This is a genomic window from Enterobacter genomosp. S, from assembly GCF_001631805.1.
GTDB classification, from domain to species: Bacteria; Pseudomonadota; Gammaproteobacteria; order Enterobacterales; family Enterobacteriaceae; genus Enterobacter; species Enterobacter quasihormaechei.
In genome coordinates this window covers 400167-457837 of record NZ_LVVA01000018.1, presented here as the reverse complement: position 1 = coordinate 457837, position 57671 = coordinate 400167, and the positions used below count along the sequence as shown (strand labels likewise).

At 56.2% G+C, this 57671-nt stretch carries 52 protein-coding genes and 1 pseudogene (2 of these 53 cut by a window edge); 31 read left to right on the top strand and 22 right to left on the bottom strand.

Going from position 1 to position 57671, the window contains the following annotated elements:
• Positions 1 to 524: the 5' portion of a YtfJ family protein gene (locus A3466_RS13100; protein ID WP_063450900.1), read on the bottom strand. Its footprint begins 34 nt before the window's first position; the window shows 524 of its 558 coding nt (coding positions 1-524); it begins with the start codon at positions 522 to 524; its stop codon lies off the left edge, out of view.
• 324 nt (positions 525 to 848) lie between these two features.
• Here A3466_RS13100 and A3466_RS13095 point away from each other — a divergent pair, with 324 nt between their 5' ends.
• The 3 genes and pseudogenes from A3466_RS13095 to A3466_RS23365 all read left to right on the top strand — a co-directional run bounded on the left by A3466_RS13095 (position 849) and on the right by A3466_RS23365 (position 1887).
• On the top strand, positions 849 to 1055 hold the full coding sequence (locus tag A3466_RS13095; RefSeq protein WP_003856054.1) for a DUF1107 domain-containing protein: 207 nt from the start codon (positions 849 to 851) through the stop codon (positions 1053 to 1055).
• Between the two features lie 267 nt (positions 1056 to 1322).
• A pseudogene (locus tag A3466_RS22430) lies at positions 1323 to 1418 on the top strand (type VI secretion system tube protein Hcp); the annotation flags it as partial.
• A 61-nt stretch (positions 1419 to 1479) separates the two neighbouring features.
• Entirely contained in the window at positions 1480 to 1887 is a 408-nt protein-coding gene (locus tag A3466_RS23365; protein WP_074161024.1) for a hypothetical protein, read from the top strand.
• A gap of 59 nt (positions 1888 to 1946) precedes the next feature.
• Here A3466_RS23365 and A3466_RS13085 read toward each other — a convergent pair whose 3' ends face one another.
• Together A3466_RS13085 and msrA are read right to left on the bottom strand one after the other, a co-directional pair.
• Entirely contained in the window at positions 1947 to 3284 is a 1338-nt protein-coding gene (locus A3466_RS13085; protein WP_006810357.1) for a hemolysin family protein, read from the bottom strand.
• Between the two features lie 225 nt (positions 3285 to 3509).
• Positions 3510 to 4151 carry a peptide-methionine (S)-S-oxide reductase MsrA gene (gene msrA / locus A3466_RS13080; protein ID WP_006810351.1) on the bottom strand — a complete coding sequence of 214 codons (642 nt, stop codon included), beginning with the start codon at positions 4149 to 4151 and terminating at the stop codon, positions 3510 to 3512.
• Between the two features lie 224 nt (positions 4152 to 4375).
• On the opposite strand from msrA, the gene tamA reads away from it, so the two are divergent.
• The 3 genes from tamA to A3466_RS13065 are packed head-to-tail and all read left to right on the top strand — an operon-like array spanning position 4376 to position 10229.
• Positions 4376 to 6109, top strand: coding sequence for an autotransporter assembly complex protein TamA (gene tamA / locus A3466_RS13075; RefSeq protein WP_063450898.1), 1734 nt, complete (start codon positions 4376 to 4378; stop codon positions 6107 to 6109).
• Positions 6106 to 9882 carry an autotransporter assembly complex protein TamB gene (gene tamB / locus A3466_RS13070; protein WP_063450897.1) on the top strand — a complete coding sequence of 1259 codons (3777 nt, stop codon included), beginning with the start codon at positions 6106 to 6108 and terminating at the stop codon, positions 9880 to 9882. The genes tamA and tamB overlap by 4 nt, the downstream gene beginning before the upstream one ends.
• A gap of 2 nt (positions 9883 to 9884) precedes the next feature.
• Positions 9885 to 10229 (top strand): gamma-glutamylcyclotransferase family protein, encoded by a 345-nt coding sequence (locus A3466_RS13065; protein ID WP_045307822.1) that lies wholly within the window; start codon positions 9885 to 9887, stop codon positions 10227 to 10229.
• Between the two features lie 314 nt (positions 10230 to 10543).
• Here the strand turns inward: A3466_RS13065 and A3466_RS13055 are convergent, their stop codons facing one another.
• From A3466_RS13055 to ppa, 3 genes are all read right to left on the bottom strand, one after another.
• Complete coding sequence (locus tag A3466_RS13055; protein WP_063450896.1) at positions 10544 to 11014, bottom strand: hypothetical protein; 471 nt, start codon at positions 11012 to 11014, stop codon at positions 10544 to 10546.
• On the bottom strand, positions 11011 to 11430 hold the full coding sequence (locus tag A3466_RS13050; RefSeq protein ID WP_245167746.1) for a hypothetical protein: 420 nt from the start codon (positions 11428 to 11430) through the stop codon (positions 11011 to 11013). Before A3466_RS13050 ends, A3466_RS13055 begins: the two co-directional genes overlap by 4 nt.
• 383 nt (positions 11431 to 11813) lie before the next feature.
• Positions 11814 to 12344: an inorganic diphosphatase gene (gene ppa / locus A3466_RS13045; protein WP_006810347.1), complete on the bottom strand. Its 531-nt coding sequence runs from the start codon at positions 12342 to 12344 to the stop codon at positions 11814 to 11816.
• 309 nt (positions 12345 to 12653) lie between these two features.
• Between ppa and ytfQ the strand changes: the two genes are divergently transcribed.
• From ytfQ to A3466_RS13020, 5 genes are all read left to right on the top strand, one after another.
• On the top strand, positions 12654 to 13610 hold the full coding sequence (ytfQ, locus tag A3466_RS13040; protein ID WP_063450895.1) for a galactofuranose ABC transporter, galactofuranose-binding protein YtfQ: 957 nt from the start codon (positions 12654 to 12656) through the stop codon (positions 13608 to 13610).
• A gap of 102 nt (positions 13611 to 13712) precedes the next feature.
• Positions 13713 to 15215 carry a galactofuranose ABC transporter, ATP-binding protein YtfR gene (ytfR, locus tag A3466_RS13035; protein ID WP_063450894.1) on the top strand — a complete coding sequence of 501 codons (1503 nt, stop codon included), beginning with the start codon at positions 13713 to 13715 and terminating at the stop codon, positions 15213 to 15215.
• Between the two features lie 10 nt (positions 15216 to 15225).
• Positions 15226 to 16251, top strand: coding sequence for a galactofuranose ABC transporter, ATP-binding protein YtfT (gene ytfT / locus A3466_RS13030; RefSeq protein ID WP_165602755.1), 1026 nt, complete (start codon positions 15226 to 15228; stop codon positions 16249 to 16251).
• Positions 16238 to 17239 carry a galactofuranose ABC transporter, permease protein YjfF gene (gene yjfF, locus A3466_RS13025; RefSeq protein ID WP_063450892.1) on the top strand — a complete coding sequence of 334 codons (1002 nt, stop codon included), beginning with the start codon at positions 16238 to 16240 and terminating at the stop codon, positions 17237 to 17239. The genes ytfT and yjfF overlap by 14 nt, the downstream gene beginning before the upstream one ends.
• A gap of 93 nt (positions 17240 to 17332) precedes the next feature.
• A complete protein-coding gene (locus A3466_RS13020; RefSeq protein WP_063450891.1) occupies positions 17333 to 18901 on the top strand; it encodes a methyl-accepting chemotaxis protein in 1569 nt (522 codons plus the stop codon).
• A gap of 39 nt (positions 18902 to 18940) precedes the next feature.
• Here A3466_RS13020 and fbp read toward each other — a convergent pair whose 3' ends face one another.
• Positions 18941 to 19939 (bottom strand): class 1 fructose-bisphosphatase, encoded by a 999-nt coding sequence (gene fbp / locus A3466_RS13015; RefSeq protein ID WP_063450890.1) that lies wholly within the window; start codon positions 19937 to 19939, stop codon positions 18941 to 18943.
• 179 nt (positions 19940 to 20118) lie between these two features.
• On the opposite strand from fbp, the gene mpl reads away from it, so the two are divergent.
• Complete coding sequence (gene mpl / locus A3466_RS13010) at positions 20119 to 21492, top strand: UDP-N-acetylmuramate:L-alanyl-gamma-D-glutamyl-meso-diaminopimelate ligase (protein WP_063450889.1); 1374 nt, start codon at positions 20119 to 20121, stop codon at positions 21490 to 21492.
• A gap of 106 nt (positions 21493 to 21598) precedes the next feature.
• Here mpl and yjgA read toward each other — a convergent pair whose 3' ends face one another.
• Entirely contained in the window at positions 21599 to 22150 is a 552-nt protein-coding gene (yjgA, locus tag A3466_RS13005; protein ID WP_063450888.1) for a ribosome biogenesis factor YjgA, read from the bottom strand.
• Between the two features lie 95 nt (positions 22151 to 22245).
• On the opposite strand from yjgA, the gene pmbA reads away from it, so the two are divergent.
• Positions 22246 to 23598: a metalloprotease PmbA gene (pmbA, locus tag A3466_RS13000; protein WP_063450887.1), complete on the top strand. Its 1353-nt coding sequence runs from the start codon at positions 22246 to 22248 to the stop codon at positions 23596 to 23598.
• 42 nt (positions 23599 to 23640) lie between these two features.
• Positions 23641 to 24027, top strand: coding sequence for a cytochrome b562 (cybC, locus tag A3466_RS12995; RefSeq protein WP_063450886.1), 387 nt, complete (start codon positions 23641 to 23643; stop codon positions 24025 to 24027).
• Between the two features lie 45 nt (positions 24028 to 24072).
• Here cybC and A3466_RS12990 read toward each other — a convergent pair whose 3' ends face one another.
• Entirely contained in the window at positions 24073 to 24252 is a 180-nt protein-coding gene (locus A3466_RS12990; RefSeq protein WP_063450885.1) for a Hok/Gef family protein, read from the bottom strand.
• Between the two features lie 416 nt (positions 24253 to 24668).
• Between A3466_RS12990 and A3466_RS12985 the strand changes: the two genes are divergently transcribed.
• From A3466_RS12985 to A3466_RS12930, 12 genes are all read left to right on the top strand, one after another.
• Positions 24669 to 25007, top strand: a complete 339-nt coding sequence (locus tag A3466_RS12985; RefSeq protein WP_102750472.1) for a PRD domain-containing protein — start codon at positions 24669 to 24671, stop codon at positions 25005 to 25007.
• Between the two features lie 10 nt (positions 25008 to 25017).
• Positions 25018 to 25380 carry an SFCGS family glycine-rich protein gene (locus tag A3466_RS12980; protein WP_006179053.1) on the top strand — a complete coding sequence of 121 codons (363 nt, stop codon included), beginning with the start codon at positions 25018 to 25020 and terminating at the stop codon, positions 25378 to 25380.
• Between the two features lie 2 nt (positions 25381 to 25382).
• Positions 25383 to 25682 carry a DUF4312 family protein gene (locus A3466_RS12975; RefSeq protein WP_006810338.1) on the top strand — a complete coding sequence of 100 codons (300 nt, stop codon included), beginning with the start codon at positions 25383 to 25385 and terminating at the stop codon, positions 25680 to 25682.
• A gap of 22 nt (positions 25683 to 25704) precedes the next feature.
• Positions 25705 to 26481 carry a DUF4311 domain-containing protein gene (locus tag A3466_RS12970; protein WP_006810337.1) on the top strand — a complete coding sequence of 259 codons (777 nt, stop codon included), beginning with the start codon at positions 25705 to 25707 and terminating at the stop codon, positions 26479 to 26481.
• 13 nt (positions 26482 to 26494) lie between these two features.
• On the top strand, positions 26495 to 27136 hold the full coding sequence (locus A3466_RS12965) for a DUF4310 family protein (protein ID WP_003856081.1): 642 nt from the start codon (positions 26495 to 26497) through the stop codon (positions 27134 to 27136).
• A 42-nt stretch (positions 27137 to 27178) separates the two neighbouring features.
• Entirely contained in the window at positions 27179 to 28312 is a 1134-nt protein-coding gene (locus A3466_RS12960; RefSeq protein WP_063450884.1) for an amidohydrolase/deacetylase family metallohydrolase, read from the top strand.
• Complete coding sequence (locus tag A3466_RS12955; protein WP_063450883.1) at positions 28296 to 29414, top strand: DgaE family pyridoxal phosphate-dependent ammonia lyase; 1119 nt, start codon at positions 28296 to 28298, stop codon at positions 29412 to 29414. Before A3466_RS12960 ends, A3466_RS12955 begins: the two co-directional genes overlap by 17 nt.
• Positions 29411 to 30151: a 2-dehydro-3-deoxy-phosphogluconate aldolase gene (gene dagF, locus A3466_RS12950; RefSeq protein ID WP_063450882.1), complete on the top strand. Its 741-nt coding sequence runs from the start codon at positions 29411 to 29413 to the stop codon at positions 30149 to 30151. Before A3466_RS12955 ends, dagF begins: the two co-directional genes overlap by 4 nt.
• 80 nt (positions 30152 to 30231) lie before the next feature.
• Positions 30232 to 31368, top strand: coding sequence for a lactonase family protein (locus tag A3466_RS12945; RefSeq protein WP_063450881.1), 1137 nt, complete (start codon positions 30232 to 30234; stop codon positions 31366 to 31368).
• Between the two features lie 19 nt (positions 31369 to 31387).
• The gene (locus A3466_RS12940; RefSeq protein ID WP_063450880.1) at positions 31388 to 33298 is read left to right on the top strand and encodes a BglG family transcription antiterminator; all 1911 of its coding nucleotides are present in this window, start codon (positions 31388 to 31390) and stop codon (positions 33296 to 33298) included.
• A 77-nt stretch (positions 33299 to 33375) separates the two neighbouring features.
• Positions 33376 to 33618 (top strand): type II toxin-antitoxin system RelB/DinJ family antitoxin, encoded by a 243-nt coding sequence (locus A3466_RS12935; protein WP_023331889.1) that lies wholly within the window; start codon positions 33376 to 33378, stop codon positions 33616 to 33618.
• On the top strand, positions 33608 to 33892 hold the full coding sequence (locus A3466_RS12930) for a type II toxin-antitoxin system RelE family toxin (RefSeq protein WP_041911453.1): 285 nt from the start codon (positions 33608 to 33610) through the stop codon (positions 33890 to 33892). Before A3466_RS12935 ends, A3466_RS12930 begins: the two co-directional genes overlap by 11 nt.
• 3 nt (positions 33893 to 33895) lie before the next feature.
• Here the strand turns inward: A3466_RS12930 and nrdG are convergent, their stop codons facing one another.
• The 5 genes from nrdG to A3466_RS12905 form a co-directional block, all read right to left on the bottom strand.
• Complete coding sequence (gene nrdG, locus A3466_RS12925) at positions 33896 to 34360, bottom strand: anaerobic ribonucleoside-triphosphate reductase-activating protein (RefSeq protein WP_063450879.1); 465 nt, start codon at positions 34358 to 34360, stop codon at positions 33896 to 33898.
• Positions 34361 to 34445: 85 nt separating this feature from the next.
• Positions 34446 to 36584 carry an anaerobic ribonucleoside-triphosphate reductase gene (gene nrdD, locus A3466_RS12920; RefSeq protein ID WP_063450878.1) on the bottom strand — a complete coding sequence of 713 codons (2139 nt, stop codon included), beginning with the start codon at positions 36582 to 36584 and terminating at the stop codon, positions 34446 to 34448.
• 368 nt (positions 36585 to 36952) lie between these two features.
• Entirely contained in the window at positions 36953 to 37525 is a 573-nt protein-coding gene (locus A3466_RS12915; RefSeq protein WP_063450877.1) for a fructose PTS transporter subunit IIA, read from the bottom strand.
• 1 nt (position 37526) lies between these two features.
• Complete coding sequence (locus A3466_RS12910) at positions 37527 to 40124, bottom strand: glycoside hydrolase family 38 C-terminal domain-containing protein (RefSeq protein ID WP_063450876.1); 2598 nt, start codon at positions 40122 to 40124, stop codon at positions 37527 to 37529.
• 10 nt (positions 40125 to 40134) lie between these two features.
• A complete protein-coding gene (locus A3466_RS12905) occupies positions 40135 to 41538 on the bottom strand; it encodes a PTS fructose transporter subunit IIC (RefSeq protein ID WP_074161022.1) in 1404 nt (467 codons plus the stop codon).
• Between the two features lie 179 nt (positions 41539 to 41717).
• On the opposite strand from A3466_RS12905, the gene A3466_RS12900 reads away from it, so the two are divergent.
• Positions 41718 to 42377, top strand: coding sequence for a MurR/RpiR family transcriptional regulator (locus tag A3466_RS12900; protein ID WP_063450875.1), 660 nt, complete (start codon positions 41718 to 41720; stop codon positions 42375 to 42377).
• Between the two features lie 8 nt (positions 42378 to 42385).
• On the opposite strand, the gene A3466_RS12895 is transcribed toward A3466_RS12900, so the two are convergent.
• The 3 genes from A3466_RS12895 to treB all read right to left on the bottom strand — a co-directional run bounded on the left by A3466_RS12895 (position 42386) and on the right by treB (position 46392).
• Positions 42386 to 43132 carry an oligogalacturonate-specific porin KdgM family protein gene (locus A3466_RS12895; RefSeq protein WP_063450980.1) on the bottom strand — a complete coding sequence of 249 codons (747 nt, stop codon included), beginning with the start codon at positions 43130 to 43132 and terminating at the stop codon, positions 42386 to 42388.
• Positions 43133 to 43266: 134 nt separating this feature from the next.
• Positions 43267 to 44922, bottom strand: a complete 1656-nt coding sequence (gene treC, locus A3466_RS12890) for an alpha,alpha-phosphotrehalase (RefSeq protein WP_063450874.1) — start codon at positions 44920 to 44922, stop codon at positions 43267 to 43269.
• A gap of 51 nt (positions 44923 to 44973) precedes the next feature.
• Positions 44974 to 46392 carry a PTS trehalose transporter subunit IIBC gene (treB, locus tag A3466_RS12885; RefSeq protein ID WP_063450979.1) on the bottom strand — a complete coding sequence of 473 codons (1419 nt, stop codon included), beginning with the start codon at positions 46390 to 46392 and terminating at the stop codon, positions 44974 to 44976.
• A gap of 383 nt (positions 46393 to 46775) precedes the next feature.
• Between treB and A3466_RS12880 the strand changes: the two genes are divergently transcribed.
• Positions 46776 to 47468 carry a hypothetical protein gene (locus A3466_RS12880; RefSeq protein ID WP_063450873.1) on the top strand — a complete coding sequence of 231 codons (693 nt, stop codon included), beginning with the start codon at positions 46776 to 46778 and terminating at the stop codon, positions 47466 to 47468.
• A 228-nt stretch (positions 47469 to 47696) separates the two neighbouring features.
• On the top strand, positions 47697 to 48176 hold the full coding sequence (locus A3466_RS12870) for an Hcp family type VI secretion system effector (protein ID WP_063450871.1): 480 nt from the start codon (positions 47697 to 47699) through the stop codon (positions 48174 to 48176).
• 81 nt (positions 48177 to 48257) lie between these two features.
• On the opposite strand, the gene treR is transcribed toward A3466_RS12870, so the two are convergent.
• Complete coding sequence (gene treR, locus A3466_RS12865) at positions 48258 to 49205, bottom strand: trehalose operon repressor TreR (protein ID WP_063450870.1); 948 nt, start codon at positions 49203 to 49205, stop codon at positions 48258 to 48260.
• Between the two features lie 387 nt (positions 49206 to 49592).
• Here treR and mgtA point away from each other — a divergent pair, with 387 nt between their 5' ends.
• Both mgtA and A3466_RS12855 read left to right on the top strand, forming a co-directional pair.
• A complete protein-coding gene (mgtA, locus tag A3466_RS12860) occupies positions 49593 to 52301 on the top strand; it encodes a magnesium-translocating P-type ATPase (RefSeq protein WP_063450869.1) in 2709 nt (902 codons plus the stop codon).
• A 178-nt stretch (positions 52302 to 52479) separates the two neighbouring features.
• On the top strand, positions 52480 to 54864 hold the full coding sequence (locus A3466_RS12855) for a beta-N-acetylhexosaminidase (protein WP_063450868.1): 2385 nt from the start codon (positions 52480 to 52482) through the stop codon (positions 54862 to 54864).
• 59 nt (positions 54865 to 54923) lie between these two features.
• On the opposite strand, the gene gbpA is transcribed toward A3466_RS12855, so the two are convergent.
• The 4 genes from gbpA to pyrB form a co-directional block, all read right to left on the bottom strand.
• The gene (gene gbpA / locus A3466_RS12850; protein WP_063450867.1) at positions 54924 to 56375 is read right to left on the bottom strand and encodes an N-acetylglucosamine-binding protein GbpA; all 1452 of its coding nucleotides are present in this window, start codon (positions 56373 to 56375) and stop codon (positions 54924 to 54926) included.
• A 139-nt stretch (positions 56376 to 56514) separates the two neighbouring features.
• Positions 56515 to 56901 (bottom strand): 2-iminobutanoate/2-iminopropanoate deaminase, encoded by a 387-nt coding sequence (gene ridA, locus A3466_RS12845; RefSeq protein WP_003863373.1) that lies wholly within the window; start codon positions 56899 to 56901, stop codon positions 56515 to 56517.
• Between the two features lie 73 nt (positions 56902 to 56974).
• Positions 56975 to 57436: an aspartate carbamoyltransferase regulatory subunit gene (pyrI, locus tag A3466_RS12840; RefSeq protein WP_010427352.1), complete on the bottom strand. Its 462-nt coding sequence runs from the start codon at positions 57434 to 57436 to the stop codon at positions 56975 to 56977.
• A 12-nt stretch (positions 57437 to 57448) separates the two neighbouring features.
• On the bottom strand, positions 57449 to 57671 hold the final stretch of the coding sequence (gene pyrB / locus A3466_RS12835) for an aspartate carbamoyltransferase (RefSeq protein ID WP_028015316.1). 710 nt of this gene lie beyond the right edge of the window; the window shows 223 of its 933 coding nt (coding positions 711-933); its start codon lies beyond the right edge, outside the window; the stop codon is at positions 57449 to 57451.

The window sequence follows — 57671 nt, the reverse complement described above, 5'->3', positions numbered from 1 at the left end:
ACCTGCTGCACCTCATCCTGCGTCAGCGCCCCGTCTTTGACCCACTGCACGCGGCCCGCTTTATCCAGCACGATAATCGCTGAGCTCTCCTCTTCCAGCTGCCACGCCTTACGCGTCACGCCGTTGCTATCGACAATAAACTGCGACCACGGATAGAGCTTTTTATTACTCTCGAGGCTTGAGCGCACAAACATCCCGGAGCCGGGAATCGCATCGTCGGTATTCACGATGGTGGTGGTCTGGTAGCGATCGTGCGGGAGTTTTGCGGTCTTGATCGCCTCCACAAGGGTCGCGTTTTTCTCTTTTGCGGATGTCCGTCCGGCAATATGTTGTACCACTCTCACTTTGCCCGCGAGCTGCGCGCTATTCCAGGCTTTATAGCTAAACTTATCATTGTCGAGAATCAATTCTCCCCGGTCAGCAATACCGACCGGCGGAACACGTTCTCCTTTTTCAAGGTTGTGTGCGGAAGCCATCAGCGGCAGCAACAGGCAAGCTGCCGCCAGGAGGTTACGTAGGGTCATGGTGTTTCCTTATTGTGAGCAGGTGATCCGACCACTTGGTCATGCGCTTTTAATCATAAGTGCGATCAATGGGCTTTTCCCGCAATCCCGATGCCAGTTTGCGGGCGAACGCACATATCCACGCAAAAACGACGGCATATACTGCTCTGCATCACGCTTTGCAAAGATTATTCTGAATAATTGTAATCAAACGGTAAATAAACTTATGCACACTGGGTAAGTACGAGGTTCTGGTCTATAGTCATTGGGCATCAAAATTTGCGCTCAGGACAGTCGGGCCGATTGTGGCACCGCAAGGGCGTATGATTCGCAGGAGATACAAGAATGAAAATTTTCCAACGCTACAACCCGCTTCAGGTGGCGAAGTACGTGAAGATCCTGTTCCGTGGACGGTTGTATATCAAGGATGTTGGCGCTTTTGAGTTCGATAAGGGCAAAATCCTTATCCCAAAAGTGAAGGACAAACAACACTTGTCTGTGATGTCCGAAGTCAACCGTCAGGTTATGCGTCTGCAAACTGAGATGGCTTAACCAACGTGCTATGCAGTAGTAGTTAAAAAGACGGCTCCCGATGGGAGCCGTTGATGTTTGTAGCCGTTGTTTCACATACATTCATTTACTAGATATTTCACGCAATCATTCTGTGATACGGATAGATTTCACGCTCTTTATTAAGTTAATCTAAATTTACTTTCCAGTGTGTAACTGTTGATACAGGACAATAAAGTATTAACTGTTTATTGGTTTTTTTGGTTACGCAGGAACAATGGTCATCTCACTTTGAAACGGAGTTTAATGATGGCTATTCCTGCTTATTTATGGCTGAAGGATGATGGTGGTGCGTTAATTAAGGGGGCAGTAGATTTTAAAGGCAGAGAGTCGAGTATAGAGGTTAATCCAGATCCTCATGGCGATGATCCTACAGATCAAACATGGATTAGAGCGGGGATAGACTATGCTCAGCGTGCAGGCTTCTAGGAAAAAATGTATTTATATATTACTCATAATCCTGATTTCTTCCTATGCCATATGGCGTACTTTAGATGAATTTCTCTATATTGAGCAAGAAATTATTTACAAAGAAAGTATCGGAAAGGTTTCCGTATTGTATATTACAAAAAGCAATGCGGGAGCTACGACTTCAAATGTATACAAATACTATTTAGCATCGTCAAAAATTTCGGGCGAAAATTTTTTAGGTGAGGTCAGACACGGGTATGCTCCTTTTCTGATAACTACAGATCCTGATGCAAAGGTAGAGACTGAAGAAAACGCTATATATATCAAAGTCAGCGGTAAAATTTATCATTTTAGTAATACATCTTACTCAACTCTTATCTATTTGAATTCATCACCTTTTTAAAAGTTGGAGTGAATCTCGGAGGGTAAAAGAAAGGGCAGCTCAACGCTGCCCTTCATAAATTACGCCGACACCTTCTCTTCCGCATCTGGCAGCTTCGGCACCAGCACGGTCGGTTTACTATCAATGCGCGTTACCAGCAACTGGTCGATGCGGTAGTTATCAATATCCACCACTTCAAACTTGAAGCCGGAGAACTTCACCGAGTCGGTACGTTTCGGGATCTTACGCAGCATAAACATCATAAAGCCGCCGATGGTCTCGTAGTTTCCGGACTGCGGGAACTCGTCGATATCCAGCACGCGCATCACGTCCTCAATCGGCGTACCGCCGTCAATCAGCCATGAGTTCTCGTCACGCTGCACAATTTGCTCTTCCAGCCCCTGGCCGACCAGGTCGCCCATCAGCGTCGTCATTACGTCGTTGAGGGTGATAATGCCCACCACCAGCGCGTACTCGTTCATGATCACCGCGAAGTCTTCACCCGCAGTTTTGAAGCTTTCCAGCGCTTCGGAGAGCGTCAGGGTGTCCGGCACAATCAGGGTGTTGCGGATCTGTACGCCGCTGTTCAGCGCCAGGCTCTGGTTTGCCAGTACGCGGTTCAGCAGGTCTTTGGAGTCCACATAGCCGATGATATGGTCGATATCTTCGTTACAGACCAGGAATTTGGAGTGCGGATGCTGCGCCACTTTGGTCTTCAGGCTCTGCTCATCTTCATGCAGATCGAACCAGATGATGTTCTCACGGCCGGTCATGGAAGAGGGAACGGTACGGGATTCCAGTTCGAAAACGTTCTCAATCAGCTCGTGTTCCTGCTTGCGCAGCACGCCTGCCAGCGCCCCGGCTTCCACCACGGCGTAAATATCATCGGATGTGATGTCGTCTTTACGCACCATCGGCAGCTTGAAGATGCGGAAAATGACGTTCGCCAGGCCGTTAAAGAACCACACCAGCGGGCGGAAGACGTACAAACAGAAGCGCATCGGGTTGATGATACGCAAAGCCACAGCTTCTGGCGCAATCATACCGATGCGTTTCGGGGTCAGGTCCGCGAATAGAATGAACAAACCGGTGACCAGCGAGAAGGAGAGGATGAAGCTCAACTGCTCGGCCAGCTCTACGGACATGTACTTTACAAAGAGGCTATAAAACGCCGGAGAAAATGCTGCATCGCCCACGATACCGCCAAGAATGGCGACCGCGTTAAGGCCAATCTGCACCACGGTAAAGAACATGCCGGGATTTTCCTGCATTTTCAAAATGCGTGATGCGTTGATGTTGCCCTCGTCGGCAAGCAGCTTCAGTTTGATTTTACGGGAGGCAGCCAGCGAGATCTCCGATATCGAGAAAAATGCACTGACGGCAATAAGACAAAGTATTACTAAAATACTGTTTAACATAGTTTATCCGGCTTCTCGCCAGATCCTCAGAAGGGGAGTTGATACCATTCGTGTGAAGACACATTGAAGTCAGCTCGTAGCGTTGAGCCGATTATTTCAGCGGTAGTATAGCGTAAAGGCGTGTAAATCTGCCAGAGGTCACGTTTTCGACAAATAAGGTGGGCCTGCGGCGGGGAGTGTGGTTGAGTTATGCGCCACGCGGCTCGCGTGGCGCTGATGCAGTAATCAGGCCTGCTGTGGAGGCAGGCAAACGCCGATGCCGCCAATCCCGCAGTAGCCGTACGGATTTTTATGCAGATACTGCTGATGATCGTCTTCGGCATAGTAGAACGGTTTCGCGGTAGCGATTTCGGTCGTCACCTGGCGTTTATCACCGGCGGCCTGCATTGCTTCCTGGAAACGCGTCAGGCTGGCGTGGGCCGCGGCCTCCTGCTCAGGGGTGAGCGGATAAATAGCCGAACGGTATTGGGTGCCGTGATCGTTACCCTGACGCATGCCCTGCGCCGGGTCATGGTTTTCCCAGAACACCTGGAGCAGCTGTTCATAGCTGATAACGCTCGGGTCATACACCACACGGACCGCCTCGGCATGCCCGGTTTCGCCGGAACAGACTTCGCGGTAGGTTGGGTTAGGCGTATACCCTCCGGTGTAGCCCGCAGCGGTACTGTAAACGCCCGGCAACTGCCAGAACAGGCGCTCTACGCCCCAGAAGCAGCCCATGGCAAACAGGGCGATCTCCATTCCATCAGGAACATTTGTCATTGAATGGTTGTTTACGGCGTGTAATGTCGCCACTGGCATAGGGGTGTTGCGTCCCGGTAACGCATCGGCTTGTGATACCAGATGCTTTTTATCGAATAAACTCACGGTGGGGCCTCCCGGGTAGCGTTGTTTCGGTTAAGGTTGTCACGAAGCGTTTAATTGAACACAATAAATGCGATGAATGAGTCTAGATTTAATCATAAGAAATATTTGGGTGTTGCACCCTTTTTCAACCCGTAATTTGGGTTTTTGGCCAGCAGGCCGTATTTTGCCGCGGAGCGGCACTGCATTTGCTTCCAGGGTGGAAACAGGGATATTCAGGAGAAAACGTGACAAAGATCCGCCAGTTATGTTTAGTCAGTTTAATGCTGACAAGCGGGATTGCCAGCGCGGCGAATGTCCGTTTGCAGGTTGAGGGGTTATCCGGGGCGCTGGAAAAAAACGTGCGTGCGCAGCTTTCCACTATCGAGAGCGATGAAGTGACGCCGGATCGGCGTTTTCGCGCGCGCGTGGATGACGCCATTCGCGAAGGCTTAAAGGCGTTGGGGTACTATGAACCCACCATTGATTTCGACTTACGCCCGCCGCCGGCGAAGGGGCGTCAGGTATTGATTGCCCGCGTTTCGCCGGGCGAACCCGTCCTGATTGGTGGCACGAACGTGGTGCTGCGCGGCGGTGCGCGCACGGATCGGGACTACCTGGATCTGCTCAGCAACCGCCCGAAAGTGGGCACCGTGCTCAATCACGGGGATTACGATCGCTTTAAAAAGTCGTTGACCAACGTTTCCCTGCGTAAAGGCTATTTCGACAGCAAGTTCAACAAAAGCCAGCTGGGCGTTGCGCTTGAGCGACGTCAGGCATTCTGGGATATCGACTACGACAGCGGCGAACGCTATCGGTTTGGCGATGTAACCTTCGAAGGATCGCAGATCCGTGACGAGTATCTGCAAAACCTGGTGCCGTTCAAAAAGGGCGACTACTACCAGTCCAGCGACCTCGGGGAGCTGAACCGTCGTTTGTCCGCTACCGGCTGGTTTAACTCAGTGGTGGTGGCGCCTGAATTTGAAAAATCCCGTAAAACGAAGGTATTACCGCTGCATGGCGTAGTCTCTCCGCGCACCGAGAACACCATTGAGACCGGTGTCGGCTACTCCACGGACGTCGGCCCGCGCGTGAAGGCCTCGTGGAGAAAACCGTGGATGAACTCCTACGGCCACAGCCTGACTACCAGCGTCAGCCTCTCTGCGCCTGAACAGCAGCTGGACTTCAGCTACAAAATGCCGCTGCTGAAAAACCCGCTTGAGCAATATTACCTGGTGCAGGGCGGCTTTAAGCGTACCGATTTAAACGATACCGAGCAGGATTCGACAACGCTTGCGGTCTCACGCTTCTGGGATCTCTCCAGCGGCTGGCAGCGCGCCATTAACCTGCGCTGGAGCCTCGATCACTTTACCCAGGCAAACGTCACCAACACCACCATGCTGCTTTATCCGGGGGTGATGATCAGCCGCACACGCTCGCGCGGCGGCCTGATGCCGACCTGGGGCGATTCCCAGCGCTACTCCATCGATTATTCCAACACCGCCTGGGGATCCGACGTAGACTTCTCCGTCTTTCAGGCGCAAAACGTCTGGATCCGCACGCTGTATGACAAACACCGCTTTGTGATGCGCGGCAATCTCGGCTGGATTGAGACGGGTGATTTCGAGCGCGTTCCGCCGGACCTGCGCTTCTTCGCCGGGGGCGACCGCAGTATTCGCGGGTATAAGTACAAATCGATCTCACCTGAAAACGAAAAAGGCCAGCTGACCGGGGCATCCAAACTGGCGACCGGCTCGCTGGAGTACCAGTACAACGTCAGCGGCAAATGGTGGGGCGCCATGTTTGTCGACAGCGGTGAAGCGGTAAACGACATCCGCCGCAGCGATTTCAAAACCGGCGCGGGCGTAGGTGTGCGCTGGCAGTCACCGGTTGGGCCGATCAAGCTCGATTTCGCCGTTCCGGTGGGTGACAAAGATGAACACGGTTTACAGTTTTACATCGGTCTGGGGCCTGAATTATGAGTTTATGGAAGAAGATAAGCCTCGGAGTGCTGATTTTTATCGTATTGCTGCTTGGCACGGTGGCGTTTCTGGTGGGCACCACCACGGGCCTGCATCTGCTGTTTAACGCCGCGAACCGCTGGGTGCCGGGGCTGGAAATCGGCCAGGTGACGGGCGGCTGGCGCGATCTGCGCCTGAAAAATATCCGTTATGAACAGCCCGGCGTGGCGGTGAACGCGGGCGAGTTTCATCTGGCGGTGAGGCTGGGCTGCCTGCGGGACAGCAGGCTGTGCGTAAACGATCTGTCGTTAAAAGACGTTAACGTGGCGATAGATTCCAAAAAAATGCCGAAGTCTGAACCCGTTGAGGAAGAGGATAGCGGCCCGCTTAACCTCTCCACGCCGTACCCGATTGCGCTCTACCGGGTTGCGCTGGATAACGTCAACGTCAAAATCGACGATACGACGGTATCGGTGATGGATTTCACCTCCGGTCTGCGCTGGCAGGAGAAAAACCTCACCCTGACCCCAACTTCCCTGCAAGGGCTGCTGATTGCGCTGCCGAAGGTGGCCGACGTGGCGCAGGAAGAGATCGTCGAGCCGAAGATCCAGAACCCGCAGCCGGAAGAAAAACCGCTGGGTGAAACGCTGAAAGATCTCTTCTCGAAACCGGTGCTGCCGGAGATGACCGACGTGCATCTGCCGCTGAACCTCAATATCGAAGAGTTTAAGGGCGAGCAGCTGCGTCTGACGGGTGATACCGATCTGACGGTCTACAACATTCTGCTTAAAGTCAGCAGCATCGACGGCAACATGAAGCTCGACGCGCTGGATATCGACTCCAGTCAGGGCTCGGTGAACGCCTCAGGCAACGCGCAGCTGCGCGACAACTGGCCGGTGGATATTACGCTGAACAGTGCCCTGAACATCGATCCGCTGAAGGGCGAAAAGGTGAAGGTGAAGGTCGGCGGTGCGCTGCGCGAGAAGCTTGAGTTCGGCGTGAACCTGTCCGGCCCGGTGGATATGGTGCTGCGCGGGCAAACCCAGCTGGCAGAAGCCGGTTTACCGCTCAACCTTGAGATTGTCAGCAAGCAGCTTTACTGGCCATTCACCGGCGAAAAGCAGTTCCAGGCCGACGATCTGAAGCTGAAGCTGAGTGGCAAAATGACCGACTACACGCTGTCGTTCCGTACGGCAGTGAAGGGGCAGGGGGTACCGCCCGCCGATATCACCCTGGATGCGAAGGGTAACGAGTTGCAGGTAAACCTCGACAAGCTGACCGTGGCAGCCCTGGAAGGAAAAACCGAGCTGACCGCGCTGCTCGACTGGCAGCAGGCGATCAGCTGGCGCGGCGAGCTGAAGCTGGCCGGGATCAACACCGCCAAAGAGGTACCGGACTGGCCGTCAAAACTCGACGGCCTGATCAAAACCCGCGGCAGCCTGTACGGCGGCACCTGGCAGATGGACGTGCCGGAAATCAAGCTGACCGGCAACGTGAAGCAGAACAAAGTCAACGTAGAGGGCTCGGTTAAGGGCAACAGCTATCTCCAGTGGGTGATCCCGGGCCTGCACGTGGCGCTGGGCCGCAACACGGCGGATATCAAAGGCGAGCTGGGGGTAAAAGACCTCGATCTGGATGCCACCATTGACGCGCCAAACCTTGATAACGCCCTGCCGGGCCTTGGCGGTACGGCGAAAGGGTTAGTGAAGGTTCGCGGTACGGTGGAAGCGCCGCAGTTGCTGGCGGACATTACCGCTAACAACCTGCGCTGGCAGGAACTCTCCATTGCCCGCGTGCGCGTAGAAGGGGACGTGAAATCCACCGATCAGATCGGCGGTAGCCTCAACCTGCGCGTGGAGCGTATTTCTCAGCCTAACGTGAACATCAGCCTGGTGACGCTTGCGGCGAAAGGTAACGAGAAGCAGCACGATCTCCAGTTGCGCGTGCAGGGCGAGCCGGTCTCCGGGCAACTGCACCTGACCGGCAGCTTTGACCGCAACGCGACGCGCTGGAAAGGGCAACTGGACAACACCCGCTTCAGCACGCCGGTTGGACCGCTGGTGCTGTCCCGATCCATCGCGCTGGACTACCGCAACGCAGAGCAGAAAATCAGCATTGGACCGCACTGCTGGACCAACCCGAACGCCGAGCTGTGCGTGCCGCAGACCATTGATGCGGGCGCGGAAGGACGCGCGCAGATCAACCTCAACCGTTTTGACCTGGCCATGCTGAAACCGTTTATGCCGGAAACCACCCAGGCGAGCGGGGTCTTTAGCGGTAAAGCGGACGTCGCGTGGGACACTACCAAAGAGGGGCTGCCGCAGGGCAGCGTGAGTCTCTCCGGACGTAACGTGAAGGTCACGCAGGAGGTCAATGACGCGCCGCTGCCGGTGGCGTTCGACACCCTGAATCTGAATGCCGACCTGCGTAACAACCGCGCGGAGCTGGGATGGCTTATCCGTCTGACCAACAACGGTCAGCTTGACGGACAGGTGCAAATCAGCGATCCGCAAGGGCGGCGTAATCTCGGCGGCAACGTCAATATTCGCAACTTCAACCTGGCGATGGTGAATCCGATTTTCTCGCGGGGTGAAAAAGCGGCGGGCATGCTCAGCGCCAACCTGCGCCTGGCGGGAGATGCGCAAAGCCCGCAGCTGTTTGGCCAGATGCGGCTAAGCGGCGTGGACATCGACGGTAACTTTATGCCGTTCGATATGCAGCCAAGCCAGCTTGCGATGAACTTTAACGGCCAAAGCTCAACCCTCAGTGGTTCAGTGCTGACGCAGCAGGGACAAATCAACCTGAGCGGCGACGCAGACTGGAGCCAGCTTGATAACTGGCGCGCCCGTATTGCGGCCAAAGGCAGCAGGGTGCGTATCACGGTACCGCCAATGGTGCGGCTGGACGTATCGCCAGACGTGGTCTTTGAGGCAACGCCAAGCCTCTTCACGCTGGACGGCCGCGTCGACGTCCCGTGGGCGCGCATCGTGGTTCACGAGGTACCGGAAAGCGCGGTTGGCGTCTCCAGTGATGAAGTTATGCTCAATGAAAATCTGAAACCTGTTGAACAGAAGAGCGCTGGCATACCGATCAATAGTAATCTTATCGTGCACGTGGGGAATAACGTGCGTTTGGACGCGTTTGGGCTGAAGGCGAGACTCACAGGTGACCTGAAAGTGGCGCAGGATCAGCAGGGGCTTGGCCTGAATGGACAAATCAATATTCCTGAAGGGCGCTTCCATGCCTACGGTCAGGATTTGATTGTGCGTAAAGGTGAGCTGCTGTTCTCCGGTCCACCGGATCAGCCGGTCCTGAATATCGAAGCGATCCGTAACCCGGAAGCCACCGAAGATGATGTGATTGCGGGCGTGCGCGTGACGGGCTCTGCCGACGAACCTAAGGCAGAGATCTTCTCTGACCCGGCCATGTCGCAACAGGAAGCGCTCTCTTACCTGCTGCGCGGACAGGGTCTGGATAGCCAACAGGGCGATGGTGCGGCAATGACGTCAATGTTAGTCGGTCTGGGGGTTGCACAAAGTGGTCAGGTTGTGGGTAAAATCGGCGAGACGTTTGGCGTAAGCAATCTGGCGCTGGACACTCAGGGCGTGGGTGACTCTTCGCAGGTAGTGGTCAGCGGCTATGTACTGCCGGGTCTACAGGTAAAATATGGCGTGGGGATCTTTGACTCACTGGCTACACTCACGTTACGTTACCGCCTGATGCCTAAGCTATATCTGGAAGCAGTGTCCGGCGTAGACCAGGCACTTGATCTGCTCTATCAGTTTGAGTTTTAGCAATGCGAATATTTGTTTACGGCAGTTTACGAACCAAGCAAGGCAACAGCCACTGGATGACCAACGCCCAGTTGCTGGGAAATTACACAATCGAAAACTATCAGCTGTACAGTCTGGGCCACTATCCAGGCGCGGTTCCGGGGAACGGAACGGTACAGGGTGAAGTTTATCGTATTGATAATGCTACGCTGGCCGAACTTGATGCCTTGCGCACCAGGGGCGGTGAATACGCTCGCCAGTTGATCCAGACGCCTTACGGCAGTGCATGGATGTACGTGTACCAACGTTCGGTCGACGGGTTAACGCTGATTGAAAGCGGTAACTGGTTAGACAGAGACCAGTTCTGAAAAACGACAACGCCACCGTAAGGTGGCGTTGTTTTTTGTTCAATCAGCTTTGTTCTGTATCCTTGCGCCGGGTTAAAAACAAAGGAATGAACAGCATGATGTACGGGGCGATAAGCCATAACAAACACAAGGAGCGTGAACGGCCATAGTAGTTTATGCACCGCGTATTGCTTGAAATGACGGGCAGAAAGAACAGTAAAAACAGCAGAATCGCATAATCGCTTCGATAAGGGATCCATAAGTAAAACATAAACCAGGCAAGCTGGAACGTCATGATGCAGAGATACTGCCCTTTGCTGTCTTTGCCATAGCAATCAAACGCCTTTATGTAGCCCATCTTTATGCTTTGAAGAAAGAAACTTAGCATGTATTACGCTCACGATCGCGACGGTCAGGAGAGTGCTCGTCAGCAACGCCCCTAAAAAATAGCTGTGGGTGATGTCAGTAGCACCAGAGCCTAAAGTATGCAATTTACTATAACCTCTATCTACTGCAACAAAAAGAGTATATAGCCCAATATTAATACAGAACTGAAGCAGACATGAAACTACAATATTTTTGGGGATTCTCTTTAATATAATGAGTAACACGTAAATAATACATGCTGAAAGGGCGAAGTAGAGCCCGTTAAATAAACTGGATGCTAATGAGGGGGTTGTTTCGTTAAATATTAAATCATTGGTCCCATAATACCATGCCAGGTATTCAATATACGTGCTTCTGCCAAAGATAAACGCGGCAATGATAAGGATGGTTAAACTTACTAAATGACTTTTTTTACTCATAGTTTTGCTCCTTTTGAGAGCAGCTCTTTCATTGTCTTACTGGCTTCTAGCTGATCTTTGATTATGGCAAGATCACGCGTATTATGGTTATATTTTGCAATAGCGGTTGGTGTACCTTTTCCACCATTATCCATAAAAAAGATAATATCCTTACGACCATAAAGGAGAACATGTGGAATGGGGTCTCGACCATAACTCACCGCCTGTGGCAGGGAGTGGATAGACTCTGTAGTGAGGAACCGAGGAATATTCTCAAGTTCAATATTGCCTAACGGCGTTGTGGCAACAAGGGAGCCGATAAAATCGGTTGTATACACTAGCGTATCTGTATCTTTAGTCGTGACTTTTGAACCCGTAAGGTATTTTATCTGTTGCCAGAGGGTAATATCTTTTGGGGTAACTTTAACCCCATCCATGAACATGTCTTGCTTACGTTTTGCTGAATGACAGTACGGTGCACCTGCGTTAAAGAGGGGCTGATTTCCCCAAAAGAAGGCATAAGGCCATCGCGGGAATACAGCCTTTAAATAATAAAATAAATTCCAGTTGGGCGGGCTACATCAATGTTAATGGATGACATATGAATCCAATAATAAATGGGGATTAATGTTCATCATGACAGTATGTTGTGAACAGCCAAGCTATTCAACCACTCCCACCATAATTAATAGGGATATTTTTTCATTTTTGAATGCCTCGCCCAAAATGAATGAGATTCTTCTTAAAAATCATCTGTAGGGCTTTTAACCAGAGAAATAAAAAAGCCCCGACGCGCGGGGCTTAGTATCAGCAGTTAGAATTACTTCTTAGCTGCACGTTCGAAAGAGGCGATGATTTCTGCTTTCGCCGCTTCTGCGTTATCCCAGCCTTCAACTTTAACCCATTTGCCTTTTTCGAGATCTTTGTAGTGCTCGAAGAAGTGGGCGATCTGCGCTTTCAGCAGCTCTGGCAGGTCGTTCACATCTTTAATGTGATCGTATTCTTTGCTCAGTTTGGTGTGCGGTACGGCAACCAGTTTCGCATCTTCACCCGCTTCGTCGGTCATTTTCAGCACGCCAACAGGACGGCAGCGAATGACGGAGCCTGGCTGCAATGGGTATGGCGTTGGGACCAGTACGTCAACCGGGTCACCGTCCAGAGACAGGGTGTGGTTGATGTAGCCGTAGTTGCACGGATAGAACATGGCGGTAGACATGAAACGGTCAACGAACAGCGCGCCGGTGTCTTTGTCGATTTCGTATTTAATTGGATCTGCGTTGGCCGGGATTTCGATAACCACGTAGATATCTTCTGGCAGTTCTTTACCCGCAGGGACGTTGAGTAAGCTCATGTCGGTGTCCTTAAAAATGGATGGTAAACAAGTGGCAAGTATTATAGCCAACTGGCGCTGAAAGTCTTCGCCTGTTTTCGTCTTATCTCCCCCGCGCCTTCACTTTTCAGACCGTTTCCATGACAGGATAATCCATAAACTCAGCCGCATTTTAAATGTGGAAATGAAAGCGATTACAAACTTGTGATTAACGTTTTATTCACTTTTCCGAAGTGTGACGTAACGCAATCCGTAACATATTTCATTGGCTATAGTTCATCCGCAGAACATCTTTTAACCAACAATAACCTACCCTACGAGGACGTTCATATGTGGAAGCGCTTACTTCTTGTTACAGCAGTTTCGGCAGCCATGTCGTCTATGGCGATGGCCGCACCGTTAACCGTTGGATTTTCGCAGGTCGGATCTGAATCCGGCTGGCGCGCCGCTGAAACGAACGTGGCGAAAAGTGAGGCTGAAAAGCGCGGTATTACGCTGAAAGTCGCCGATGGTCAGCAAAAGCAAGAGAACCAGATCAAAGCGGTGCGCTCATTTATCGCCCAGGGCGTAGATGCCATCTTTATCGCCCCGGTTGTCGCGACGGGCTGGGAGCCGGTGCTGAAGGAAGCCAAAGATGCTGAAATTCCTGTCTTCCTGCTCGACCGTTCCATCGACGTGAAAGACAAATCTCTCTATATGACCACCGTCACCGCCGATAACGTGCTGGAAGGCAAACTGATTGGTGACTGGCTGGTGAAGCAGGTGGATGGCAAGCCGTGTAAAGTGGTTGAGTTGCAGGGAACGGTTGGTGCGAGCGTCGCGATTGACCGCAAGAAAGGGTTCGCGCAGGCCATCGCTAGCGCGCCAAACATTAAGATCGTCCGTTCTCAGTCCGGCGACTTCACCCGCAGCAAGGGTAAAGAGGTCATGGAAAGCTTCATCAAGGCTGAAAATAACGGCAAAAATATCTGCATGGTTTATGCCCACAACGACGACATGGCGATCGGCGCCATTCAGGCCATCAAAGAAGCGGGCCTGAAGCCGGGCAAAGATATCCTTACCGGCTCGATCGACGGCGTGCCGGACATCTTCAAAGCGATGATTGACGGCGAAGCGAACGCCAGCGTTGAGCTGACGCCAAACATGGCGGGCCCGGCATTCGATGCGCTGGAGAAATTCAAAAAAGACGGCACGGTGCCTGAAAAAGTGACGGTCACCAAATCCACGCTCTACCTGCCGGACACGGCGAAAGAAGAGTTAGAGAAGAAGAAAAATATGGGCTACTGATCAGTGACATTGCCGGGTGGCGCTGCGCTTACCTGGCCTACGATACGCTCATTTGTAGGCCGGATAAGCGTAGCGTCATCCGGCTTAATGCAGGGGGAAACCATGACCACCGAACAACACCAGGAAATCCTCCGCACCGAGGGCCTGAGTAAATTTTTCCCAGGCGTTAAGGCGCTGGATAACGTTGATTTCAGCCTGCGGCGTGGGGAGATCATGGCGTTGCTCGGCGAAAACGGCGCGGGGAAGTCGACGCTGATTAAAACCCTGACGGGGGTATATCACGCCGATCGCGGCGCTATCTGGCTGGAAGGTAACGCGATTTCGCCAAAGAATACCGCGCATGCCCAGCAGCTGGGGATCGGCACGGTTTACCAGGAAGTGAACCTGCTGCCGAACATGTCGGTAGCGGACAACCTGTTTATAGGCCGCGAGCCCAGACGTTTTGGCCTGCTGCGCCGCAAAGAGATGGAAGCGCGCGCCACGAAGCTGATGGCATCTTATGGTTTCTCTCTCGACGTGCGCGAACCGCTGAACCGCTTTTCCGTGGCGATGCAGCAGATCGTCGCGATCTGTCGCGCTATCGATCTCTCCGCGAAGGTGCTGATCCTTGATGAACCCACCGCCAGCCTCGATACCCAGGAAGTGGAGATGCTTTTTACCCTGATGCGCCAGCTGCGCGATCAGGGCGTGAGCCTGATCTTTGTTACGCACTTCCTCGATCAGGTTTACGAGGTAAGCGATCGCATCACGGTGCTGCGCAACGGCGGCTTTGTCGGCTGCCGGGAAACCCGCGAGCTGCCGCAGATTGAGCTGGTCAAAATGATGCTGGGCCGCGAGCTGGAGACCAACGCACTCCAGCGCGCGGGCCGCACGCTGCTGAGCGAAAAACCGATCGCCGCCTTTCACGACTACGGCAAAAAAGGAACCATCGCGCCGTTTAACCTGGAGGTGCGCCCCGGCGAAATTGTGGGTTTGGCGGGTCTGTTAGGCTCCGGACGCACCGAAACCGCCGAAGTGATCTTCGGGATCAGGCCCGCCGACAGCGGAACGGCGCTGATCAAAGGCAAGCCGCAAACGCTACGTTCACCGCATCAGGCGTCGTGCCTCGGGGTGGGTTTCTGCCCGGAAGACAGGAAAACGGACGGAATTATTGCCGCCGCCTCGGTGCGGGAAAACATCATTCTGGCGCTACAGGCCCAGCGCGGCTGGCTGCGTCCGATCCCGCGTAAAGAGCAAAACGCCATTGCCGAGCGCTTTATCCGCCAGCTCGGTATACGTACCCCGAGCGCCGAACAGCCCATTGAGTTTCTCTCCGGCGGCAACCAGCAGAAGGTACTGCTCTCTCGCTGGCTGCTGACCAAACCGCAGTTCCTGATCCTCGACGAGCCCACGCGCGGCATCGACGTGGGCGCGCACGCCGAAATCATCCGGCTTATCGAAACGCTGTGTGCCGACGGTCTGGCGCTGCTGGTGATCTCGTCTGAGCTGGAGGAGCTGGTTGGCTATGCCGATCGCGTCATCATCATGCGCGATCGCAGGCAGGTGGCTGAGATCTCGCTGGATAAGCTGTCCGTTCCGGCGATCATGAATGCCATCGCGGCGTAAGGAGTCAAATGTGATGTCCCGTTCTCTTTCGCAAACTGGCGAAGCGAAGCGCCGCTTCAGCTGGCCGACCGGCACGCCGCAAATCGTGGCGCTGCTGCTGGTGCTGCTGGTGGATAGCCTGGTAGCCCCGCATTTTTTCCAGATCGTCGTGCAGGATGGCCGCCTGTTCGGTAGCCCGATCGACATCTTAAACCGTGCCGCGCCCGTGGCGCTGCTGGCGATTGGCATGACGCTGGTGATTGCCACCGGCGGGATCGACCTCTCCGTCGGTGCGGTAATGGCGATTGCGGGCGCCACCGCTGCCTCGATGACCGTTGCCGGGCACAGCCTGCCGGTGGTTCTGCTCGCCGCGCTGGGGTCCGGCGTATTAGCCGGGCTGTGGAACGGCATTCTGGTCGCGGTGCTCAAGATCCAGCCGTTTGTCGCGACGTTGATTTTGATGGTGGCCGGGCGCGGCGTGGCGCAGCTGATCACTTCCGGTCAAATCGTCACCTTTAGCTCCCCGAGCCTGGCGTGGATCGGCAGCGGTAACGTCCTGTACTTCCCGACGCCGGTGATCGTTGCCCTCGTTACGCTGGTTATCTTTTGGCTTTTCACCCGCAAAACGGCGCTCGGGATGTTCATCGAAGCGGTGGGGATTAACATTCGGGCCGCGAAAAACGCCGGGGTGAATACCCGGCTGATGGTGATGCTGACCTACGTCCTGAGCGGCGTCTGCGCCGCGATTGCCGGGGTGATCGTGGCCGCCGATATTCGTGGGGCGGATGCCAACAACGCCGGACTCTGGCTGGAGCTGGACGCGATCCTCGCGGTGGTGATCGGCGGCGGATCGCTGATGGGCGGACGGTTTAACCTGCTGCTCTCGGTGGTGGGGGCGCTGATTATTCAGGGTATGAATACCGGTATTTTGCTCTCCGGCTTCCAGCCGGAGCTCAATCAGGTTGTCAAAGCGGTCGTGGTGCTTATCGTACTTATCGTGCAGTCGCCGCGCTTTATCACTCTCATTAAGGGGAGCCGCGGTCATGATAAAACGTAATTTGCCGTTAACGATCACGCTGGGCGTGTTCGTGCTGGGCTACCTCTACTGCCTGACCCAATTCCCGGGTTTCGCCTCGACACGGGTGATTTGCAACATTCTGACCGATAACGCGTTTCTCGGGATTATTGCCGTCGGCATGACCTTTGTGATCCTCTCCGGCGGGATCGACCTCTCCGTTGGGTCGGTGATCGCCTTTACCGGCGTGTTCCTTGCCAAGGCTATTGGCTTCTGGGGCATTTCGCCGCTGCTGGCGTTCCCGCTGGTGCTGGTCATGGGCTGCGCGTTCGGCGCCTTTATGGGGCTTTTAATCGACGCGCTGAAAATCCCGGCGTTTATCATCACCCTTGCCGGGATGTTCTTCCTGCGCGGCGTGAGCTATCTGGTGTCGGAGGAGTCGATTCCGATTAACCACCCGATCTACGACACGCTCTCGAGCCTGGCGTGGAAAATTCCCGGCGGAGGGCGCCTGAGCGCGATGGGGCTGCTGATGCTGGGCGTGGTGGTGATCGGGATCTTCCTCGCCCACCGTACCCGGTTTGGTAACCAGGTGTATGCCATTGGCGGCAGCGCCACGTCCGCGAACCTGATGGGGATTTCCACGCGCAGCACCACTATCCGCATCTACATGCTCTCGACCGGCCTTGCCACGCTCGCGGGGATTGTGTTTTCGGTGTATACCCAGGCAGGCTATGCGCTGGCGGGGGTGGGCGTTGAGCTGGACGCCATTGCCTCGGTGGTCATCGGCGGCACGCTGCTGAGCGGCGGAGTGGGGACGGTGCTCGGCACGCTATTTGGCGTGGCGATCCAGGGGCTGATTCAGACCTACATCAACTTCGACGGCACGCTCAGCTCCTGGTGGACCAAAATCGCCATTGGCATTCTGCTGTTTATTTTTATCGCGCTCCAGCGCGGCCTGACGGTGCTGTGGGAGAACCGCCAAAGCTCGCCTGTTACCCGTGTAAATACCTCTGTAACAGGGCGATAACGTGCTGAAATTGCTTAAAGTCTAAACATTTTCCGGTAGCGGCCGATACTCTTTTTTTATGCCCAGAAATATCTCGCTACCGGAAATAACATCATGCTTAAAACGCTATCGATTCGTACCGGCTTGCTCTCTTTACTGGCCGTTATGACCCTTCTGCTGCTGATTGTCAGCGGCATCGGCATTTATGCCCTTACACAAAGCTCCGCTTCTCTCCAGCGCATCAATCACCTTCAGGGTGAACAGATGGTACAGCTGAATGCCGGCTATACGCTGATCCTGCGCGCGCGTAACGAAGCGGGCCAGGCCGTCCGCATGATGGAGGTCGGCCTGCTGGACGATGCGGCCAAGGCGGTCAAAACCATTAACCAGGAAGTAACGCTGGCACAGAAAACGCTGAAGGGCGTGATCGGCGGTGGCGTGGCGGATGAACAGGGACAAAAGCTGCTGGATAAGGTCGCCGCAAGCCTGGCGGTGTACAACCAGCAGGGCATCACCCCGATGCTGAACGCCCTGAACGAGCAAAGCGCAGACGGCTATTACGATCTGCTGGAAAGCAGGCTGGTGCCGGTGGCGAAGCAGTTTGATAACGATATGCAGGCGTTCCAGGCGTGGAGCGAGGCGCGCGGCAAAGCGGAAGTGAGCGCCGTGCAGGCGAGTAAAACCCGCGTGCTGATCCTGATTATCGTCGCGGCGCTGCTGACGGCAGGCATTATCGTGCTGGCCTGGCTGGTGCTGCGCCATATGCTGCTCAAGCCGCTTTCAGCCTCTATTGCCCAGCTGGAACACGTGGCGGCCGGGGATTTAACCTACGCCCTGAACTCGCCTGCGAGCCAGGAATTTAATCGCCTCAACGCGGCCATCGAAGAGATGCGTCAGTCGCTGATGGGCTCCGTTCTGCGCGTGCGCGACGCCAGCTCGCAGATTGATACCGGCAGCCGCGAGCTGACGGCCGGGAACCTGAACCTTGCCCAGCGCACGGAATCCACCGCCACGTCGCTGGAGCAGACGGCCGCCAGCATGGAAGAGATCACCGCCACGGTGAAACGTAACGCCGAAAATGCCGGGCAGGCGCACCAGCTGGCGCAGTCGGTCTCCGACACCGCCGATCGCGGCAGCGAAATGGTCTGCTACGTCATTGAGAAGATGCGCGATATCTCCGGCAGCGCGGCGCGCATCGCCGATATCCTGAGCGTTATCGACGGGATCGCCTTCCAGACCAATATTCTGGCGCTGAACGCGTCCGTAGAAGCGGCGCGTGCGGGCGAGCAGGGACGGGGTTTTGCGGTCGTGGCGGGTGAGGTGCGCAATCTCGCCAGCCGCAGTGCCGATGCCGCGAAGGAGATCCGCTCGCTTATCAGCGATTCGCAAACCCACGTGAACGAGGGCAGCGAGCTGGCGCAACAGGCCGGTGAGACGATGGACGAGATCGCCACCGAAGTGCTGCGTATGACCAAACTGATGCGAGAAATTGCGACGGCCTCTCAGGAGCAGAGCCGTGGCATTGAGCAGGTGAATATCGCCGTTAATCAGATGGATGAAACGGCACAGCAAAACGCGGCGCTGGTTCAACAATCCTCTGCGGCAACACGTTCCCTGGAGGCGCAGTCGCGCGAGCTGATGGAGGCGATGGCCTCCTTCAGGCTGACGGCGCAAACGGCATGATAAAAAAAGGGGAGCCTGTCAGGCTCCCCTTTTTACGTCTTACGCGTCCGGGAATTCGCGGATCATGCGTTCAACGTCTTCCACCATATGGTTATTGCCGACGAAGAACGAACGGCGCTGGTGCAGGCTTTCCGGCACGATATCCAGGATACGCTCTTTACCGTCGCTCGCCTTGCCGCCCGCCTGCTCGGCCAGGAACGCCATCGGGTTGCACTCGTACAGCAGACGCAGCTTCCCGTCAGGGTGGCTTGCCGTGCTTGGATAAAGGTAAATCCCGCCCTTCAGCAGGTTGCGGTGGAAATCCGCCACCAGCGAGCCGATATAGCGCGAGGTGTACGGGCGCTGCGTGGCTTTATCCTCTTCCTGGCAGAATTTGATGTACTTCTTCACGCCGTTCGGGAATTTGATGTAATTGCCTTCGTTGATGGAGTAGGTATTGCCCTTCTCCGGGAAGCGCATACGCTCCTGGCACAGGCAGAACACGCCCAGTGACGGATCGTAGGTAAAGGCGTGCACGCCGCAGCCGGTGGTGTACACCAGCATGGTGGACGAGCCATACACCACGTAGCCGGCGGCAACCTGATTGCTGCCCGGTTGCAGGAAGTCTTCTTCCGTCACCGGTGTGCCAACCGGCGTAACGCGACGGTAGATGGAGAAAATGGTACCAACAGAAACGTTAACGTCGATGTTGGAGGAGCCGTCGAGCGGATCCATCAGAACAACGTATTTCGCGTGTTCGCACCCTTCGAAGACGACGATCTCATCTTCTTCTTCAGAGGCGATACCCGCAACGATGTCGCGCGCGCGCAGTGCTGCTTTCAGTTTTTCATTGGCGAACAGGTCGAGTTTTTGCTGAACCTCACCCTGAACGTTCTCGGCACCGCTGGCACCCAGGATATCGACCAGACCGGCCTTATTGATATCGCGGTGGATGATCTTAGCGCCCAGCTTTATTGCCGACAGCAAAGCAGTGAGCTCACCCGTAGCATGAGAGAACTCGTGCTGCTTTTCGACAATAAATTCACCTAACGTTTTCATAACACTTTCCCTGCATCTTATGTTGAGTAAAGCGGTTGATGTCCAACAATCTTAACAAACATTCAAATATTAGCGCAGAGGTGAATCGCGCCAGCAAAATACGGATTTACCTGAAATGCGTTTCACAGCCGCTGACATGTGGGTAAAATGTGCGCCACATTGAAGAAGGATAGTGACGTATGCGCATTCATATATTGGGGATTTGTGGCACTTTCATGGGCGGACTGGCAATGCTGGCGCGCTCGCTGGGCCATGAAGTGACAGGTTCGGACGCCAATGTGTATCCGCCGATGAGCACGCTGCTGGAGAAGCAGGGAATTTCTCTGATTCAGGGATACGACGCCAGCCAGCTGGAGCCGCAGCCGGATCTGGTGATCGTTGGCAACGCCATGACCCGTGGGAATCCATGCGTTGAAGCGGTGCTGGAACGCAATATCCCGTACATGTCTGGCCCGCAGTGGCTTCATGATTTTGTCCTGCGCGACCGCTGGGTGGTCGCCGTTGCCGGGACGCACGGCAAAACCACCACCGCCGGCATGGCGACCTGGATCCTCGAAGCCTGCGGTTACAAGCCGGGCTTCGTGATCGGCGGCGTGCCGGGGAATTTCGACGTCTCTGCGCGTCTCGGCGACAGCCCGTTCTTTGTGATTGAAGCGGATGAATACGACTGCGCATTCTTCGACAAGCGCTCCAAGTTCGTGCACTACTGCCCGCGCACGCTGATCCTCAACAACCTTGAGTTTGACCACGCGGATATCTTTGACGACCTGAAGGCTATCCAGAAACAGTTCCACCATCTGGTGCGCATCGTGCCGGGCCAGGGCCGTATCATCCTGCCGGAAAACGACATCAACCTGAAGCAAACCCTGGCGATGGGCTGCTGGAGCGAGCAGGAGCTGGTGGGCGAGCAGGGCCACTGGCAGGCGAAAAAACTGAATGCCGATGCCTCCGAGTGGGAAGTGCTGCTCGACGGTGAGAAAGTCGTTGAGGTGAAGTGGGGCCTGGTGGGCGAACACAACATGCACAACGGCCTGATGGCGATAGCGGCGGCGCGTCATGTGGGGGTTCTGCCTGCGGATGCCGCCAGTGCGCTGGGCACGTTTATCAACGCCCGTCGTCGTCTGGAACTGCGCGGTGAAGCCCACGGCGTGACGGTGTACGACGATTTCGCGCACCATCCAACCGCCATTCTGGCGACGCTTGCCGCATTGCGTGGCAAAGTCGGCGGCACCGCACGCATTCTGGCCGTACTGGAACCGCGTTCAAACACCATGAAAATGGGGATCTGCAAAGACGATCTCGCGCCGTCCTTAGGGCGTGCCGATGAGGTCTTCCTGCTGCAACCGCAGCATATTCCGTGGCAAGTGGCCGAGGTGGCCGATGCCTGCATTCAGCCTGCACACTGGAGCGCGGACGTGGATGTTTTAGCGGATATGGTGGTGAAAGCTGCACAGCCCGGCGACCACATTCTGGTGATGAGCAACGGCGGGTTTGGTGGGATCCATCAGAAGCTGCTGGACGGTCTGGCGAAGAAAGCCGCGGCCGCAGCGTAAAAACAAAGCCCGGTGGCGCTAGCGCTTACCGGGCCTACATTTTTTCGCACGACCTTGTAGGCCGGATAAGGCGTTTACGCCGCCATCCGGCGCAAACCCGCACAGATTACTCTTCGTTCTCAGACAGCTCGCGCAGATACTGGAAAATCAGGCGCGCTGACTTCGGCGGCTTATTCCCTTCTTTCTCTTTCTTCGCGTTGCGGATAAGCGATCGCAGCTGCTGGCGGTCGGCATTCGGCCACAGGTTCAGCACTTCTGGTACCGCGTCATCACCTTGCTCGATCAAACGATCGCGGATCTGCTCCAGCTTATGGAACAGCGCAACCTGCTGGTTATGGCGGTTTTTCAGCTTATCCAGCGCCTGACGGATCGGCTCTACGTCACGCTGACGCAGCAGTTTACCGATAAGCTGAAGCTGGCGGCGACGCCCTTCTTTCTTGATTTTCTGTGCCAGTTCAATGGCATCACGCAGATCCTGGTCGAGCGGGAGCTTATCCAGCGCGTTTTTACCCAGTTCTACCATTTCTGCGCCAAGCTGTTTTAACTCTTCGGCGTCACGTTTAATTTCACTTTTACTGACCCAGATGATCTCATCATCTTCGTCTTCGATGTCATCACCGGGAACGTCGTCGAGCCAGTCTTCGGGCTGCTTAGTCATGTCAGGCTCCTTAAAAAAAGAGGCTAATGTTACCAGTTAAGACGCGCACTGAAAAACGGTTCTCTGTTAGACTTCACTTAACTCTCTCTTACAGTATGGCATTTGCGATGAAAGTAACCTCACAAGTTGAAGCGCAGCGTAAGATCCTGGAAGAAGCCGTCTCCACCGCGCTGACGCTCGCTTCAGGCAAATCAGATGGCGCCGAAGTGGCGGTCAGCAAAACCACCGGCATTAGCGTGAGCACCCGCTATGGCGAAGTGGAGAACGTAGAATTTAACAGTGATGGCGCGCTGGGGATCACCGTGTATCACCAGAATCGCAAAGGCAGCGCGTCGTCTACCGATCTCAGCCCGGATGCCATCGCCCGGACGGTGCAGGCGGCGCTGGATATCGCCCGCTACACCTCGCCGGATCCTTACGCTGGCGTGGCCGATAAAGAGCTGCTGGCGTTTGACGCGCCGGATCTCGATCTGTTCCATCCGGCGGAAGTGACCCCCGACGAAGCCATTGAGCTGGCCTCGCGCGCCGAGCAGGCGTCTTTGCAGGCCGACAAACGCATCACCAACACCGAAGGCGGCAGCTTTAACAGCCACTACGGCATCAAAGTGTTTGGTAACTCGCACGGCATGTTGCAGGGGTACTGCTCAACTCGTCACTCGCTGTCCAGCTGCGTGATCGCCGAAGAGAACGGCGATATGGAGCGCGATTACGCGTATACCATTGGCCGCGCGCTGGGGGATTTGCAGTCTCCGGAGTGGGTTGGTAAAGCGTGTGCCGAACGCACGCTGTCACGCCTCTCACCGCGTAAACTCTCCACCATGAAAGCCCCGGTCATTTTTGCCAATGAAGTGGCGACCGGCCTGTTTGGTCATCTGGTGGGGGCGATTGCGGGCGGTTCGGTGTACCGTAAATCGACCTTCCTGCTCGACTCACTGGGCAAGCAGATCCTGCCGGAGTGGCTGACTATCGAAGAGCATCCGCACCTGCTGAAAGGGCTGGCATCCACGCCATTCGACAGCGAAGGCGTGCGCACTGAACGCCGCGATATTGTTAAAGACGGCATTCTGACCCAGTGGCTGCTGACCAACTACTCCGCACGCAAGCTGGGTCTGAAAAGCACCGGGCACGCGGGTGGGATCCACAACTGGCGCATTGCCGGACAGGGCCTGAACTTTGAGCAGATGCTGAAAGAGATGGGCACCGGCCTGGTGGTGACCGAGCTGATGGGGCAGGGCGTGAGCGGCATCACCGGAGACTATTCTCGCGGTGCGGCGGGCTTCTGGGTCGAAAACGGCGAAATTCAGTATCCGGTGAGCGAAATCACCATCGCCGGCAACCTCAAGGACATGTGGCGCAATATTGTTACGGTCGGTAACGATATTGAAACACGCAGCAATATTCAGTGTGGTTCTGTATTGTTGCCGGAGATGAAAATCGCCGGTCAGTAATACCCGTAAAAGCGTGTTTAATAATAAAAAAGGAAGTGAGCAATGCGTAAACACCTGTTAGCGATCGTCGCGGCTTCAACGCTGATTCTTGGCTCGTCCGCGTTTGCTGCCGATCTCGAAGATAACATGGACATCCTCAGTGAAAATCTGAAGGTGGTGCAGAAAACCGACAATGCCGCCGAGATGAAGGACGCGCTGACCAAAATGCGTGAAGCGGCGCTGGACGCGCAAAAAGCGACGCCGCCGAAGCTGGAAAGCAAAGCGGCGGACAGCGCCGAGATGAAAGACTATCGTCACGGCTTTGATGTGCTGGTCAGCCAGATCGACGGCGCGCTGAAGCTGGCTAACGAAGGCAAAGTCAAAGAAGCTCAGGCGGCGGCCGATCAGTTTGCGGCGACCCGCAATGCGTATCACAAAAAGTATCGTTAATTGGGTGCCTGAGCTGTACGTCCTTTCTCCGTATGCGGAGGCGCATTACGCGCCCCCGCATCCTGCTCCTGACTTTCCGGAGCGACAATCCATCCTCGCTGACACTTCAAGCGAGCCGTTACGATAGCGGATCTCGCACAGTGTTTTCCTCGTCACCAGCGTTAAGATGATTATCGTCAAAGCAATAATCATCAAAACCCGGATAATTGGGGATTGGCGTTTCATGGATGCCTCCTTGCTCTAAAGCGGGCGAGGTAGCGAACTCCACGGTCCGACGTGTCGTTTCGAGCCCCCGCCCTGATTTTTTATCAGGCGGGGCTTTCCACTTTCCGTCCCATGCCTGAGACGGTCAGTCTCAAGCACCCGCAGCCACTCTAGCGAATCCCCATAAGAAAACCTTATCCACATCACATTTCTACGAGCCCGCTCGTAATCTTTTCCGCTTTGCATACCCCTTATTTGCCGCCAGATAGCGTGATATTCATCACGCAAATACAGCGATTTATCCAGATTGACCGCATTTATGTGGCACAGATCACTGCCGCGGCTCGCCTTTCCACTTCGAAGTGGAAAACAACTCGCTACAAACCCTGCACCTGCAACGTTAGTTTTATTCCAGAGCCATTAACGGGGTAAGACGAGTGAGTAACGGAGCGGTAATGAACGACGTTGGGGAACAGGCGGTGCAGACTGAGCAGCTCGCGAACACCATGCTTCAGCAGGTTTATGCTCTGCTGGCCCGGCACAACATCATCCCCAATGCGGTACAGGAGCAGATGCTGACCTCCCACGTTCGCGCAATGGCGCACCGGTCCGTGACCGGCGAGCCGCTGCCGGAGGTTGAAGCAGAGCTTTTCGACGAAATTTCACCAGATTCAATGCAACTTGCCCGTGAAGTGGTAGCGCAGTTTGGCAACCTTCCTGATGAAGAGGCCTGGCTGCTCTCCGTTCACTTCGAAGTCGCGAAAGACAACCTTTAAGGAGCAACACATGGAACAGATTACAGTCGTGATTGGCGATCGCCTGGGTAAAGGTCAGAAAGTGGCTGCGGGTGTGGAAAAAGCCGGTGGACGCGCGGTTGTCGTGCCGGGCATGGCGGCAGATATGAAGCTCGGTGACGTGATGAAAGCGGAAAACGCCACCTTCGGCATCTCCTTCTGCGGCAGCGGCGGCGCGGGCGCCATCACCGCACAAACCAAATATGGCTACAAGGCCAAATACGGCATGCGCTCCGTGGATGAGGGCGTGACCGCCATCAACGAAGGCTGCAACGTGCTGGGCTTTGGCTTTATGGATAAAGAAGAGCTGGGCGAGCGTCTGGTACAAGCGTGGCAGAAGAAGCACGGCGCATAAGCATGAAAGAACAGTTCACAACCACGGTGAGAGTGAAGGGGAAGGGCGACGCCAAAGCGCGCGCCTTTGCCGACGCGCTAAACCACGTTCAGGCCGCGGTGATGAAAGCCTCACCGCATATCTTATTGCGTATTGAGCCACAGGATGTGCAGGTTGTTCAGGCGCAAGAAGCGGTGCGAAAAGAAGCGTTTCTGTTCTTCTTTCTGCGCCGGGAAAGACGCACCTACAGCGTGGAGCTGGATGTGACCGTCAACGTGACCGCCATCAATCTCGACCAGGTGGATTTCGTCACGCAACGCTGATTATTCATAAAAGGGCAGACTGATGTTCTTAATTATATTAATAAAATCGCTCATCATTGGCGGCCTGGTAGGCGTCGGTGTGGGAGCCGGGGCTGCACGCATGTTTCATGCGCCTACCACTCAGGGTATGGGCGCGTTTCGTACGTTGGGGGAGCTGAACTCCTGCGAAGGGGATCCAGCCTCCCACTTCTCCTTTGGATTAGGCTTCTTCTTTAACGCCTGGGCCTCTTCCGTGGCCGCAGGTGCCTTCACACAGGACGTTGACCACCGCATCATCCCGAACTGGGGTGCTGCCGCGCTGATGATCAAAAACCGTAACGTCGGCGAAACGCTGCACGATCCCCGCAAAATGGCGATTGCCTGCGGCATCATCGGCATGATCGTCGTGACCTTCCTTAACCTGACCGCTTCCTCCGTGCCGGCCGCACTTCAGGTCACCGCCGTGAAGGTGCTGGTGCCTGCCGCGAACCTGCTGGTCAACACCGTAATGCCGGTGATCTTCTGGCTGGCGGCCATCGACGCGGGTAAAAAATCGGGCTTCTGGGCCACCATCTTTGGCGGCGCGGCGCAGCTGATCATGGGGAACGCCGTACCGGGTCTGGTTCTCGGCATTCTGATCGGTAAAGGCGTTGAGGAGAGCGGCTGGAACCACGTCACCAAAGTGATGATGGCGGCGATCGTCCTGCTGTTCGTGCTGAGCGGCTTCTTCCGCGGCTTCGACATGAAGATGATTGAATCCTTCCATCTGACCGTGCCGAACTGGCTCGACATGATCCACAACTCGCTCAGCGGTAAATAACAGGAGCCTCTAAATGGAACAGAATAAAGGTTTTTGGTATGCCGACTGGTCGTTCCCGATCTTCGTTGGCCTGCTCTCCTCCGGCGTCTTCGCCGGGACGCACATGTACTACCTCTACGGCATCGGCGCGTTTAACGAAGTGGCCTTCGTGGCGATGCTGAAAGCGGGAATCGATACCGGCGTCTACGGCGCGGTGGCGGCGTTCGGCGCGAGCTTCCTGTTCGCCCGCATTATTGAAGGATCGCTGGTCGGTATTCTTGATATCGGCGGCGCTATCCAGACCGGCGTGGGCCTCGGCGTACCGGCGCTGCTGCTTGGTGCGGGGATCATGTTCCCGGTGACCAACTTCATTGCCTCGCTGATCACCGGCCTGGTGATTGGTCTGGCGATTGGCTACGTCATCATCCTGGCGCGTAAGTTCACCATCAACCAGAGCAACTCCACCTACGGGGCAGACGTGATGATGGGCGCGGGTAACGCCTCGGGCCGCTTCCTCGGGCCGCTGATTATCCTCAGCGCGATGACCGCCTCCATTCCTATCGGCGTCGGTTCGCTGGTGGGCGCGCTGCTGTTCTACATCTGGCAGAAGCCGATTACCGGTGGCGCCATCCTCGGCGCAATGATTTTGGGCTGGCTGTTCCCGGTCGCCCTTTAATACCCGCGGGCGCATCTGCGCCCGCCCTATCAGGAGAACCCCATGTTTGATTTACTCCTGCGCCGTGCGCGCCTCGCCGACGATACCCTGACCGATATCGCCATTCAGGACGGGAAGATCGCCGCGACGGGCGAAATTGACGCTCCAGCCCGTAAAACGGTAGAGCTTAACGGTGACGTGTACGTCAGCGCGGGCTGGATTGACTCCCACGTTCACTGCTACCCGAACTCCCCGATTTATCACGACGAGCCGGACAGCGTGGGCATTGCCACCGGCGTCACTACCGTGGTGGACGCGGGCAGTACCGGGGCCGACGACGTGGACGATTTTTACCAAATCACCCGCAAAGCCTCCACCGACGTCTTTGCCCTGCTGAACATCTCCCGCGTGGGGCTGATTGCCCAGAACGAGCTGGCCAACATGGCAAACATTGACGCCGATGCGGTGAAGCAGGCGGTGAAGCGCCACCCGGATTTTATCGTCGGCCTGAAGGCGCGCATGAGCAGCAGCGTGGTCGGTGAAAACGGCATCACGCCGCTGGAGCGCGCCAAAGCGATCCAGAAAGAGAATGGCGACCTGCCGCTGATGGTGCACATCGGCAATAACCCGCCGAACCTCGATGAAATCGCCGAGCTGTTAAGTTCGGGCGACATCATTACCCACTGCTACAACGGCAAGCCAAACCGCATTCTGACGCCGTCCGGTGAGCTGCGCGCCTCCATCACCTCCGCCCTGAAGCGTGGCGTGCGTCTGGACGTCGGCCACGGCACGGCGAGCTTCAGCTTTGAGGTGGCGAAACGCGCCATCGCGATGGGCATTCTGCCGCACACCATTAGCTCGGATATCTACTGCCGCAACCGCATCAACGGCCCGGTCGGCTCGCTGGCAAGCGTGATGTCGAAATTCCTCGCCATCGGCATGTCATTGCCGCAGGTGATTGACTGCGTGACCTCGAACGCCGCCGACGGCCTGCGCCTGACGCGCAAGGGCCGCATTCAGCCTGGCCTCGACGCTGACCTGACGCTGTTTACCCTCAAGCGCCAGCCGACGGTGCTGACTGACGCTGAAAACGACACTCTGCAAGCTGAACACATTCTGGTGCCGCTTGCCGCGATCCGCGCGGGCAAGGGCTACATGACCGAACAAGGGAGCACGGAACATGCCTTCGATTTATGAGAAGTATAATTTAAAGCAGGTTATCAACACCTCTGGCCGCATGACGGCGCTGGGCGTCTCCACGCCGCGCCCGGAAGTAGTGCAGGCGGCGATGGACGGCATGAATCACTATTTCGAGATGAAGGATCTGGTTAACAAAACCGGGGAATACATCGCCAGACTGCTGGATGTGGAAGGCGCGACGGTAGTCTCCTGCGCGTCGGCGGGCATCGCCCAGTCCGTGGCGGCGGTGCTGGTGAAAGACAGCGACTGGCTGCTGGAAAACCTGCACGTCACGCCGATTGAAAATAACGAGATCGTCCTGCCGAAAGGCCATAACGTTAACTTTGGCGCGCCGGTAGGTACCATGGTGGCGCTGGGCGGCGGCAAGCTGGTGGAAGCGGGCTACGCCAACGAATGCTCCGCCGACCAGCTGGCGGCGGCCATTACCCCGCGCACCGCGGCGATCCTCTACATCAAATCGCACCACTGCGTGCAGAAAAGCATGCTCAGCGTCGAGCAGGCGGCAGTCGTCGCACGTAAACACTCCCTGCCGCTGATCGTCGATGCCGCGGCGGAAGAAGATCTGCACGCGTACTACCGTTCCGGCGCGGATCTGGTGATTTACAGCGGCGCAAAGGCGATCGAGGGGCCAACCAGCGGCCTGGTGATCGGCAAAACCCAGTACGTTGAGTGGGTGAAGCGCCAGACGGCGGGCATTGGCCGCGCCATGAAGGTGGGTAAAGAGGGGATCCTCGGCCTGACCTGCGCCATTGAACACTACCTGACGGCCACCAAAGAGAGCGGTGCTGAGATGGTGGCGAAAATGACGCCGTTTATCGACGCGCTCAACACCCTGAACGGCGTCACCGCGCGCGTGGTCTGGGACAGCGCCGGTCGCGACATCGCCCGCACCGAGATTAAGTTTGACGAAGCCACCACCGGCGTTGGCACCGGCGACCTTGTCGCCCAGCTGAAGCAGGGGGAATACGCCATTTACTTCCGTGGCTACAAGGCCAACGAAGGGATTATCGAAGCGGACGTGCGCAGCGTAAGTGCTGACCAGCTGAACATCGTGTACCGCCGCATTAGCGAAGTGTTAGGACAGGAGAAAAATGCATGAAACTGACCCCCAATTTTTACCGTGACCGCGTCTGCCTGAACGTGCTGGCCGGCTCAAAGGCCAATGCCAGCGCCATTTACGAGGCGGCGGAAGGTCACGTGCTGGTGGGCGTGCTCTCCAAAAATTACCCGGACGTGGCGAGCGCGGTCGCGGAAATGCGTGAATACGCGGCGCTGATTGATAACGCGCTCTCCGTGGGGCTGGGCGCGGGCGATCCGAACCAGTCGGCGATGGTGAGCGAGATCTCCCGTCAGGTGCAGCCGCAGCACGTCAACCAGGTCTTTACCGGTGTGGCCGCCAGCCGCGCGCTGCTGGGGCAGAATGAATCGGTGGTCAACGGCCTGGTCTCCCCGACCGGTACCGTCGGCATGGTGAAAATCTCCACCGGCCCGCTGAGCAGCAAAGCGCCGGACGGCATCGTGCCGGTTGAAACGGCGATTGCCCTGCTGAAAGACTTCGGCGGCAGCTCGATCAAGTACTTCCCGATGGGCGGCCTCAAGTGCCGTGACGAATACCAGGCGGTGGCGGAAGCCTGCGCCCGCCACGACTTCTGGCTGGAGCCGACCGGGGGGATCGATCTGGAGAACTTTGAGGCGATTTTGCAGATTGCCCTCGACGCGGGCGTGAGCAAAATCATCCCGCATATCTACAGCTCGATTATCGACAAGGCCAGCGGTGATACGCGTCCGGAAGATGTGCGTACGTTACTGGAAATGACGAAGAAACTGGTGAAATAGAACAAAACCATACCCCTCACCCTAACCCTCTCCCCTTTGGGGAGAGGGCCGGGGTACCGCACACACCCAAAGGAGCCACCATGCACACCCGTAACCTGCTCGTCGCTTCACTCTCAATGCTCGCCACCGCCGCTGTCGCCCAGACGCAATACGCCTGGGTGGGTACCTATAATCCGAACGGTGAAGGGCTGTACCGTTTTACCGTTGACCCGCAAACCGGCGCGCTCGATAACAAAACGCTGGTGAGCAAACTGCCGAATGCGGCGCAGTTGACCCTTTCGCAAGACGGTAAAACGCTGTATCTGGCAAGCGAAGTGGAGCAGGGCGTGGTGCAGGCGCTGCGCATCGGCGATGACGGTGCGCTAAGCGAACTGAATCAGGTGGCCTCCGGCGGCGCCGGGCCGGTGTATCTCTCCCTGACGCCGAACGGCAGGCATCTGCTGGTAGCGAACTACGTCAGCGGAACCGTCGCGGTGCTCCCCATTAACGCAGACGGCAGCCTGGGCGATGCCACGGACACGCATCAGGATCGAGGCGAACCGGGCGCGGCGAAGCCGGAAGCTGCCGTTGAGGGCAGTTTCGCGATCAGCGATCATAACGGCCCGCATGCGCACATGATCGCCGCCGATCCGAGCGGGAAATACGTTTTTTCCACCGATCTTGGTCTGGATCGTATCTATCAGTACCGTTTTGACGATCGAGCAGGAAAGCTGATCCCGAACGATCCGCCGTTTATCAGCGCCTCTTCGAAAGGCGCTGGCCCGCGCCACTTCGTCTTTACGCCGAAAGGCGATGCCCTGTGGCTGATTAACGAAGAGGCCTCTACGCTCACCCATTATGCGCTGGACAGCAGCGGCAGGCTAAAAGAGGGTAAAACCGTTTCAGCTCTGCCGGACGGTTACAAAGGCACCAGTTTTGCTGCCGGGCTGGCGCTAAGCGCCGATGGTAAACAGCTGTATGTCGCTAACCGTTTGCATAACAGCATCGGGCACTTTACCGTAACGGCAGAAGGGACGCTGACGCATCAGGACGATGTCTGGACGCGGGGTGACTATCCGCGCACCCTGACGCTCGATAAGCAGGGGCGCTGGCTGTACGTCATGAACCAGCGCAGCGACAACATTACCCGTTTCCGCGTGGCACCGGACGGCAAGCTGAGCGCCGAGCCAGACTATACCCCGGTCGGCAGCCCATCCCAGATGGTCATTTCACCCTGAGCAGTAAGAGGACAACGACGTGCGATTTCCGAACCAACGTTTAGCGCAACTTTTCGATCTGTTGCAAAACGAGACGCTGCCGCAGGACGAGCTGGCGCAGCGGCTGTCGGTCTCCACGCGAACCGTCCGGGCGGACATCACCGCCCTCAACGCGCTGCTGGCAGGCCACGGGGCGCAGTTTATCCTGAGCCGCGGCAGCGGCTATCAGCTAAAAATTGATGACGCCCAGCGCTACCAACAATTGCAGGCCTCCCACCCGCGTGCGCTGCGCATTCCGCGAACCGGGCCGGAGCGCGTGCACTATCTGGTGGTGCGTTTTCTCACCTCGGCATTTTCCCTTAAGCTGGAGGATCTGGCCGACGAGTGGTTCGTCAGCCGCGCCACCTTGCAGAGCGACATGGTGGAAGTGCGCGAGTGGTTCCATCGCTACAACCTGACGCTGGAAACCCGCCCGCGCCACGGCATGAAGCTGTTTGGCAGCGAGATGGCGATCCGCGCCTGCCTGACCGACCTCCTGTGGGAGCTGGCGCAGCAGGACAGCCTGAACCCGCTGGTGACCGACGTGGCGCTGAACGCGGGCGTGGCGGAAAAGATGGTGCCGGTGCTGCACGATGCGCTGACGCGCCATCACATTCGTCTGACCGACGAAGGCGAGCTGTTCCTGCGCCTGTACTGCGCGGTGTCGGTGCGGCGCATCAGCGAGGGGTATCCGCTGCCGGAATTCCACGCGGAAGACGTGGAAGAGAACGTGCACGAGGCGGCGAAGGATATCGCGGTAGCCATTCAGGAGCTGGCGGGCAAGGCGCTTGCGCCATCGGAAGAGAGCTGGCTGTGCGTGCACATCGCGGCGCGGCAGATCCAGGAGATTGCCCCGAGCGCGATTAACGCCGACGACGACGAAGCGCTGGTCAACTATATCCTGCGCTACATCAACACCCACTATAACTATAACCTGCTCAGCGATGCGCAGCTGCACGCCGATCTGCTCACGCACATCAAAACCATGATCACCCGCGTGCGCTATCAAATCATGATCCCCAATCCGCTGCTGGACAACATCAAGCAGCACTACCCGATGGCGTGGGATATGACCCTCGCGGCGGTGTCAAGCTGGGGGAAATACACGCCGTATGCGATCAGCGAGAATGAGATTGGTTTTCTGGTGCTGCACATCGGCGTGGGGCTGGAGCGCCACTACAACATTGGCTACCAGCGCCAGCCGCGCGTGCTGCTGGTGTGCGATGCCGGTAACGCGATGGTGCGCATGATCGAGGCGGTACTTCAGCGTAAATACCCGCAGATTGAGGTGACGCGCACGCTCACTCTGCGCGAGTACGAGCTTGCGGATGCCATCGGTGAAGACTTTGTGATCTCCACCGCTCGCGTGAGCGAAAAATCCAAGCCGGTGGTGATAATCGCCCCGTTCCCGACCGATTATCAGCTGGAGCAGATCGGCAAGCTGGTGCTGGTGGACCGCACCCGCCCGTGGATGCTGGAGAAATACTTCGACGCGTCCCATTTCCGCATTCTCGACAAGCCCGTTGATCGGCAAACGCTGTTCCGCGAACTGTGCGGGCAGCTTGAAGGCGAAGGCTTTGTCGGCGCGGAGTTTCTGGATTCGGTCATCGAGCGTGAAGCGATTGTCAGCACCATGCTCGGGGACGGCATCGCGCTGCCGCACTCCCTCGGCCTGCTGGCGCAAAAAACGGTGGTCTACACCGTGCTCGCCCCGCAGGGCATTCAGTGGGGGGATGAAACGGCGCACGTCATTTTCCTGCTCGCCATCAGCAAAAGCGAATACGAAGAGGCAATGGCGATTTACGACATCTTCGTCACTTTCCTGCGCGAGCGCGCGATGGCGCGCCTGTGCCAGTGCGAGGATTTTGCGGCGTTTAAGGCTGAGGCGATGGAGAGTTTGAGCCGGTTTTGAGAGGCGTTATCCAGAATTCGATGTAATGCGAATGTAATGCTAAACTGCATTACACATTCGATTTTACTGGAGGCATAATGGCCACGCTTAACGTCCGTCTGGATGACAAACTCAAAAATGAGGCGTATGCCGTGCTGGAAAAACTCAATATTACCCCAACGGAAGCCGTGCGGTTACTGTTTCAGTACGTTGCGGAAACAGGGCGTATGCCGGTGAAAACTGTCACCATCAGTGACAGTGAAGATGAACTGATACAGACAGTCCGGGAGCGACTGGCGAATCCACAAAAGGGAATTAAGGTTAGTCTGGATGATTTATGAACTGGAGTTCGACCCGAGGGCTTTAAAGGAGTGGCATAAGCTGGGCGATACGGTGAAATGCCAGTTTAAAAAGAAACTTGCTGACGTCTTAGTGAACCCCAGAATTGAATCGGCCCGCCTGCACGGCCTGCCGGATTGCTATAAAATAAAACTCAGATCTCTGGGTTATCGTTTGGTTTATCAGGTTCAGGATAACGTAGTTACGGTATTTGTTATCGCTATCGGAAAGAGAGAGAAATCAGCCGTTTATCATGAAGCAAATAAACGGCTTTAGCATTTAACGCAGATGATGCACAACCTGGTTGCTGCTGCCGCGCCAGATCAGGGCCGGATCTTTTAAATCCTGCACGAACTTGCCGTCCACCAGCACGTTAATCAAATCCACGACTTCCCTCTGAGCAGCATTCAGCTCTTCCAGCTTATATCCCGTCCAGACCCAGATATCTTTTCCCGCGCACTCGCGGCGAATGCGTTTCACCAGCTTCAGGATCTCCGGCACGTTTTGCGGATGGAGCGGATCGCCGCCGGAGAGCGAAATCCCCTGCCGTTTGATGCGCGTGTCGTTCAGGTCGTTGATGATGCGGTCTTCCATTTCAACGGTAAACGGCATGCCGGAATTTACGCGCCAGGTGCTTTTGTTGTAGCAGCCGGGGCACTCGTGAACGCAGCCTGAAACGAACAGGGTGCAGCGGGTGCCGGGGCCGTTGACGATATCGACGGGGTAGTACTGATGGTAGTTCATAGCGGTTAACTAAGCCGGGTACAGTGTGAGTGCGGATTGTAGGCCCGGTAAGCGTAGCGCCACCGGGCATAAATGTGGCAGCGGTTCAACCGATTTGCCCATTCCCCAGATGTTTCACCCGGCGCTTCACCTCTTCCTGCTTGCCGGCGTTAAACGGACGGGCATCCGGGCTGCCGAGATAGCCGCACACGCGGCGGGTCACGGAGACGCGGGCTGCATCGTGGTTACCGCATTTCGGGCAGGTAAAGCCTTTACTGGTGCATTCAAACTCACCGGTAAAGCCGCACTCATAGCATTCGTCGATGGGCGTGTTGGTCCCGTAGTACGGCACGTGCTGGTAGCTATAGTCCCACACGTCTTCCAGCGCCTTCAGGTTGTGCTGGATGTTTGGATACTCGCCGTAGCAGATAAAACCGCCGTTCGCGATAGGCGGATAGGCCGCCTCAAAGTCGATCTTGTCGTACGGGTTCACCTTCTTCTCCACGTCAAGGTGGAAGCTGTTGGTGTAGTAACCTTTATCTGTCACCCCTTCAACAATGCCAAATTCGGCGGTATCCAGGCGGCAGAAGCGGTCGCAGAGGTTTTCGCTCGGCGTGCTGTACAGGCTGAAACCGTAGCCGGTTTCCTCTTTCCACTGGTCTACGGCATCGCGCAGGCGCTGCACAATCGCGATGCCTTTCTCGCGCAGGGCCTCGCTGTCATAGATGTGCTTGTCGCCGAACAGCGCGTTGATGGTTTCGTGAATGCCGATATAGCCGAGAGAGATCGACGCGCGTCCGTTTTTGAAGATCTCAGACACGTCATCGTCCGCTTTCAGGCGCACGCCGCAGGCACCTTCCATATAGAGGATGGGCGCAACGCGGGCTTTGACCCCTTCAAGGCGGGCGATGCGGGTCATCAGCGCCTTACGTGCCAGCTGCAAGCGCTCGTCCAGCAACGTCCAGAAGGCCTCTTCATTACCTTTGGCTTCCAGGGCGATGCGCGGCAGGTTAAGGCTGATCACGCCCAGATTGTTGCGCCCGTCGTGGATCTGCTCGCCGTTTTCATCCTCGTACACGCCGAGGAAGCTGCGGCAGCCCATAGGCGTTTTAAACGAACCGGTGACTTTTACCACCTGGTCGTAGTTCAGGATGTCCGGGTACATGCGCTTGCTCGCGCACTCCAGCGCCAGCTGTTTGATGTCGTAGTTCGGATCGCCAAACTTGTGGTTCAGGCCGTCGCGGATGGCGAACACCAGCTTCGGGAACACTGCGGTTTTACGGTTTTTGCCGAGGCCAGAGATGCGGTTGCGCAGGATAGACTGCTGAATCAGGCGCGACTCCCAGCTGGTGCCCAGGCCAAACCCGAAGGTGACAAACGGCGTCTGTCCGTTGGCGGTGTGCAGCGTATTCACTTCATATTCCAGCGACTGGAATGCGTCGTAGCACTCTTTCTCGGTGCGGGAACGCGCATAGCCGTCCGCGTCCGGGATCTGCCACTCTTCCGCCGTCTTACGGTGCTTGTTGAAGCTCTCGGTCACGAACGGGGCCAGCACTTCATCGATGCGGTTGATGGTGGTCCCACCATAAATATGGCTGGCTACCTGGGCGATGATCTGCGCCGTAACCGCTGTCGCGGTAGAGATGGACTTCGGCGGTTCAATCTCGGCGTTACCCATCTTAAAGCCGTGGGTCAGCATGCCTTTCAGGTCAATCAGCATGCAGTTGAACATCGGGAAGAACGGCGAATAGTCGAGATCGTGGTAGTGGATCTCACCGCGCTCGTGCGCCGAGACCACATCGCGCGGCAGCAGATGCTGACGGGCATAGTGCTTGGCGACGATACCGGCCAGCAGGTCGCGCTGGGTCGGGATCACTTTACTGTCTTTATTGGCATTTTCATTGAGCAGCGAAGAGTTGGTCTGCTCCACCAGGCCGCGGATCTCCTGGTTCAGGCGACCGCGTTTCTCACGCTGGACGTCACGATCGTGGCGGTACTCAATATAGGCGCGCGCCAGCTGCTTGTATGGCCCCGCCATCAGCTGGTTCTCAACCGCGGTCTGGATCTCGTTGATATCGACCTGGCTGCGTTCATGCATCTGGCTGCTAACGACTTCTGCGACGGTGGCGCAGTAATCTGCGTCATCGACTCCCGCTGCTTTAGCTGCACGCAGGATGGCTTCCTGAATGCGCTCTGATTTAAACGGCACTTTACAGCCATCACGTTTCATCACATGCGGTGTCATGATCACTCCATTTTAAAAACAGGTTATCCACAAAGGTGGGGAAGTATTCACCGGGCTTATTTCCCGCCGCGCCAAAGGCTTCCCGCGTTCCCAGCGTGTGTTATCCACAATTCCGGCCAGCGTAAGCGCCGTCTTATTGTTGGAATTGTAGACGATAGATACAATATGTTGGGTTGGGAGGCATTTTAAGTGCTACATATAGTGATTTGCATCAAACATGTTTGCGATTTTTTTGATTCAGAACAAAGTAAAAAGACGAGAGTACAAACGGCGGGCGCTGGAGCAATTGTAAATACGCGCAGGAAAAATCTGATTAATTATTCAACAAAAACAAGCGCTCAGCACGGCGTGTGCTGAGCGCTTAACGGTTAACTCGCCCCGCAAATCCAGCTCAACCCTGCCTGTAAAAAGGCTGCGGTAGCAATACTGCCCAGCACCACGGGGATGAGAAAGGAGCGATCGGGTTCATCGTCCTGTTCTGGCGGTTCTTCAGCATTCAGGACGGACAATGCCTCTTCCCGGGTGCGCGCCGCCAGAAGCTGCTCCCGCACCCGGTCTTCCGTCAGCAGGCTGGTGAGCGACGTCAACAGCTGCATATGGGTACTGCCTGCTTCCGCTGGCGGAATGGCGAGCAGAAAGACCATTCTCACCGCTTCATCACCTTCCAGGCCCGGCCAGCTTATCGGGTCGTCAAAGAGCGCCAGACAAAACGCCGCCTGTTGCACCGTCTCGGCTTTTCCGTGAGGGACCGCGAGCGCCTCGCCCAGCGCGGTAGGGCCTTCACTTTCGCGTTGTAAAACGCTCTGGATAAATGCCGCTTCATCGTTAATGATTTTTTGCCTGGCGAGCGGCTCGGCCAGCCAGCGGATCAGCGCTTCAGGCGTACGGTGCGGCGGATTGATAAAAACCAGATCGGGATGCGTCAATGCAAGCAAGTTCATATTAAGCCTCAATCAAAAAATCGCATGTCGCGGAAGGTGAAATCGCCGTTACCGGTTGCACGGGCTCTTCCAGATAGTTGATCTGACGAAGCCCCGCCAGACTTGTCGGGACGGGAACCGACTGCGTACCGGCGTTAAACACCCGGACGACCGTGCCAGAGGAGTGCTGCGCATGGGGCAGGGCAGAGAGAATGAGCGGCTCCGGCAGGCTCAATAATGAGAATTCTGCCGGAAGCCTGCGCTCGGGCAGACGCAACGAAAAGCGCTCAAGGCGGTGATCGAGCGTATGCAGCGTTTGCCGCTGATAGGTGAAAGGCTGTCCCGCTGCCTGGTTTTCCAGCTGGCGAAGCGTGAGATGATCGGCGCTGTCGGCCAGCGCGACGGTGAACGAGAAGCGCAACGGTTTCAGCAACTGCGCATCGGGGGTCTCGACCACCGTATTATTGATGCCGGACGCCCGGCCCGGCCGCCATTCGAGATCGTTGCGCCCGAGCACGCCCGTGGATTTAAACAACGTCAGGGCAATAGCAGCCGGCGCGCTGCCGATTATCTGAAATTCCTTCATGCCGCGGCTATTCACTACCAGCGCTTTGCCCGCTTCCGCAACAGCAATGATTCCCTCGCTGGTTTCGATATCCACGGGCATTTCGCGATAGTGTTCTCGCCAGTTTTCTTCGTCATACCCTGTTTCGCGCTGGATTATCGCGAAGGGCTGCGAGGCGATAGCGTGCCGGGTGTGAATATCGCTACCGATCAGTAAACGTAGCCGGTGATCGCAGTGGCTGTTTTCCAGCGAACTGTCCACATACAGGTTCGGATCGTCTTCGCGTAATGTGCACTCCAGACGAAGGGATAACGGCGTTCGGGCAGTACCCTGGCGTCCGGCGAGATCCGGCGGAAGAAACAGGGTGGCTTCAACGATCAGCTTTTCGACAAGTGGCGTTTTCAGGCAGTCGACGAGCATGAAATGGTCGCATCGCGTCGGCGTATCGCCCGCGAGCGGTGAGAAATCGTAGCTGTCGCCCGCATCCGCACAGTCTTCAAGGGTAAAGAACGAGGGGATGCATCTGCCGCTGCGTTTGTCGTGCAGGGTGAGCGTTCCATCGGCCAGCGTTAATCGATAATGCGCATTCTCTATCTCGCTGCCCGTTGTCTGTTCAGGCTGCCGGAAAGGCGCCGGGTCATCTTCAACGTTAATGCTGAGATAGCCGACCGGCGGCAGAACCGGTGTTTTCACAGCAACGTGCCAGCGATAATAAGGGGGAAGGGGCGTTTCACATTCGCCTTCGGCGTTAAGGGAGACTGCCGTTCCGCCTGGCAGAATGTCTCTTTTCAGGACGTCGAAGGGGATAGACTGCCCCTGATATTTCAGGGCGATATTCTCAGCCCGGCTATAAACTGTGGTTATCACCACGCGTCGCGTTGGGGTGCCCAGCGGGTTGAAAATCAGCAGGTCGCCTTCCCGAGCGCAGGCGGCGCTCAGGGTTTTTACCACCAGGTTCCACAGGCTGTGGCACAGCTGTTCGGTTTGATCCAGTCGATGCAGAATATCGCGGTTAGTGGTATCGCTATTACAGCCGCCGATGGAGTCATGGGCATGGCTTCGTAACAGCTTCTTCCAGAGCGTATCGACCACCGAGAGGTTGACCGGGATCCCCTGATGACGCGCCATGGCGATTGTCGGCTCCAGCCGCCGCAGGATGAACTGTTCGACTTCATCATTTTTCTTTTTGATGTCGTAGCGCACGGATCCGATCGTTTTATGGATGCGGGTATAGCGCGGCGATTTCAGCTCTCCTTCCCAGCGTTCAAAGTGTTCACGCTGTGCGCGCAGAATGTCGACGTAGCGCTCCAGCGAACTGATAACGTAGCGGTCTTCATTGGGGGAGCGTGCGCTGGCGATCTGTAGAATTTTCGGCAGCGCCGGGTCGATACTGACCTGATCGCCGCCGCAGGGCAGCAGCAGGTCATTTATTCCGGCCCGCGAGCGCAGGAGATTGACCATCGGGAAGATTTTTCCCTGCAAATGACTCGCGTCTGAAGAGATGTTTTTAGCCGCGCCGTAACCGAATGCCATCGCGCAGGCGATAACGGTCGCACCTGACGGCGCCCGCCACAGGAACTGGCTGCTTTTCGCCTGTCTGTCGTGATCGATGCCGCGCCAGAAGACGATGTTGTCGATATTGCAGCCCTGCAAAATCGTGGGCATTTGCGCATTGTGGCCGAAGGTGTCCGGAAGATACCCGACCTGCATGGCGTGCCCCAGCTTACGGGCGGCGAAGATGCCGTACTTGAGATTGCGAATAATGGATTCGCCATGCACGTTGTAGGTGTCCGTCTGGGTATACCATGGCCCTACGAAGATCCTTTTTTCTCTGACCAGCGTTTCCAGCCTGGTGCGATAATGGGGATTGATGGCGAGAAAATCCTCCACTACCGCCATCTGCCCGTCAAGGTGGTAGCAACTGTAATCGGGGTCCTGCTCCAGCGTGTCGATGACGTCCGCAAAGTTATATGACGCCAGCACCATGCTGTCCTGACGGGTGAAATACCACTCCTGATCCCAGTGCGTATGGGCAATGACGTGGATCTGATTCATGACCTTCCCCTTAGCTGGCGTTCTTTGGGCTGACATAGAGCACGCCCAGGGCGCAAATCAGTGCGCCAGTAAAGACGCTCGCCAGGTAGCCCGCCACGTTGGTTGCCAGCGGCCAGCCCCAGATGGCCGGCAGTGGCAACGTCTGCTTCACGCCGAGTGCAATGGCGACCAGCGCGCCGGCAACGGCACCGGTCATGAACACCGGGATCAGGCGTGGGTTTTTCAGGATGAACGGGATAGCGCCTTCGGAGATCCCAATCACGCCCAGCAGCAACGAGGTGCTGCCAACGGTTTTCTCTTCCCGGCTAAAGACATCCGGTAGCCCAAAGCGGCCGTTAAGGAAGGCGGCAAAGCCGACGCCAATAGAGGGGATCACGATGGAGAGTTCGCGGGCGGTTAAATCAAACGTCTCGCTCATGCCATTCAGGCCGAGTGCGACTGAACCCGCCGCCTTATTGACCGGGCCGCCCAGGTCGAACGCGGTGCCTGCGGCGATCATCGCGGAATAGAATCCGCGCCCGGTGTCACCTGCTGAGGTAAAAAAGACCACCATCAGCTGGTTAAGTGAGCCGAAAATCGGGTTAATCAAATATTCCATGACCATCACCAGCGTTATGCCGGTGATCAGCGGGACGACCAGCATAGTTTTGATGGTGGTGAGCTGCTGGCGGACGTGAATGGAATCATTCAGCCAGCGCACCAGATAGCCCACAAAAAAGCCGATGCCAATCGCGCCGAAAAAGCCGGACGGCATAAAGCCTTCGATATCAAAGAAGCGCTTGTAGACCTCGTCTGACATGATACCGCCGATAAGTCCGGGGATCAGCGCCGGTTTTCCGGCAATGGAAAACGCCAGATACATGGCGAAAACCGGATACATGAACTTAATGGTCATAAAGCCCACTTTATCCAGCACGCTGAACGGCGAATGGTCGATGTTGATAAACTGGCCGGTGATTTTGGCCGTTGCCATCATCAGCCCGCCCATGACCACAACCGGCAGCATATAGCTGATGGCCGCCATAATATGGCCAATAAAAATCTGGTAAGCCGAATGCTGGTGCTCGTCTTCGTCTGCTACGGAGGTGGCGGTGACGTTTTTTTCCATGGCCAGCGCCTGACGCAGATAGCGATCGGTATGCTTGATCAGCGCTTGCGTGCGGGTTCGAAGGTGGAGGATGTTTTCAAAACGCTCGGCATCCTGAATGGGCACGTCGGTGGCCAGAATAATGGCCGTGGCGGAGGCGATATCCTGTTTTGTTAAGCGATTTTTTACGCCGTCGCTGCCCTGGGTTTCGACCTTAACCTTAATATTGTGTTCTTTAGCCCATGCAATAATTTTATTCGCCGCCATGAAGGTGTGTGCGATACCTGTCGGGCAGGCCGTCACCGCGACAACTTTTTGTTTCGTCATTGTCATAATTCCCTGGATGTGAAAACCGGGAAAGTATAAAGAGAACCTAAAACAGTTTTTAATGTTTGCTAATACTAATTACGTATCGTGATACGCGGCGCTGCATTATGTGAAGCGTCTTCCAGAGGCTATTTTTCTGTTATGTTAATATCATGCCGGGATTTAACAGGGTGTAATATATGAATTCATTTCAGGGAAGTGAACGTTTGATATTTGAATACATTCAGCATCATGCGTCTAATATTTCTAATATATCGGCAAAAGAGATTGCCCGGGATACCTTTACAACGACAACATCCGTTAATCGAGTGTGTAAAAAAATGGGCTATAAAAGCTATACCGAGCTTCGGTATCGTTTTTTACGCGATCATTTTACCCCAGCGCCTGCCGCACCCGACACTGGGCCGCAGGCGGACGATATTGTGGCGGAGGTGTACAGGCTGCTCACCCATTCCAGCCATATTTATCTGTACGCGCGCGGTGCTTCACTCACCAGCCTCAACTACCTGTCGCGGTTTTTATCCCTGGCGAGTCTGCCGCATCTCATTTTGAATGATATGCACCAGCTGACACGTGTATCGAAGGGGACGCTGGTACTGATCAGTAAGTCCGGGGAGACGCAGTCGCTGATTGAAATGGCGCGTAACGCGCTGCGAAAAGGGTTAAAGATCATTGCGATTACCCGCGAGGGATCGACGCTGGCGGCGATCTCATCGCTATGCTGGCCGCTATTGATCGACATCAACGCGGTATCGCTGTATCAGCGGGAAGGACAGCTTGAACTGTTAAGCGCCGTGGACCGTATCGGCTGTAGGTTGCTACAGCACGATACGGTGTAGTCAGGCCGTCAGAGTTGCTTCACTATCCCCAGACGTACGGCATAATCATTTTCATGGTTGCCGTCATTGTTGATATAGGTTTTATCCAGTGACACCAGCTCGACGTAAGGCGTCCAGCCGTCGTCAAGGCTGTAGTTGAACGCTACGGTATGCTCCCAGTAGGTGTCATCCCCGGTTCCCTGATCGACGTTATCCTGCCAGCGGAAGCGTGGGTTATAGGACATACCGAATTTGCCAATGTTGTACGCGAACCAAATGTCGAACTGGTGTGACTGACGGCGGGTATAGCCGCTGCCGTCGAGTTCTTTGTCGCTGTGTGCGTCATTGATGGTGTTATAACGATAGCGGGCAGAGAGGTTCAGACCGTTATCGAACGCTTTCCAGCCCTGAATGAAGGGGCGATAGTGGGTATTACTGGGGGTGAAAACCGTCACCATGCCAGGCGCAACGGCAAAACCATTGCCCAGATTGAAGCGCCAGCGCGTTTCAATCTCCTGTGCCGCCTCCGTTAATCCTTTGTCATCGGGATTATTTCGGTCGGTATCACCAAAAAAGGTATCGTTGTGGTTTTGTGCAGCTTCAACGGAAAAGTAAAAACCGTTATCCGCCTGATGCATAACCTTAATACGTGAATCATTTACGTCAGAGCGTGTATTATGGCCAAAGCGAAGGTCGACGGACGTATTTCCGCACCATCCCTGTGTGCTCAATAATAATGCGCTAATACACGTAACTTTAATAATTGTCTTTTTCATCATGTCCTGCCGAGGTTATTAATTAGCAGGGCTATTTTTATTTTTGGCATGCCATGATGTAAAAGCTATCGTCGTACATTTAGCGTATCGCTAAACATAAAAAAAGAGAGACAGCATGCTGTCCCTCCTGATATTTATTCCTGCACCCACCAGATGGCTTCAAACGGGCGCAGTTGCAGCGTATCGGGTCGGGAGGGAACCTCTTCATAGTTACTGAGCGCCACCCGCCATGCTCCCTCTACCGGGGCCGGCTGCCACTGCTGGCGCTCGCGGCTCAGGTTCGCCACCACCATCAGCGTTTGCCCCTGCCACTGGCGGCGATAGCACCACAGGGAAGGGTGCTCAGGCAGGAGATCCTCATAATCCCCCCACGTCAGCACCGACAGGGATTTGCGCAGGCGAATCAGCGACTGATAGGTGTAAAACACCGAACCGGGGTCGTCCAGCGCCGCGCGGGCGTTCACCGTTTCGTAATTATCACAGACGCCAATCCACGGTTCGCCTGCGGTAAACCCCGCGCTGTGCGAGGCATCCCACTGCATCGGCGTACGGCCATTATCCCGGGATTTACTCGCCAGAATCGCCAGGAGTTCATCGGTGTCGCGGCCGTTAGCCCGCTGTTCAGCGAACATGTTCAGGCTCTCCACGTCGCGGTAGTCGGTGATGCGGCTGAAGTGCGGGTTGGTCATGCCCAGCTCTTCACCCTGATAGATGTACGGCGTGCCCTGCATGCCGTGCAGCACCATGCCGAGCATTTTCGCCGCCGCCACGCGGTGTTCACCTTCGTCGCCAAAGCGCGACACGATGCGCGGCTGATCGTGGTTACACCAGAACAGCGCGTTCCACGCTTTGTTGTGCATTCCCTGCTGCCAGTGGTGGAAGAGGGTTTTCAGCGCCACGAAGTCCGGCTTCGCCAGCGTCCACTTTTCGCCGCCGGGATAGTCCACCTTCAGGTGGTGGAAATTAAAGGTCATCGACAGCTCGCGCCCGTCGAGCGCCGCGTACTGCTGGCAGTTCTCCAGCGAGGTGGAAGACATCTCGCCCACCGTCATCAGGTTGCGCGGGGTAAAGACGTCGCGGCTCATTTCCTGAAGATATTCGTGAATGCGCGGTCCGTCGGTGTAGAAGCGACGACCGTCGCCGAAGGGATCGTCCGGGAAGGTCTGATCTTTCGAAATCAGGTTAATGACGTCGAGGCGCAAGCCGTCCACGCCGCGATCGGCCCAGAACTCGCACACTTTTTTCAGCTCGGCGCGCACCGCCGGGTTTTCCCAGTTGAGATCCGCCTGCTCCGGCGCGAAGAGATGCAGATAATACTGCTCGCTTTCGGCGTGCCAACGCCAGGCGTTGCCGCCAAATTTCGAGCGCCAGTTGTTGGGCAGCACGTCCGGCGTGCCGTCGCGCCAGATGTAAAACTGGCGGTACGGACTCTCTTTGTTCAGCGATTCGCGGAACCAGGCGTGTTGCGTGGAGGTATGGTTAAAGACCATATCCAGCACGATGCGGATGCCGCGACCGTGCGCCTCGGCAACCAGCTCGTCAAAGTCGTCCAGCGTGCCGTAGGTCGGGTCGATGGCGGTGTAGTTCGCCACGTCGTAACCGTTATCCACCTGCGGGGAGATGTAGAACGGCGTCAGCCAGATGGCGTCAATGCCAAGGGTTTTCAGGTAGTCCAGGCGCTGAGTCACGCCGCGCAGATCGCCCGTGCCGCTGCCGGTCGTGTCCTGGAAACTCTTTGGGTAAATCTGATAGATAACGCCGTTCTGCCACCAGAGAGGAAGGGTATTCATAGTGCTTTCCTGCAAATGCGAAGGGGCGCAACTGCGCCCCGAAAGAGAGAATTAAACAATCTGCAACGTGCCCTGACGGAACTTACGCTGGTAAACCACGGTGGTCAGCACCATTGGGATGATAATCGCCACCGCCATGGCCAGCGCAAATACCTGCCAGAAAGTGGGCTGAATGGAGAGGATACCCGGCAGGCCACCGACGCCAATGCCGTTCGCCATCACGCTATTCAGGCCGCACAGCAGGCCCGCCAGACCAGAGCCGATCATCGCGCAGAGCATCGGGAAGCGGTACTTCAGGTTGATGCCGTACATCGCCGGTTCGGTGACGCCGAGGTAAGCGGAAATAGCCGCCGGAACGGAAATCTCACGCTCGTTGTGCTTACGGCTGACGATAATGATGCCGGTGACCGCAGACGCCTGCGCGATATTAGACAGGGCGATAATCGGCCAGACCGGCGTACCGCCGAGGCTTTGAATCATCTGCATATCGATGGCCAGCGTGGTCTGGTGTACGCCGGTGATCACCAGCGGAGCGTACAGGAAGCCGAACAGCGCGGCACCGATTGGCGCGAAGCTGCCGGTCATCAGGTGACGGACCGCGAAGGCCACGCCGTCGCCAATCATCCGGCCAAACGGACCGATAAAGGCATGCGCCAGGAACACCGCCAGGATCAGCGAGCAGACCGGGACCACCACCAGATAGAGGTAATCCGGCACGATGCGCTTCAGGCGCGTTTCAATGAAGCCCAGCGCCAGACCCGCCAGCAGGGCCGGGATCACCTGCGCCTGATAGCCCACCTTGGCGATGCTAAACAGGCCAAAGTTCCACACCTCCGGCACCTGCTGACCAAGTAAGTAAGCGTTCATTAACTGCGGAGAGACCAGCGTAACGCCCAGCACGATGCCCAGAATCGGCGTGCCGCCCATCTTGCGCACCGCCGACCAGCAAATCCCGACCGGCAGGTAGAAGAAGATCGCCTCGCCAATCAGCCACAGGAAGTCATAGATGCTTTGCAGCGCCGGGTACATCTGCGCCAGGGTTTTGCCGTCGCTCATCGGCACATCGCCGATGACGTTACGGAAGCCGAGAATTAAGCCCCCGCTGATCAGCGCCGGCAGCAGCGGGAAGAATATCTCCGCGAAGTGGGAAATCAGCTGCTCGTGCCATTTCATATTCTGGCGCGCCGCCTTCTTCGCCTGCTCCTTATCGGCGGAAGCGTGCCCGGTAGTCGCCAGCAGAGCCTGATAGTAATCGCCCACTTCGGTACCAATCACCACCTGAAATTGCCCGGCGTTGGTGAAGCAGCCTTTAACCATCTTGAGCTCTTCAATGGCCTTCGGATCGGCCTTGGCCGGATCGTTCAGCACGAAGCGCAGGCGGGTAATGCAGTGGCTGACGGTGGCGATGTTCTCGCGTCCGCCGACCAGGACGATAAGCCGATCGATATCTGCTTGTTTGACTTTACTCATCATGAAACCTCATGACCGGTTGATAGGGGTAATGACCTGAGCGCAAGCCTACTCTTTCAGCGTGACGGCGAAAATGGGAACGTTCCCGAAATCGGGCGGAGATCACAATAATCCCTTTAGCGGGGGTTATCTGGATGCGTTTCTTGAGATGTGTTCAAGCACGTGTATGCCCTTTGAGATTTATGTCTGTAGCTTACGGACCTGTGAGGAGAGTGATATAAAAAGATTCTCAATTCATGAGCTTAATCGTTAATGTTTTGAAGGAATACCGGGTCAATATCTTAAAAATCCGTTTCCCAGACCTAAACGTGATCTGGCTGGAACATTCACATCGCGTACAGGCATAGGCTGCTTTCAAATGGTTAAAAAAGTCTGGGGCGCGTATGTACGGAAACAACGAGATCATCAGTTATCTACAGGCCAATAAAATACTTGCGTTAAAACTCGACCATGCTATTACAGGTGTGAGTGAGCAGGTTAAAAATCAGATAGATACGATAAGTAAAGGCGCGACTCGACTGTTGTATTACACCTCATGTTTCACCGATGAATACAATGACGTTTGCCAGAGACAAAAGACTGAAGATATACGTATCAGGGATGCCGTTTATAAGGTACTCAGTGGCGTTGATGTCGCCTATAACATGCTGCAAATCTACTTTGAGGAAATTTTCAAAAACAAAACCTCAGACCAATTAGAATACATCAAGCAGCGCCTGATGGCCGTAAATGTTCATGTTGCAGCAGTTACTCTTACAGGTGCCGGATTTACATTAGCTGTCGCCTCTTACGTTCGACTTGGTTTAAACCTCAGTCTCGAACTCAGCGCCATTGCAGGAACATGGGCATCCCGGGGTATTGCCCTTATAGGTTTTTATGGTGTAGTGCAGAAAGCCGCAGACAGTGCTTATCGCCTGCATGTTGAATTCCCTGCCTATTATTCTGCACTTTATGCGCAAGGACTGGAAATGCTCTATTTTCTCATTGAGCCGATATTTCATCAGGCGAACGCGATGAAAGCGCAATGGGCGTCTAATGACCAAATTGCAGACATCATTAGCAGGATGATCCAATAGTCATGCTGAACTATATAAAACGTTTTTTATGTTGGCAAGGGAGAACTTTCTTTTCAGTCTACGGCCCAACCGTGCTAACAATTATATTCGCCCTTATTCAGGCTCATTTCTTCCCTGGAAGCCCAGTCTGGCCAATCGGTGTTTTCTTCATTGCCGTAATGATTATTTTTGGCCGTTATATAAAAGGCTGAACACGCCAATATTGATATCAACTAATAAGGAAATTACATGTCTACTCCCGCACACTTATGGCTTGAAGATGAGAACGGTTCGCCGGTTGTCGGTAGCTGCCTGATACCGCTGCGCCTGGGCTCTATTGAATTAAAATCATTCTCTCACGGTGTGACCATCCCGGTTGACCCCAGTTGGGGAAAACTCACTGGTACTCGTGTTCACCGCCCAATCACAATCATTAAAGAATTCGATCAGACAACGCCCCTTCTGTATCGTGCGGTGTGTGAAGGGCGAATAATGAAGAAAGCGACAATCAAAATGTACCGTATTTTGGATTCAGGGATCGAAGCCGAGTATTTTAATATCATTCTTGAAAACGTGAAGTTCACAACGGTTGCGCCATATCTGTCACCCAACGGCACGAGCAGTACTCATCTCGAAACGCTCGAATTGCGCTATGAGGCGATCACATGGAAGTATACGGAAGGCAATATCCTGTATCGTGATTTATGGAACGATCGCTGTTGTGCATAATATCGAAAGAAATGGCGCAGGAGTCGTTGATACGCTTATTGATTTTCTTCTCCCTGCGCTTATTTTCCTTCCTGACACTTTCTACGACAGGTGGGCAGGAATAACGATCTGACGCGGCTCTGCACGACCGTTGATCTGCTCGATCAGCTGCGCGGCAGCCTGACGGCCAGACTCGCCGTAGCCGGGGTCAACGCTGATAATCTCCGGGTGTAAGAACTTCATCAGCGGCGTGTTTCCCACGCTCGCTAATTGCAGCTCCCCGATGCGCTGCTCCTGCAAATATTTGCTCGCGCCTAATGCAAGGGTATCCGTGGCGCACACCAGGGCGGTGGTGTGTGGGGTTAGCACGCTGGCGACCTGCTCATATCCCTGCTTCATGCCCAGCCCCGGCAGCGCGGCCACCGCAGGGAGGTTGTTTTTTTTACAAAACGCCAGATACGCTTCATGGCGACGCTTGCCGGTGGTGACGTCGGCATGCGGCACGCCGAGATAGCTGATATGCCGATGGCCCTGTTCATACAGGCGCTGCATCAGGATCACTATCGCCCCTTCGTCATCGTAACAGACGGAGGCAAACCCGCTGGCGTCGCGCGCCAACAGCACCAGCGACGGCTGCCAGGGCTTCAGTACGTCCTCTTTCAGGCCGGTAAACCCGAACAGTACCACGCCATCAATGTTGCGGCGCTGAAGCATACCCAGATGCTCCTCCACCATTTGCGCGGAGAACTTGCTCTCCATCATGATCGGATCGTAGCCCTGCTCGTAAAAGGCGGGAAGCATGGTCTGCACGGCGAGGTTTTCAGAGAGAGAATCCAGACGCGAGACAATAATGGCGACCACTTTATCGCTCTGCCCGCGCATGGCGCGCGCGGAGCGGGAAGGGGAAAAACCGTGCTGATTCATCACCGCCTCGACGCGTTCGCGGGTGCGCTCGCTGACACCGCTTTCGTTGTTCAGCACGCGTGAGACGGTCGATTTCCCCACGCCGCTTAAACGCGCGATGTCTTTAATCGTAAGGCGGTTCTGCATGCTGTTTTCCCTGTAACAACGACAAAATGGTCAATTGAGCCTAATGCTATCCTGCGGATTCGCTATGGGCAAAGTCTGGTTTACGTTTGGTTTATTTGTAGGGCGTTATAATACCGCCCGATTAGCCACAAACGGTATGGATAAATCTCTATACTGCGTGCCGACACTCTACTTTTTACTTACCGGAGGCCACATGGATCCCGATCCCGTACCTCTCCTGACCAGGAGAAAACCTTCTTTCCGGTAAGCCAGCCTTTTGCTGTCTCACCGGCGTGAGGCAGCAACGTTCATACGTTCCTGCTTGATAAATTAAGTGCCTGACAGGTAAGGCTTTGCCACGCCTGCGGGAAAGACTGCGTCCGCCTTTGCGGATGCGGGGGAATGACTATGCTGAAAAATATCACCCGGCAGCTGTTTACGCAGCTGAGCCGCCATCTGCCACGCCGCCTGATTGCGCGCGCTCCGCTGCCAAATGCCAACACCATGGCGGGAGCGGCAATTCCCGCCTCTCTGACCGAGCGCTGCCTGAACGTGGCGGCGATGGATGAAAACGAAGTCTGGCGCGCCTTTGGCGGCCACCCGGAAGGGCTGAACGCGCAAGAAGTGTTAAAAAGCCGCGCGGAACATGGCGACAACCAAATCCCGGCGCAGAAACCCTCTCCCTGGTGGGTCCACCTGTGGCTCTGCTATCGCAACCCGTTCAACCTGCTGCTGACGGTGCTCGGGATTATCTCTTACGCCACTGAAGATCTGTTTGCCGCAGGCGTGATTGCCCTGATGGTGGGCATCTCCACGCTGCTTAACTTTATTCAGGAAGCGCGCTCCACCAAAGCGGCAGACGCCCTGAAGGCGATGGTCAGCAACACCGCGACCGTCTCGCGCGTAATTAACGATCTCGGTGAAAACGCCTGGGTTGAGCTGCCCATTGACCAGCTGGTGCCGGGCGATCTGGTGAAGCTGGCGGCGGGAGACATGATCCCGGCGGATTTGCGCATCATCCAGGCGCGGGATCTGTTCGTCGCCCAGGCCTCATTGACCGGTGAATCCCTGCCCGTGGAGAAGGTCGCACGGACCCGCGACCCGCAGCAGATGAACCCGCTCGAGTGCGACACCCTGTGCTTTATGGGCACCACGGTGGTCAGCGGCACGGCGCAGGCAATTGTCACCGCCACCGGCGGCAACACCTGGTTTGGGCAGCTGGCCGGGCGCGTCAGCGAGCAGGAGAGCGAGCCGAATGCGTTCCAGAAAGGCATTGGCCGCGTCAGCATGCTGCTGATCCGCTTTATGATGGTCATGACGCCGATTGTCCTGCTGATCAACGGCTACACCAAAGGCGACTGGTGGGAAGCGGCGCTGTTCGCGCTCTCCGTGGCCGTTGGCTTAACGCCGGAAATGCTGCCGATGATCGTTACCTCCACGCTGGCGCGCGGGGCGGTCAAACTCTCTAAACAAAAGGTGATCGTCAAACACCTCGACGCCATCCAGAACTTTGGCGCGATGGACATTCTTTGCACCGATAAAACCGGCACCCTGACCCAGGACAAAATTGTGCTGGAGAATCATACCGATATTGCCGGGAAGACCAGCGAGCGTGTGCTGTACAGCGCGTGGCTGAACAGCCACTACCAGACCGGGCTGAAAAACCTGCTCGACGTGGCGGTGCTGGAAGGCGTGGATGAAGAGTCTGCCCGCATGCTCTCTGGGCGCTGGCAGAAGGTGGACGAAATCCCGTTCGACTTTGAGCGTCGCCGCATGTCGGTGGTGGTCAGCGAGCAGCCGGACGTGCATCAGCTGATCTGCAAGGGGGCGTTGCAGGAGATCCTGAACGTTTCAACGCAGGTGCGCCACAACGGGGAGATCGTGCCGCTGGACGACACCATGCTGCGCCGCATCAAGCGCGTCACCGATAGCCTGAACCGTCAGGGGCTGCGCGTGGTGGCGGTGGCGAGCAAATTCCTGCCCGCGCGGGGGGGGGACTATCAGCGTATCGACGAATCCGACCTGATCCTCGAGGGTTACATCGCCTTCCTCGATCCGCCGAAAGAGACCACCGCACCGGCGCTGAAGGCGCTGAAGGCGAGCGGCATCACCGTCAAAATTCTCACCGGCGACAGCGAGCTGGTGGCGGCCAAAGTGTGTCACGAAGTGGGGCTGGACGCGGGCGACGTGGTGGTGGGGAGCGACATTGAGCACCTCACCGACGACGAACTGGCGCAGCTTGCCCAGCGCACGACGCTGTTTGCTCGCCTGACGCCAATGCACAAAGAACGCATTGTGACGCTGCTGCGTCGTGAAGGGCACGTGGTGGGCTTTATGGGCGACGGCATCAACGATGCGCCGGCCCTGCGTGCGGCGGATATCGGCATCTCCGTGGACGGCGCGGTGGATATTGCCCGCGAGGCGGCGGATATCATCCTGCTGGAAAAGAGCCTGATGGTGCTGGAGGAGGGCGTTATCGAAGGGCGTCGCACCTTCGCCAACATGCTCAAATACATCAAAATGACCGCCAGCTCCAACTTCGGTAACGTCTTCAGCGTGCTGGTGGCGAGCGCGTTTCTGCCGTTCCTGCCGATGCTGCCGCTGCACCTGCTGATCCAGAACCTGATGTACGATGTCTCTCAGGTAGCGATCCCGTTTGATAACGTGGACGACGAGCAGATCCAGAAGCCGCAGCGCTGGAACCCCGCCGATCTGGGACGCTTTATGCTGTTCTTTGGGCCGATCAGCTCTATTTTCGACATCCTGACCTTCTGCCTGATGTGGTTTGTGTTCCACGCCAACACGCCGGAACACCAGACGCTGTTCCAGTCCGGCTGGTTCGTGGTAGGGCTGCTGTCCCAGACGCTGATTGTGCACATGATCCGCACCCGCCGCATTCCGTTTATCCAGAGCCGTGCCGCGTGGCCGCTGATTGTGATGACGGGCATTGTGATGGCGCTCGGGATTGCGCTGCCGTTCTCGCCTCTTGCAGGTTACCTGCAACTTCAGGCGCTGCCGCTGAGCTACTTCCCGTGGCTGGTAGCGATCCTCGCGGGCTATATGGTGCTGACGCAGATGGTGAAAGGATTCTATGCGCGTCGATATGGGTGGCAGTAAGCTTATTTTGCCACAATCCAGACGTAGGCCGGGTAAGGCGAAGCCGCCCCCCGGTATCTGGCTTTCCTCCCAAATTCAACAACCTGTGATCTCCGTCGGCGCATTCGCTTGACGACAATTTGTACGCATGTTAACAGAATGTTTTGCCTGTATTTGGCCCGTCAGATAAGGAACATTCATGTTACGGTACAGTCTCTTAACCGCCGGGCTTATGCTCGGCGCCTCCGCTTTTGCCGCGCCGGCAGGCGACCTTCCCCTGATGCCCTGGCCTGCGAAGGTTGAACGTCCGACGACGCAGGGCGCGCTGGTGCTTAACAATCAACTCTCCGTGAGCGTCAGCGGCGACGATCTGGGGGACGCGGTCAACCGCCTGCGCCAGCGCATTGCGCTGCAAACCGGCTGGACGCTACAGCCGCAGGCCGAAAAACCTGACAAGCCGACCATCCGCATCGCCATCGTCAGAAAGGTTAAGCCGCAGCCGCTGCCGGACAGCGATGAAAGCTATACGCTGAAGGTCGATGCCAGCGGCGTGAACATCTCCGCTAACACCCGCTTTGGCGCATTGCGCGCGATGGAAACCTTGCTCCAGCTGATGCAGAACGGTGCCGAAAACACCTCGATTCCGTGGGTTACCATCGAAGATTCGCCGCGCTTCCCGTGGCGCGGGCTGCTGCTCGATTCGGCGCGCCATTTCATCCAGTTACCCGATATCAAGCGTCAGATCGACGGCATGGCTGCGGCCAAGCTCAACGTCCTGCACTGGCATCTGACTGACGATCAGGGCTGGCGCTTTACCTCGAAGCGTTATCCAAAATTAACCCAGCTTGCCAGCGACGGGCTGTTCTACACCCCTGAGCAGATGCGCGAGATTGTGCGTTACGCTGCCGAACGCGGCATACGCGTGGTGCCGGAAATCGATATGCCGGGCCACGCCTCAGCGATTGCCGTCGCCTATCCGGAACTGATGAGCGCGCCGGGGCCGTACGCCATGGAGCGCCACTGGGGCGTGCTGAAGCCGGTGCTGGATCCCACCAAAGAGGCGACCTACACCTTTGCCGACGCGATGGTCAGCGAACTGGCGGCGATCTTCCCCGATCCGTATCTGCATATTGGCGGCGATGAAGTGGACGACAGCCAGTGGAAAGCGAACGCGGCGATCCAGAGATTTATGCGCGACAACAAACTGGCGGACAGCCACGCGTTGCAGGCGTATTTCAACCGCAAGCTGGAGACGATCCTTGAGAAGCACCACCGGCAGATGGTCGGCTGGGACGAGATCTACCATCCCGATCTGCCGAAAAGCATTCTGATCCAGTCCTGGCAGGGGCAGGACGCGCTGGGGCAGGTGGCGCAGAACGGCTATAAGGGCATTCTCTCAACCGGCTTCTACCTCGACCAGCCGCAGTCCACCGCCTATCACTACCGCAACGAAATTGTGCCGCAGGGGCTCAATGGCGTGGATGTGATAGCGGACACCGACAGCGTCCAGAGCTGGGCTTTCTCCATGCCGCGCCTGAAGGGCAAGCCGGTGGAGGGGAGCTTCACGCTGGTGAAAGGGGAGGCCGGCTGGCGCGGGTTTATTGATTTTGCCGGGAAATCCCGCCGCGCGGTGCAGGATATTGAATGGCGGGATGACAATCAGGTGACCTTCACCGTCGATACCTGGATGGGCGAAACGCGCCCGGTCGTTTCAGTTGCGAACGATAAGCTCAGCGGTTATTTCCTGGTGGGCAACGCGCGCTACCCAATCGACGGTTCGCGTCTGGACGAGGTGCCAAAAGGCATACCGCCCGTGGTGCCGGACCCGGCGAACGAGGCCAACCTGCTCGGCGGTGAAGCCGCGCTGTGGGCGGAAAACGTGGTCGCGCCGGTGCTGGACATCCGCCTGTGGCCGCGCGCTTTTGCGGTGGCTGAGCGGCTATGGTCGGCGAAGGACGTGAACGACGTCGACAACATGTATACCCGGCTACAGGCGATGGACAGCTGGTCCACCGTGTCGGTTGGGCTACAGCAGCACACCCAGCAGCTGGTACAGTTTACGCGGCTGGCAAATAATGCGGATACCTTGCCGCTGCAAATCCTCGCTCAGGCGCTCGAGCCGGCGCAGTATTACACCCGCCAGCATCTCAAGTTCCAGGCCGGAAACTATCATCAGTTCGAGCCGCTCAACCGGCTCGCGGACGCGCTAAACGCTGAAAGTGCTACCGTGCGTCAGATGAATAAATGGGCCGACCGTCTGGTCAGCGACGCGGAAGACACGGAAAGCGCCGAGGCGCTGCGCCACGTCTTTAACCGCTGGCAGAACAACACCAGCGACGTGCTGGCCTTGAGCGAAAACAGCTATCAGCTGAAGGCCATCAAACCGGTGATTCAGGAAGTGGATAAGCTGGCCTCGATTGGCCTGAGGCTGACGGATCTGGTGGCGCGTCAGGGGACGCTGGATGACAAAGAGATCGCGTCGATCCAGAGCGAGCTGGACAGCGCGGCGAAGGTGCAGGATGAGGTGGTGATTGCGGCGGTCTATCCGCTGGAGACGCTGCTACGCGCCACGCGGAATCAGTAGAAAAAAATACCCCTCACCCTAACCCTCTCCCCTTTGGGGAGAGGGCCGGGGTGAGGGGACTAGTTCTTCAGAACCCACGCCTCTTTCCAGTGTGCGCCAACGCCTGGCTCATACTGGTTTGCGGTTGGGCTGTACTGCACGCAGAAGCCGCTGTACGGGAAAGGCTTACATTCGTAGGTCTTACCGTCTTTAGGTTGAAGCACCACGGTACCTGCCTTGTACGACGCGATATTGTCCGGGAAGGTAAAGTCGTGGTGGCCGGTGCTGTCCGCGGCTGCATCGCTTTCCAGCATCAGGTTCAGGACGTCCTGCGCGAACATCGTGCCGTCTTTATTGGTCGCGTAGTATTTCAGCATGTGGTGGCCGGCGGCCACGTCGGTCAGGGTCATGGTGACGTCCTGATTGCTGTTGTTCATGTCCTGCTTCAGGTAGCCTTTTTCCGCACCGTGGTGGTTCATCACATGTGCTTCAAAATTCACGTCGCCCTGGGTGTTGACGTGGAAGGTCACGGTCGCGTTGCCATGTTCGATTTTGCTGTATTGCAGATCGGTAACGGCGATGCTCTCGCTCACCTGCGCTTTCTGCTCTTCATAAGAGATAGCAACGGACTGTAAGGTGCTACCGTCTTTCACGAAGACGCTGTTGGCGCCGTGAACCGGGCTGATGTCACCGGCCTCATCCTTCACGCCGACGCGCACATCGTGCTGCGCGGTGTTGATCTTCTGCGCCAGATCGTAGGACCACTGGTTAGCGTCGCCTTGTTCAGCAGAGCCGATGGTCATCTCGGTGCGCATGGCGGTCACTTCGCCGTGGGCGTCGAAGAAGCGTGCGATAACTTTATCGCCCACGTTCAGGTTATTACCGGCAATCTGGCCACTCAGGGTTTTGCTCCACTCGGATACGATCGCAGGCGTTTCGTCCGGGGTAACGTTGCCGCCATTCCCGAAATCAACGTCGATAGCCTGATAGAAGCTGTTTGTGGTATCTGCAATTTCCCATACGCCGTAAATTACCTGATAACCCGTGCGCTCAGGAACATTACAGGTCATGGATTTCGTTACGGCTGGCGCCTGGCTATTTCCGTTAATTGTACAGAACGGGGTTAATTCAAACTGATCGCGGGTTAGCGGTTTATTTGGATCCCAGTTTTGTTTGGTAATGTAATAACGCCAGTTGGTGGTTTTGTGCGGCGCAGTATGGTGCCAGACAAATTCATGCGGGCCCGCGGTCATCGGGTTTTTAGTCCACGCATTCAGGCTCTGCTTATCCAGCTGAGAGTATTGAGAGATACCCGCGCTGGCGAGGTGTCCGTCTGCTGGCTCTGCCCCTGTCGGGAAGCCGGAGGTTTTCTCTACGCTCTGCGGTTCATACTGTACGGAGCCGCAATCAATATTTTGACCCAGCTTACACATATAGGCGCGGCTGGCAGGAGATTCAATATATCCGTGAGCAAATGCCGAAGACGCAACGGTCACTGTTGCGAGGGCAAGTGCAATTTTTGAAAGTTTCATTACTCATCCATTATTAGAGAATATTACTAGGCGAGAGAGAGTCTAATAATGGAGCTGGCTCTGTGTCATTTTACCCGGAGAGTAAAAATAACCGAAATAAAAAAGGCAGCCCGAGCTGCCTTCTGTTTATTGAAATATATTAACGACGTACGGCGATCGCTTCAATTTCAATTTTCACGTCTTTTGGCAGACGCGCAACTTCCACGCAGGAGCGCGCCGGGAAAGTAGCGTTGTGCTCGGTGAAGAACGCTTCATACGTAGCGTTAACGGTGGCGAAGTCGTTCAGATCTTTCACGAACACCGTCGTTTTGACGATATCACCCACTTTCAGACCCGCAGATTCAACGATAGCCTGCACGTTTTCCAGCGACTGACGCGCCTGCGCCGCCACGTCGGCCGGTACTTCACCGGTTTTCGGGTTTACCGGGATCTGGCCTGAGGTGATGATCATGCTGCCCAGATCAACGCCCTGAACGTACGGGCCGATAGCCGCTGGTGCATTTTCCGTCGCGAGTACTTTGCTCATTTTTTCTCCAGAATTACAGCGTTAAGAATGTTCCCGGCCATTATAACAGCCGGGATTTCATTACCAACCTCAATTAGTTGGCCAGCACCACATAATGGGAAAACTCTTTTTCGCAGTATTTGCATTTGAGCGCGATGTCGTTGGCGCGCTTTTTCACTGCAAAGCTGGACGAAACCGGCTCGGCGTGGCTGATGCAGTTGCTGTTCGGGCAGACCAGCACGCTTTCGATGCGCTCCGGCAGGCTCGGGCGGGATTTGCCCACCACGTCGTAATCGTCGATGCGGTTAACCGTGGCGTCCGGCGCGTACAGCGACAGCTGGTTGACCTGCTCGTCGGTCAGGAAGGTGTTCTCGATCTTGATCAGGTCCTTACGGCCCATTTCGCCGGACGGCAGGTTCAGGCCGATGGTGATGCGCTGGTCGGTTTCGGTCAGTTTGAACAGCGTCAGCAGCTTAAAGCCCACCTGCGCAGGGATGTGGTCAATCACGGTGCCACGCTTGATGGCTTCAACCTGGAGTTTGTTATCGTGTGTCATAGTCGTCTCCCCTTACAGAGCTAATTCGCGATTCAGAACCAGTGCCAGTAACGCCTGGCGGGCGAAGATGCCGTTCCCGGCCTGCTGGAAGTACCAGGCGTGCGGCGTTTTATCCACGTCGGTGGCAATCTCATCGATGCGCGGCAGCGGGTGCAGCACCTTCATGTTGTCGCGCGCGCCGTCGAGATCGCTGGCGCGCAGCACGAACTGCGCCTTCACGTTGGCGTATTCGGAC

What these genes read in the sequence shown, in the direction of transcription:
- ytfR (WP_063450894.1), top strand. Translation starts at nt 13,713, where the DNA reads ATGACCACCGAACAACACCAGGAAATCCTCCGCACCGAGGGCCTGAGT.
- A3466_RS13065 (WP_045307822.1), top strand. Translation starts at nt 9,885, where the DNA reads ATGCGAATATTTGTTTACGGCAGTTTACGAACCAAGCAAGGCAACAGC.
- gbpA (WP_063450867.1), bottom strand. Translation starts at nt 56,375, where the DNA reads ATGAAACTTTCAAAAATTGCACTTGCCCTCGCAACAGTGACCGTTGCG.
- treC (WP_063450874.1), bottom strand. Translation starts at nt 44,922, where the DNA reads ATGAATACCCTTCCTCTCTGGTGGCAGAACGGCGTTATCTATCAGATT.
- A3466_RS12895 (WP_063450980.1), bottom strand. Translation starts at nt 43,132, where the DNA reads ATGAAAAAGACAATTATTAAAGTTACGTGTATTAGCGCATTATTATTG.
- mpl (WP_063450889.1), top strand. Translation starts at nt 20,119, where the DNA reads ATGCGCATTCATATATTGGGGATTTGTGGCACTTTCATGGGCGGACTG.
- fbp (WP_063450890.1), bottom strand. Translation starts at nt 19,939, where the DNA reads ATGAAAACGTTAGGTGAATTTATTGTCGAAAAGCAGCACGAGTTCTCT.
- yjfF (WP_063450892.1), top strand. Translation starts at nt 16,238, where the DNA reads ATGATAAAACGTAATTTGCCGTTAACGATCACGCTGGGCGTGTTCGTG.
- ytfQ (WP_063450895.1), top strand. Translation starts at nt 12,654, where the DNA reads ATGTGGAAGCGCTTACTTCTTGTTACAGCAGTTTCGGCAGCCATGTCG.
- tamB (WP_063450897.1), top strand. Translation starts at nt 6,106, where the DNA reads ATGAGTTTATGGAAGAAGATAAGCCTCGGAGTGCTGATTTTTATCGTA.
- A3466_RS12855 (WP_063450868.1), top strand. Translation starts at nt 52,480, where the DNA reads ATGTTACGGTACAGTCTCTTAACCGCCGGGCTTATGCTCGGCGCCTCC.
- A3466_RS12930 (WP_041911453.1), top strand. Translation starts at nt 33,608, where the DNA reads ATGATTTATGAACTGGAGTTCGACCCGAGGGCTTTAAAGGAGTGGCAT.
- nrdD (WP_063450878.1), bottom strand. Translation starts at nt 36,584, where the DNA reads ATGACACCGCATGTGATGAAACGTGATGGCTGTAAAGTGCCGTTTAAA.
- treB (WP_063450979.1), bottom strand. Translation starts at nt 46,392, where the DNA reads ATGAGTAAAGTCAAACAAGCAGATATCGATCGGCTTATCGTCCTGGTC.
- A3466_RS13050 (WP_245167746.1), bottom strand. Translation starts at nt 11,430, where the DNA reads ATGGATGGGGTTAAAGTTACCCCAAAAGATATTACCCTCTGGCAACAG.
- A3466_RS13085 (WP_006810357.1), bottom strand. Translation starts at nt 3,284, where the DNA reads ATGTTAAACAGTATTTTAGTAATACTTTGTCTTATTGCCGTCAGTGCA.
- A3466_RS12880 (WP_063450873.1), top strand. Translation starts at nt 46,776, where the DNA reads ATGTACGGAAACAACGAGATCATCAGTTATCTACAGGCCAATAAAATA.
- pyrI (WP_010427352.1), bottom strand. Translation starts at nt 57,436, where the DNA reads ATGACACACGATAACAAACTCCAGGTTGAAGCCATCAAGCGTGGCACC.
- A3466_RS12955 (WP_063450883.1), top strand. Translation starts at nt 28,296, where the DNA reads ATGCCTTCGATTTATGAGAAGTATAATTTAAAGCAGGTTATCAACACC.
- A3466_RS12965 (WP_003856081.1), top strand. Translation starts at nt 26,495, where the DNA reads ATGGAACAGAATAAAGGTTTTTGGTATGCCGACTGGTCGTTCCCGATC.
- A3466_RS12960 (WP_063450884.1), top strand. Translation starts at nt 27,179, where the DNA reads ATGTTTGATTTACTCCTGCGCCGTGCGCGCCTCGCCGACGATACCCTG.
- A3466_RS12915 (WP_063450877.1), bottom strand. Translation starts at nt 37,525, where the DNA reads ATGAACTTGCTTGCATTGACGCATCCCGATCTGGTTTTTATCAATCCG.
- pmbA (WP_063450887.1), top strand. Translation starts at nt 22,246, where the DNA reads ATGGCATTTGCGATGAAAGTAACCTCACAAGTTGAAGCGCAGCGTAAG.
- A3466_RS13095 (WP_003856054.1), top strand. Translation starts at nt 849, where the DNA reads ATGAAAATTTTCCAACGCTACAACCCGCTTCAGGTGGCGAAGTACGTG.
- mgtA (WP_063450869.1), top strand. Translation starts at nt 49,593, where the DNA reads ATGCTGAAAAATATCACCCGGCAGCTGTTTACGCAGCTGAGCCGCCAT.
- treR (WP_063450870.1), bottom strand. Translation starts at nt 49,205, where the DNA reads ATGCAGAACCGCCTTACGATTAAAGACATCGCGCGTTTAAGCGGCGTG.
- A3466_RS12990 (WP_063450885.1), bottom strand. Translation starts at nt 24,252, where the DNA reads ATGAAACGCCAATCCCCAATTATCCGGGTTTTGATGATTATTGCTTTG.
- ppa (WP_006810347.1), bottom strand. Translation starts at nt 12,344, where the DNA reads ATGAGCTTACTCAACGTCCCTGCGGGTAAAGAACTGCCAGAAGATATC.
- A3466_RS12905 (WP_074161022.1), bottom strand. Translation starts at nt 41,538, where the DNA reads ATGACGAAACAAAAAGTTGTCGCGGTGACGGCCTGCCCGACAGGTATC.
- A3466_RS12910 (WP_063450876.1), bottom strand. Translation starts at nt 40,124, where the DNA reads ATGAATCAGATCCACGTCATTGCCCATACGCACTGGGATCAGGAGTGG.
- A3466_RS12945 (WP_063450881.1), top strand. Translation starts at nt 30,232, where the DNA reads ATGCACACCCGTAACCTGCTCGTCGCTTCACTCTCAATGCTCGCCACC.
- nrdG (WP_063450879.1), bottom strand. Translation starts at nt 34,360, where the DNA reads ATGAACTACCATCAGTACTACCCCGTCGATATCGTCAACGGCCCCGGC.
- yjgA (WP_063450888.1), bottom strand. Translation starts at nt 22,150, where the DNA reads ATGACTAAGCAGCCCGAAGACTGGCTCGACGACGTTCCCGGTGATGAC.
- A3466_RS12935 (WP_023331889.1), top strand. Translation starts at nt 33,376, where the DNA reads ATGGCCACGCTTAACGTCCGTCTGGATGACAAACTCAAAAATGAGGCG.
- A3466_RS23365 (WP_074161024.1), top strand. Translation starts at nt 1,480, where the DNA reads ATGCTCAGCGTGCAGGCTTCTAGGAAAAAATGTATTTATATATTACTC.
- A3466_RS12900 (WP_063450875.1), top strand. Translation starts at nt 41,718, where the DNA reads ATGAATTCATTTCAGGGAAGTGAACGTTTGATATTTGAATACATTCAG.
- A3466_RS12970 (WP_006810337.1), top strand. Translation starts at nt 25,705, where the DNA reads ATGTTCTTAATTATATTAATAAAATCGCTCATCATTGGCGGCCTGGTA.
- A3466_RS12975 (WP_006810338.1), top strand. Translation starts at nt 25,383, where the DNA reads ATGAAAGAACAGTTCACAACCACGGTGAGAGTGAAGGGGAAGGGCGAC.
- A3466_RS13020 (WP_063450891.1), top strand. Translation starts at nt 17,333, where the DNA reads ATGCTTAAAACGCTATCGATTCGTACCGGCTTGCTCTCTTTACTGGCC.
- ridA (WP_003863373.1), bottom strand. Translation starts at nt 56,901, where the DNA reads ATGAGCAAAGTACTCGCGACGGAAAATGCACCAGCGGCTATCGGCCCG.
- dagF (WP_063450882.1), top strand. Translation starts at nt 29,411, where the DNA reads ATGAAACTGACCCCCAATTTTTACCGTGACCGCGTCTGCCTGAACGTG.
- cybC (WP_063450886.1), top strand. Translation starts at nt 23,641, where the DNA reads ATGCGTAAACACCTGTTAGCGATCGTCGCGGCTTCAACGCTGATTCTT.
- A3466_RS12870 (WP_063450871.1), top strand. Translation starts at nt 47,697, where the DNA reads ATGTCTACTCCCGCACACTTATGGCTTGAAGATGAGAACGGTTCGCCG.
- A3466_RS13055 (WP_063450896.1), bottom strand. Translation starts at nt 11,014, where the DNA reads ATGAGTAAAAAAAGTCATTTAGTAAGTTTAACCATCCTTATCATTGCC.
- A3466_RS12980 (WP_006179053.1), top strand. Translation starts at nt 25,018, where the DNA reads ATGGAACAGATTACAGTCGTGATTGGCGATCGCCTGGGTAAAGGTCAG.